Raw genomic sequence first — 57,671 nt, forward strand, 5'->3', positions numbered from 1 at the left:
GGCTCCCAGTAGACGACTGGGTTGATAGGCCGGATATGGAAGCCCTGTGAGGGGTGGAGTTGACCGGTACTAATAGGCCGAGGGCTTGTCCTCAGACGCTCGCGTTCACTGTGTGGTTCCCGGGTAGCGAACAGCTATCGCCGGCGAACAAGGAAACACTTATTCAACTGAAAAGTGTGTTTCGCTGAATACCCGATAGGGTTTCGGTGGTCATAGCGTGAGGGAAACGCCCGGTTACATTCCGAACCCGGAAGCTAAGCCTCACAGCGCCGATGGTACTGCAGGGGGGACCCTGTGGGAGAGTAGGACGCCGCCGAACAATCATTCAAGGCCGCGGCCCCAGCGACTCGCTGGGGCCGCGGCCTTTTTGTGTTTTGCGAACGTGAAGAAGAAGGTCCGGCAGGACGGGACTTCCGCCCAGACGCGGAGGGTCCCGACATGCCGGACAATGGAGAGGTGCGCGGGCCAGGAGGTCGGCGCCGAAACCGCGTGACGGCAGCGGGAGTTGCACGCACGGCCGACGCGGTGAAGCTGAAGCAGCAGAAGGAGTCACCACGATGTCGAACCAGCCCCAGGACCGTCCCGAGCGTCGATCGGACGACGGCCGAGGCTATGAGCCCCGGTCCCGTGGGGGCTGGTCGAACGACCGTGGCGGCTACCGCCGCGACGACCGGCGCGACGACCGTCCGGTCGGCGGCTTCCGTCGCGACGACCGCCAGGGCGGTTTCCGTCGTGACGACCGTGACGACCGTCCGCATCGGGACGACCGTCCTTCGGGCGGCTACGGCCGTGACCGGGATGACCGTGGTGGCGACCGCGGCGGGTTCCGTCGGGATGACCGTCCGGCCGGCGGCGGCTACCGCCGTGATGACCGCCCGTCGGGTGGGTACGGCCGTGACCGTGACGACCGCGGCGGCTTCCGTCGTGACGACCGTCCGTCCGGCGGTTTCCGCCGTGACGACCGGGATGACCGTGGTGGCGACCGTGGTGGCTTCCGCCGTGACGACCGCCCCGCCGGTGGCGGCTTCAACCGTGACCGCCGTGACGACCGTCCGGCCGGTGGCGGTTTCCGCCGGGATGACCGTCCGGGTGGCTTCCGTCGTGACGACCGTGACGACCGTCCGCGTCGGGACGACCGTCCCTCGGGTGGCTACGGCCGTGACCGGGACGACCGCGGTGGCGACCGCGGCGGGTTCCGCCGTGACGACCGTCCGGCCGGTGGCGGTTTCCGCCGGGATGACCGTCCGGGTGGCTTCCGTCGTGACGACCGTGACGACCGTCCGCGTCGCGAGGACCGTCCCTCGGGTGGCTACGGCCGTGACCGGGACGACCGCGGTGGCGACCGCGGTGGCTTCCGCCGCGACGACCGCCCCGCCGGCGGCGGCTTCAACCGTGACCGCCGTGACGACCGTCCGGCCGGTGGCGGTTTCCGTCGGGATGACCGTCCGGCCGGTGGCGGTTTCCGTCGGGATGACCGTCCGGGTGGCTTCCGTCGTGACGACCGTGACGACCGTCCGCGTCGGGACGACCGTCCCTCGGGTGGCTACGGCCGTGACCGGGACGACCGCGGTGGCGACCGCGGTGGCTTCCGCCGCGACGACCGCCCCGCCGGTGGCGGTTTCCGTCGGGATGACCGTCCGGGTGGCTTCCGTCGTGACGACCGTGACGACCGTCCGCGTCGCGAGGACCGTCCCTCGGGTGGCTACGGCCGTGACCGGGACGACCGCGGTGGCGACCGCGGTGGCTTCCGCCGCGACGACCGCCCCGCCAGCGGCGGCTTCAACCGTGACCGCGGTGACCGCGGCGGCTTCCGTCGTGACGACCGCGGCGGAGACCGTGGTGGCTACCGCCGCGACGACCGCCAGGGCGGCGGCTTCCGTCGCGATGACCGCCGGGACGACCGCCGTGACGACCGTCGGGACTACGACGACCGCCGGGGCAACTACGAGCCCGTCAAGCGTCTGCCGATCCCGGAGGACGTCACCGGCTTCGAGCTGGACGCGGACGTGCGTCAGGAGCTCAAGAGCCTGCCCAAGACCCTCGCGGACGACGTCGCCCGCAACCTGGTGATGGTCGCCCGCCTGCTCGACGGCGAGCCGGAGGAGGCCTACCAGTACTCGCGCGTCGCGCTCCGGCTGGCCTCCCGCGTGGCTGCCGTCCGTGAGGCGGCCGGCTTCGCCTCGTACATGACCCAGCGTTACTCCGAGGCGCTGACCGAGTTCCGCGCCGCCCGTCGGATGACCGGTCGGGCGGACCTGTGGCCCGTGATGGCCGACTGCGAGCGCGGTCTGGGCCGTCCGGAGCGGGCGCTGGCGATGGCCGGCGAGCCCGAGGTGAAGCAGCTGGACAAGGCCGGCCAGGTGGAGATGCGCCTGGTCGCGGCCGGTGCCCGCAGCGACATGGAGCAGTACGACGCCGCTGTGGTGACCCTGCAGAGCCCGGAGCTGGCCTCCAGCGCCGTGCACCCGTGGACCGCGCGGCTGCGGTACGCCTACGCCGAGGCGCTGATCGCGGCCGGTCGTGCCGACGAGTCCCGTGAGTGGTTCGCCAAGGCGGCCGAGGCGGACACCGACGGCGCCACCAACGCCTCGGAGCGGCTCGCCGAGATCGACGGCGTGGGCGAGTTCACCGACGCGCTCGACCCCGAGCTGGCCGAGGACGACACCGAGTCGGCCGAGGCCCCGGCGAAGAAGCGCGGCGGCGACATCGCCGACGACCGCGTGATCTTCGAGGACGAGGAGGACGTCGAGGAGTTCTACGACGAGGACGACCTCGAGATCGACGAGGACTTCGACGGCGTGGTGCCCGAGCGCGCCCGCGACGCCGAGGCGGAGACGGTGTCGGCGGACGCCGGGACCGACGAGGCCGCGGACGGCGCCAAGGACGACGCCAAGGTCGAGGACAAGGACAAGGACGAGGCCAAGGGCTGATCGGGCCCCCTCGAAAACACCGTGAGGCCCTGCCGTTCCCCGGGATCCACCGGGAACGGCAGGGCCTCACGCCGTCCGGGCCCCGCGTGGAGGGCCCGGTGCGGGGTCAGCCCAGGGCGAGGTTGCGCAGCACCAGTCCGGTGGCCGGCTTCGGCCCGAAGGAGGTGGACTTGCGCGGCATGGTGACGCCCTGTTCGGCCAGCCGCCGCACCACGCTCTCCCGGACCGGGTGCAGCAGGACGGCGGTGCCACCGGTGCGGGCCGCCTCCCGTTCGGCGGCCGCGGCGGTGTGCAGGTAGCCGATGTCGTCCGGGCCGTCGGGGACGTGCCAGGTGTGGTCGAGCAGGGTGGCGTGCAGGACGGTGGCGTCCAGCCGGCGCCACTCCTCGGGCCGGTCGTGCGGCACGGTGGCGTCCAGCAGGGCCTCCTCGGGCTCGCCGAGCAGCCAGTAGACGCCGTCGCCGCCGGTCAGCACGAAGCCGTTGCCGCCGTGTCGTTTCTGCTCGGCGAGCGCCTGGAGCGCGGCGGGCAGCGGTCCGGGGACCTCCTTGACCTTCCAGTGGTCGCCGAGCTGCTCCAGCGCCTCGGCCACCGGCAGCCGGTAGAGGACGCGGTGGATGGCCCGCACCCGCAGCGGGTACCGGGCGGTGTCCACCAGGAGCACCAGGCCGCGGTCCCACGGGCTGCGGGGCAGGTGGCGGTGCTCGCGCTGGAGGCGCAGGTACATCTCCCAGCGGTGGTGGCCGTCGGCGATCAGCGCCCGGCAGGTGGCCAGGTCGCGGCCGATCTCGGCGATGTCGTCCGGGTCGGTGACGGCCCACAGGCGGTGGTGGGTGCCGTCGCTGGTGGCGGTGGAGAGCAGCGGCTCGCCCTCGACCGTCCGCTCGATCACGTCGGAGGCGCCGCCGTCGCCGCGGTAGGTGAGCAGCAGCGGTTCCAGGTTGGCCCGGGTGGTGCGCATCAGGCCGACCCGGTCGGCGACCGGCCGCGGCATCACGTCCTCGTGAGGGAGCACGACGCCGACCTCGCGGCCGCTCACCGCGAGGGCGCCGATCAGGCCGCGCTGCAGCAGTTCGGGGGACTCGGCGGTGGCGGGAACCCGCTGCTCGTAGACGTAGATCGCCGGGTCCGGGTCGGCGGCGAGGATCCCCTCGCGCTGCCAGGCGGCGAGCAGGCGCGCGGCGTGCCGGTACCGGGTGTCGCGGTCCGGGCGGTCACCGGCGTCCTCGGGCTCGGGCCGGGGCAGGATCAGCCGGACCACGTTGTGCGGGTCGGCGGTCTCCAGGTCGAGCCGGCGGCCCGGGTCGACGACGTCGTACGGCGGGGACATCACCGCGGCCAGGGCGCCGACCCGGTCGGGGACGTAGCGCAGGCCGCGGAAGGGGGACAGGGACAGGCCGGCGGTGGCGACGTGCCCGGGATCGCCGGGGCCGCCCTCGGGAGTCTCGACTCCGTCTTCTGCACTGGGTGTGCTCATTCTGGGCATCGTAACCGGGTACGCGTTGTTGAGAGATCGGAATACCCGTGCCGACCTGTGGGGCGGGTGTGCGACCGAGGGCGAGGTACGGCATGGACGACGGGCGGGAACGCGTGGACGGCGGCGGATCGGCCGGGTCGGGCGGGCCGGTCGACGCCACCGGTGGGGGCGCTCCGGCCCACGGCGGCGGATCGGCCGGTGGAGTGCCGCCGCAGAGCCGGTCCGGGGAGCCCGTCGGCGACGTGTACGACTGGTTCCGCCGGGGCGCGCAGCTGCTGGCACAGGGCCATCCGGCGGCCGCCGAGCAGCTGCTGGCCCGGGCGGCGGAGGCCGAGCCGCACTCGCGCAGCATCCGGGAGGCGCTGGCCAGGGCCCAGTTCGACGCGGGCTCGTACGCGGCGGCGCTGGAGAACTTCCGGGTGGTGGCACTGGCCGATCCGGCGGACGACTACGCTCAGTTCGGGTGGGGGGTCGCGGCGGCCAGACTGGGCGACTTCGAGACCTCCGCCGAACACCTGGCGCTCGCCGTGGCGATGCGGCCGGAGGCCGACCACTACCGGGCGGCCCTGCGGCAGACCCGGGCGACGCTGGCGGCCCGCGCCGGGGCGTACGGCCCGCTGCTGCCCGGGGCTCCCGGGTACCTGGCGCCGCCGCCCGCCGCGGCGGACCCGACCGGGGGAGAGCCGGAGGGCGTCGACGGCGACGCCTGACGGGCGCCGGCGCGGTGTACGCCGAAGCGGTGCACACCGAAGCCGTGCACGACGAAGCAGTGAACGAAGCCGTGAACGACGAAGCAGTCAACGACGACGCAGCGAACGATGCGAACGACGCAGTGAATGAGGTAGCGCAGCCATGACCGAGACGGCCACCCCCGTGCGACGGACCGCCCCCGGCGGCAGCGAGCGACCGCTGACCGAGGCGTACGACACGGCGCTGCTGGACCTGGACGGCGTGGTGTACGAGGGCGCGCACGCGATCCGGCACGCGGTGGCCGCGCTGGACGACGCCCGGGCGTCCGGGATGCGGCTCGCGTACGTGACCAACAACGCGTCGCGCCCGCCGCGGGTGGTGGCCGAGCACCTGACCGAGCTGGGCGTGCCGACCGAGCCCGCGGACGTGATCAACTCGGCCCAGGCGGCCGCCCGGGTGGTCGCCGAGAAGGTGCCGGCCGGGGCGAAGGTGCTGGTCGTGGGCGGCCTCGGGCTGGAGGAGGCGCTGGCCGAGCGGGGGCTGGTCCCGGTCCGCTCGCTGGCCGAGGAGCCGCTCGCGGTGGTCCAGGGCTTCGATCCCTCGGTGGGCTGGGAGCACCTGGCGGAGGCCTCGTACGCGGTGCAGAGCGGCCTGCCGTGGGTGGCGTCCAACCTGGACCTGACGGTGCCGCGGGCGCGCGGCATCGCGCCGGGCAACGGCACGCTGGTGGCGGCGGTCCGGGCGGCGACCGGGGTCGAGCCGGAGGTGGCGGGCAAGCCGCTGCCGCCGATGCACCGGGAGACCGTGCTGCGCACCGGTGCGAAGCGTCCACTGGTGGTCGGGGACCGGCTGGACACCGACATCGAGGGGGCGTTCAACGGCGGGGTGGACAGCCTGCTGGTCTTCACCGGGGTGACCACCCCCGAGCTGCTGCTGGCGGCCCCGGTCGAGCACCGGCCGACCTACCTGGCGGCCGACCTGCGCGGGCTGCTCGTCCCGCACGCCGCGGTGGCGCCCGAGGCGGACGGTTTCGGGTGCGGCGGCTGGCTCGCGGACGTCGAGGGCGGCGTGCTGCGGCTGACCGGGTCCGGGGACCGCTGGGACGGCCTGCGGGCGCTGTGCGCGGCGTCGTGGACGGCGCTGGACGCGGGCGAGGGGCCGGTGGACGGGCGGAAGGCGCTCGCCGAGTTGGGCCTCTGATCCCTTTCGGTGCCCCGTTCCGGGGCCCGGGCGGACGGGTCGCGGTGGGTCGCGAGGGGGCGCCGGGGTGAGGGCCGGCCGGGTTCAGAGCAGGGTGCGCAGCCGCAGCAGGTCGCGGAAGCCCGCCTCCAGCCGGACCCGGCCGCTCGCCCAGGCGGAGGCGAAGTTGAGCCGGCCGTCGACCATCGCGACCAGGTCGTCGCTGCTCATGGTGAGACGGATCTCGGCCTTCCCCACGGGTGCTCCGGGCGTGGCGACCACGTCCTGGATCCGGCCGTCGCGCAACTGCCCGGTGAAGGTCAGGTCCAGGTCGGTGATCCGGCAGCTGAGCGAGCGGTCGAGGGACGCGGCCTTGCGGACGTCGCCGGTGGACTTCGCCATGTTCCGGCTGAGCTGCTCCAGCGCCTCCCGGCACTCCTCCGCGTTCGCCATGGCGGCGCCTCCCTCCCCCGGTCGCTACGGTGCGGACTGCGGGCCACGGTACCTCAGCGGGGTTTTGGCGGTAGCGTCGTCAGTGGGGTGCCCGGAACCGCCCGGGCACTGAGGGCGACGGAGCGACGCGCGTAGGCGATTGGGAGGCACCCGGATGCTGCCGAGGACGGTTCGGGGAGTGGTGGAGACCGCCGCCGGGGTGGTCGAGGAGGTGGGCAAGCGGGTCGTCGTGACGGCGGCCTCGATCCTGGAGAAGGCCGGGGTCGACGTCACCGAGGTGGAGCGCCGCCTGGGCGGGCAGTTCCCGCCGTCGGCGAAGACGCTGCAGACGCTGGCGGGGGAGGCGGTCACCGCCGGTCTGGCCGGGGTGGACCTGGCGGTCGGGGTGGCGCGCAACGAGGCGGAGAAGGTCTTCGAGAAGGTCGGCGACCAGGTCACCAAGGTCGGCGTGGTGCTGGCGTACCTGGAGACCAAGCTGCGCGAGGTCGAGGAGGAGGCTCCGTCGGCGGCGCCCGGTGCCGAACCGTACGGTGCGGAGGAGCCGGTGCCGGCGCCGCGGGCGGACGACCTGTTCGGGCGCGGCTGGGAGGACGAGGGCGAGCGGTCGGACGGCCGGTCGGCGGGGGAGCCGATAGTCGCCGAGCGGGTGGAGGTGGACGAACCGGTCGAGGTCGATCCGCCGGTTCCCCCGGTCTCGCTGCTCGCCCCGGCTCCGCGGGTGGAGCCGGGGGCCGCAGCGCGGAAGGCTCCGGCGCGGAAGACCGCGGCGGAGAAGACGGCGGCTCCGGCGGAGAAGAAGGCCGCTGAGAAGAAGGCCGCCGCGAAGAAGACGGCCGCGAAGAAGACGGCGGCCAAGAAGACCACGGCGAAGAAGACGACGACTGTCAAGAAGAGCGCCACCGCCAAGCAGGGCAACGCCGCCGGGCAGGCCGGCGCGCAGCCCAAGACCCCCGCGAAGCGCACGGCGACCAAGCGGACCACCGTCCGCAAGGCCACCAGCACGAAGAAGCCCGATGCCCGAGACGAGTGAACCGGCCCCGACCGTCCACGCGGCCACCGTCCACGCGGCCACCGTCCTCGACGCCACCGCGCCGGAGCCGGTCGAGCCGCTCGGCGTCGAACTGCTGCCCACCGGCCACCCCGCGGTGGACGCCGGGCTGGCCCGGCTGGAGGCCCTGGACGGGGTCCCCGCCGAGGCGCACGTCGCGGTGTACGAAGATGTTCACCAGCGGCTCGCCGACACGCTGGCCGCGCTCGACCAGGAATGATCCGTAGGACCCGTAGGAGCTGAAACACCAGTGGCAGTGGCACGACGCCGACTCGACGCGGAGCTGGTCCGCCGCAAGCTGGCCCGGTCGCGCGAGCACGCGTCCGAGCTGATCGCGGCCGGGCGGGTGACCGTCGGCGGCACCACCGCGACCAAGCCGGCCACCCAGGTGGAGACCTCGGCGGCGGTCGTGGTGGCCAAGGACGAGAACGACCCCGACTACGTCTCGCGCGGCGGACACAAGCTCGCCGGGGCGTTCGCCGCCTTCGTTCCGCAGGGCCTGGTGGTCGAGGGCCGCCTGGCCCTGGACGCCGGGGCGTCCACCGGCGGGTTCACGGACGTGCTGCTGCGGGCCGGGGCGGCCCGGGTGCTGGCGGTGGACGTCGGTTACGGGCAGCTCGCCTGGTCGCTGCAGAGCGACGAGCGGGTCACCGTGATGGACCGCACCAATGTGCGCGAGCTGACCCCGGAGCTCATCGGCGGCACCCTGGTGGACCTGGTGGTGGGCGACCTGTCGTTCATCTCGCTGGGCCTGGTGCTGCCCGCCCTCGCCTCCTGCGCGGCCGAGGACGCGGACCTGGTGCTGATGGTCAAGCCGCAGTTCGAGATCGGCAAGGAGCGCCTGGGCAGCGGTGGGGTGGTGCGCAGCCCGCAGCTGCGCGCCGAGATGGTGCGCCAGGTGGCCGGGCAGGCGTGGGAGCTCGGGCTGGGCGTGCGCGCCGTCACCGCGAGCCCCCTGCCGGGGCCGTCCGGGAACGTGGAGTACTTCCTGTGGCTGCGCCGGGACGCCCCGCAGCTGGACCCCGCGGAGGCGGACCGGGCCGTGGCGGAGGGGCCCCGATAGGGTGCTCAGCGGACGTCCGGCCCGTCATGCTGTATGGCGGCCGCACCGGGGCGAGGGCGCCCGGCAGGCGTGAGGGAGAGGGCAGCGGCATGAGCGATGAAGAACGTACGGTCTTCCTGATCGCGCACACCGGCCGGGAGGCGGCGCTGCGCAGCGTCGAGTCGCTGGTGCACGGGCTGCTGAAGGCGGGACTCCGGATCAGACTGCTGGAGGCCGAGGCGGTCGACCTGGACCTGCCCGACGGTGTCGAGAAGGTCGCCGAGGGCCCGGGCGCGGCGGACGGCTGCGAGCTGATCCTGGTGGCCGGCGGGGACGGGACGCTGCTGCGCGGGGCGGAGCTGGCGCGCTCGCACGGGCTGCCGATGCTCGGGATCAACCTGGGGCGGGTGGGCTTCCTCGCGGAGGCGGAGCGGGACGACCTGGCCGTGGTGGTCGAGCGGGTGGTCGACGCGGACTACGAGGTCGAGGAGCGGATGACGATCGACGTCATCGTCCGCACCAACGGCGATGTGGTGCACGAGGACTGGGCGTTGAACGAGGCCTCGATCGAGAAGGCGTCCCGGGAACGGATGCTGGAGGTGGTGACCGAGGTGGACGGCCGTCCGGTCTCCAACTTCGGCTGCGACGGCGTGGTCTGCGCGACGCCGACCGGCTCCACCGCGTACGCGTTCTCCGGCGGCGGTCCGGTGGTGTGGCCGGAGGTGGAGGCGCTGCTGATGGTGCCGATCTCGGCGCACGCGCTGTTCGCCCGGCCGCTGGTGACCTCGCCCGAGTCGGTGCTGGCCGTCGAGGTGCAGCCCAAGACCCCGCACGGCGTGCTCTGGTGCGACGGGCGGCGCTCGGTCGAACTGCCCGCCGGGGCACGGGTTGAGGTCCGCCGCGGGCGGACGCCGGTGCGGCTGGCCAGACTGCACCGGGCGCCGTTCACCGACCGGCTGGTGGCCAAGTTCGCGCTGCCGGTGACGGGTTGGCGCGGCCGGGCGGACCACCACTAGGTAGCCTCCCGCTGGGACCGCCCGAACGTGCCGCCGTGGCCGGGCTGTTGGCTGGTCGTCAGACCGCCAGCGGCTGGGCCTCGTCGGGCGTGTCGAGCCGGCCGCCGGTCGCCGTTCGGGCGGCGACCGCGGCGAGGCGTTCGACGGCGGCCGGGACGGTCGCGGCGGGCACGGTGAGCGGGATCCGGATGTGGTGCTCGAACGCGCCGTCCGAGCCGAAGCGGTTGCCGGAGGCGATCCGCACCCCGTCGCGCTCCCCGGTCCGTGCCAGCGCCGCGCCGGACAGGCCGTCGGTGGAGACCCACAGGGCGAGTCCGCCGGTCGGCATCGGGAAGGTCCAGCCGGGCATGTGCTCGGGCAGCGTCGCGGCGAAGGCGTGCGCGGTGGCCCGCAGTTTGTCGAGCTGGTGGGCCCGTACGGCGGCCAGCGGCTCGCCCAGCAGTTCGGCGGTGATCAGCTGGTCCAGGACCGGGGTGCCGACGTCGCTGTAGACCCGCTCGCCGGCCAGTCGGCGCACCAGCGCGGGCGCGGCCCGGACCCAGCCGATCCGCAGGCCGCCCCAGAACAGCTTGCCGGCCGAGCCGACGGTGACCACCTGGGCGGCCCGGTCCAGTGCCGCCATCGGGCGCGGCAGCGGCGCGGTCTCCGGGACGCCCCAGCCGAGTTCCGCGGTGGTCTCGTCCACCAGCACGATGCTTCCGGCGGCCCGCGCGGCGGCCAGCAGTTCGCGGCGCTGGTCCTCGCCGATCAGCGCGCCGGTCGGGTTGTGGAAGTCGGGGATGAGGTAGGCGAGTCTGGGCGCGGCGCCGCGCAGCACCCGTTGCCACTCGTCCTGGTCCCACCGCGCCGTGGGGTGGTGCGCGTAGGGCACCGGAACCAGCCGGGCGCCGGAGAGCCGCAGTGCCTGCAGGGTGTGCGCGTAGCTGGGGGCCTCGACGGCGACCCGGTCGCCGCGGCCGACCAGCACCCGCTGGACCAGGTGCAGCGCGCCCATCGCGCCGGTGGTGATCAGGATCTGGTCGGGCGTGGTCGGCAGCCCGCGCTCGGTGTAGCGGCGGGCGACGGCCTCGCGCAGCACCGGGACGCCGGTGGGGTAGTGGCCGTGGCCGGCGGCGTAGTACGGCAGTTGCTCGACCGCCCGGGCGGCCGCAGCGCCGACCCAGGGCTGCGGGGCGGGCAGGGCGGCCACGCCGAGGTCCAGGGTGCGGCCCTGTTCGTCCGGCGGGACGGGGTGCAGGGCGTCGCCGGGTGGCGGCGCGCCCTCGGGCAGGGCGGTCCAGCTGCCGGCGCCGCGGCGGCTGCGCAGGTAGCCGTCGCCGCGCAGCGTCTCGTACGCGGTGGCGACGGTGGTGCGGCTCAGCTCCAGGGCGGTGGCCAGTTCGCGCTCGGCGGGCAGCCGGGCGCCGACCGGCAGCCGGCCCTCGGTGACCAGCAGCCGGATCTGCCCGGCCAGGGTGCGGTAGGCGGGGCGCCGGGCGGTGGGCGGTTCCGGGAGCCGGGCGGTGGTGAGCAGCCGGGCCAGCGCGGGCGGGGTGACGGTGGTGTGCCAGTCGGCCATGGCGATCAGTCCAATTGCTCTGGATTGGCCCTGGAGTGGGCTGCTTTGGCCTGGCCATCATGGCAGGGCGGCCGTACCGTCCGCCACCCGCCGGGCCACCCGGCGGTGCAGCACCACCGCAGGAGCACACCTTGGCCACTACGACCACACCCGCAGTCCGCGTCCTCGGCGACACCCACGGCCTGGGGCGCCGGATCCCGCAGCTGTTCGCCGGCCTCGCCCTGTACGGGGCGAGCATGGCGCTGATGCTCCGCTCCGGCCTCGGCCTCGACCCCTGGGACGTCCTGCACCAGGGCCTGCAGCGCAGCGTCGGGCTGTCGGTCGGTGCCTGGGTGACGATCTGCGGCGCCCTCGTGCTGCTGCTGTGGATCCCGCTGCGCCAGCGCCCGGGCCTGGGAACCGTCGCCAACGTGCTGGTGATCGGCGCGGCCATGGACCTCACCCTGCGGTTCGTCGGGGGCCCCGGCGCGCTGCCCGCCCGGATCGCCGTGATGGCCGCCGCGATCCTGCTGAACGGCCTGGCCAGCGGTCTCTACATCGGCGCCCGGCTCGGCCCCGGCCCGCGCGACGGCCTGATGACCGGCCTGCACCGGCGCACCGGCCGTTCGCTGCGGCTGATCCGCACCGGAATCGAACTGACCGTCCTGGTCGTCGGCCTGCTGCTCGGGGGCACCGCCGGGGTCGGCACCGTCGCGTACGCGCTGGCCATCGGGCCCCTGGTGCAGTTCTTCCTGCCCTGGTGCACCGCGCCCGAACCCGCGCGAAACCCCCGGAAGGGATGAACTTCGGGGTACGGAGTTGCCGCGCGCCGTTGCCGCTCGTCGCGCGCCGGGGGTGGAACCTCGTATGGTCGTCTCCGTGTTGGACGAGATGCGGATACGGGATCTTGGGGTCATCGACGACGCGGTGGTCGAGCTGGCCCCCGGCTTCACCGCCGTGACCGGTGAGACCGGCGCCGGCAAGACCATGGTCGTCACCAGCCTCGGCCTGCTGCTCGGCGGGCGCGCCGACCCGGGCCTGGTGCGCAACGGCACCGGACGCGCCGTCGTCGAGGGCCGGCTGGAACTGCCCGCCGGCTCCCCGGTGGCGGCGCGCGCCGTCGAGGCCGGGGCCGAACTGGACGACGGCGCGCTGCTGATCAGCCGGACCGTCTCCGCCGAGGGCCGCTCCCGGGCGCACGTCGGCGGACGGGCCGTCCCGGTCGGGCTGCTCGCCGAGCTCGGCGAGGACCTGATCGCGGTGCACGGCCAGACCGACCAGCAGCGCCTGCTGCGCCCGGCCCGCCAGCGCGGCGCGCTGGACCGGTACGCGGGCGAGGCGGTGGCCGAGCCGCTGGCCCGCTACCGGGAGACCTACCGCGTCCTGCGCGAGGTCTCGGCGACCCTGGAGGAACTGACCACCCGGGCCCGCGAGCGCGCCCAGGAGGCCGACCTGCTGCGCTTCGGCCTGGACGAGATCGCCGCCGCGGAGCCGGTGGCCGGCGAGGACGCCGAGCTGGCCGCCGAGGCCGAGCGGCTCGGCCACGCCGACGCGCTGTCCTCCGCCGCGACCCTCGCCCACGCCGCCCTGGCCGGCGACCCGGCCGACCCGGAGGCACTGGACGCCGGCACCCTGCTCGCGCAGTCCCGCCGCGCCCTGGACGCCGTGCGCCACCACGACGAGCGGCTGGCCGCCCTCGCCGACCGGCTCAACGAGGTCGGCTACCTGCTCGCCGACGTGGCCGGCGACCTGGCCGGCTACGCGGACGACCTGGACGCCGACCCGGTGCGCCTGGCCGCCGTCGAGGACCGCCGGGCCGTGCTGGCCCAGCTGCTGCGCAAGTACGGCGGCGAGGACAACACCCTCGCCGAGGTGATCGCCTGGGCCGAGGCCGGCGCCGTCCGGCTCGCCGAACTCGACGGCGACGACGACCGGATCGACGAGCTCGGCGCCCGGGAGACCGAGCTGCGCGCCGAGCTGGCCGAGCTCGCGGCCGAGGTGTCGGCCGCCCGGCAGGCCGCGGCCGGGCGCTTCGCCGAGGCCGTCTCCGCCGAGCTCGCCGAACTGGCCATGCCGCACGCCCGGGTGACCTTCGCGATCAGCCAGGTCGACGACCTGGGCGGGATCGAGGTCGACGGCCGCACCGTCGCGTACGGCCCGCACGGCGTGGACGAGGTCGAGGTGCTGCTCGCCCCGCACCCGGGCGCCCAGCCCCGCCCGATCGCCAAGGGCGCCTCCGGCGGTGAGCTGTCCCGCGTGATGCTCGCCGTCGAGGTGGTCTTCGCCGGTGCGGACCCCGTTCCGACCTACCTGTTCGACGAGGTGGACGCGGGCGTCGGCGGCAAGGCCGCGGTCGAGATCGGCCGCCGACTGGCCAAACTGGCCGAGTCCGCCCAGGTCGTGGTGGTCACCCACCTCCCGCAGGTCGCCGCGTTCGCGGACCGGCACCTGGTGGTAGAGAAGACCAACGACGGCACCGTGACCCGCAGCGGCGTCAAGGTGCTGAACGACGAGGAGCGGGTGCGCGAACTCTCCCGGATGCTGGCCGGCCTGGAGGACTCGGAGCTGGGCCGCGCCCACGCCGAGGAACTGCTGGCCGCCGCCCGGGCCCCGCGCCACCGCTAGCCGGGGACGGCGGCCCCGCGGACCGTCGGCGACGCGCCCCGGGCGCCGCCGACTGTCCAAGAGGGCCGCCGACCTGGCATGGTGGCCGCTGGACACTGGCTTCCCAGCCCCGAGCGCCGCCGGGCGGGCAATCCTCGCGAAAGCGGCGCGCGAACCTGATCGAGTCGGATGCGAGACGACGTGGACCATTCCGCCGCCCGGGCCACCGCGGCCGCCCCGGAACCGGGGCAGCTGCACGTGGTACTCGTCCTGGCCGCCAGCACCGGCGGCATCGGTGCGCACGTGCGCTCCCTGGCCCAGGGCCTGGTCGCGCACGGGGTGATCGTGACGGTCTGCGCGCCGGCCGGTACGGACGCCTTGTTCGGCTTCTCCCGCACGGGCGCCAGGTTCCACACCGTCGACATCACCCCCACCGCGGGGGCCCGCAGCGACGCCACCGCGATCGGCGAGCTGCGCCGGGCCTTCACCGGCGCCGACGTGGTGCACGCCCACGGGCTGCGGGCCGGGCTGCTCTCCGACCTCGCGCTGCGCACCGCCGGCCGCTTCCCGGGCCTGCGCCCGGAGACCCCGCTGGTGGTCACCTCGCACCACGCGCTGCTGGCCACCGGGATGGAGCGCCGGCTGCAGCGGCTGATGGAGCGCCGGGTCGCGCGCGCCGCGGACCTGGTCCTCGGAGCCTCCTCCGACCTGGTCGCCCGGGCCCGCGAGCTGGGCGCCACCGACGCCCGGCTGGGCCCGGTGGCCGCCCCGCCGATGCCCGAGGGCCGGCTCGACCGGGCCGCGGCGCGGACCGAGCTGCTCGGCGGCGGACCGGACCGCCCGCTGGTGCTGGCGGTCGGCCGGCTCGTCCCGCAGAAGGCCTTCGGGCTGCTGCTGGACGCCACCCGCGAGCTCGCCGCACTGGACCCGGAGCCGCTGGTGCTGCTCGCCGGGGACGGCCCGGAGGCGGGCGCGCTGCGCGAGCGGGTGACCGCCGAGAAGCTGCCGGTGCGGCTGCTCGGCTACCGCACCGACGTGCCGGACCTGCTGGCCGCCGCCGACGTGGTCGTCGTCCCCAGCCGCTGGGAGGCCCGCTCGCTGGTGGTGCAGGAGGCGATGCGGGCCGGCGTGCCGGTGGTCGCCACCGCCGTGGGCGGCATCCCCGAGCTCGTCGGGGACGCCGCCGTCCTGGTGCCCCCCGGGGATCCGGCGGCGATCGGCGCCGCGGTGCGCGGGCTGCTGGCCGACCCGGCCCGGCGCGAACGGCTGGTGGCGGCCGGCCGGCAGCAGGCCGAGACCTGGCCGGACGAGGCCGCCACCGTCGCCCAGGTGCTCAGCACCTACGACGAGCTGGTCCAGCGCGGCTAGGACGGGCCCTGGACCCCCGTCCGGCCCCGGCCGGTCAGACGGTCGCCTGCTCGACCCGGTCGCCGGCCAGTCCGTCCGGCTGGGCCGACAGGTACGCGGCGCCGCAGGCGGTCAGCCGCAGGGCGGTGTCGATCAGCGGGACGTGGCTGAAGGCCTGCGGGAAGTTGCCGACCTGGCGCTTGAGCCGCGGGTCCCACTCCTCGGCGAGCAGGCCGATGTCGTTGCGCAGCGAGAGCAGCTTGTCGAACAGGTCGCGGGCCTCCTGCACCCGGCCGATCATGGCGAGGTCGTCGGCCAGCCAGAACGAGCAGGCCAGGAAGGCGCCCTCGTGGCCGGAGAGGCCGTCGACGTTGTTGCCGCTCTCGTCGTGGGTGGGGTAGCGCAGCACGAAGCCGTCCTCGGTGGACAGTTCGCGCTGGATCGCCTCGATGGTGCCGATCACGCGCTTGTCGTCCGGCGGCAGGAAGCCGACCTGGGGGATCAGCAGCAGTGAGGCGTCCAGCTCGGTGCCGCCGTAGTACTGGGTGAAGGTGTTGCGCTCAGGGTCGTAGCCCTTCTCGCAGACGTCCCGGTGGATGGTGTCGCGCAGGTCGCGCCAGCGCTCCAGGTGGCTGTCGGCGGGGGCGTCCTCGGGGGTCTGCTCCAGCAGCTTGATGGTGCGGTCGACGGCGACCCAGGCCATCACCTTGGAGTGGACGAAGTGTCGGCGCGGGCCGCGGACCTCCCAGATGCCCTCGTCCGGGTTCTGCCAGTGGTCCTCCAGGTACTCGATCAGGCGCAGCTGGAGGTGGTGGGCGTGGTCGTTGCGGACCAGGCCGGTCATGTGGGCCAGGTGCAGGGCCTCCACGACCTCGCCGTAGACGTCGAGTTGGAGCTGCCCGGCGGCGCCGTTGCCGATCCGGACGGGCTGCGAGCCCTCGTAGCCGGGCAGCCAGTCCAGGGAGGACTCGGTGAGCTCGCGCTCGCCGGCGATGCCGTACATGATCTGCAGGTTCTCCGGGTCGCCGGCGACGGCCCGCAGCAGCCACTCGCGCCAGGCCCGGGCCTCCTCGCGGTAGCCGGTGCGCAGCAGGGAGGAGAGGGTGATCGCGGCGTCGCGCAGCCAGGTGTAGCGGTAGTCCCAGTTGCGTTCGCCGCCGATGTCCTCGGGCAGTGAGGTGGTGGGGGCGGCGACGATGCCGCCGGTGGGGGCGTAGGTGAGGCCCTTGAGGGTGATCAGGGAGCGGATCACGGCCTCGCGGTAGGGGCCCTGGTAGGTGCACTGGTCGGCCCACTCGTGCCAGAAGTCGGCGGTGGCGTCGAGCATCTCCTCGGCGTCCGGGGCCTTCGGCGGGTCGAGGTGGGAGGCCTGCCAGGTGAGCGCGAAGGCGATCCGCTCGCCGGCGGTGACCGTGAAGTCGGCGTAGGTGGTGAGGTTGCGGCCGTAGGTCTCCGAGACGCCGTCCAGCCAGACCGAGTCCGGCCCGGCCATGGCGACGGTGCGGTGGGTGCCGTCGGCCTGCTCGACGCGGTGCACCCAGGGCACCACCCGGCCGTACGAGAAGCGCATGCGCAGCGCCGAGCGCATCCGGACGGTGCCGGACACGCCCTCGACGATCCGGATCACCTGGGGGACGGCGTCCTTGCCGGCCAGCGGACGCGGCGGCATGAAGTCGATCACCCGGACGGTGCCGCCCTGGGTGTCCCACTCCTGCTCCAGGATCAGCGAGTCGCCCCGGTAGCGGCGGCGGTCGGCGGGCAGGGCGGGTGCGGCGGCGGTGGGCGGGGGCACCCGCAGGTCGGCGGTGTCGGCGATCCGGATCCGGCCCGGGCTCGCGGGGGCGGGGGTGGCGGGGGTGGCGGCGGCGGGGGCGGGGACCGCGGTCAGGACGGCTTCGGCCGGGCCGATCCGCCAGAAGCCGTGTTCATCGGTGCCGAGCAGGCCGGCGAACACGGCCGGCGAGTCGAAGCGGGGCAGGCAGAGCCAGTCCACCGCCCCGTCCCTGCTGACCAGGGCAGCGGTCTGCATGTCCCCGATGAGTGCGTAGTCCTCGATACGGCCGGCCACGTGGATCTCCAGTTCGCAATGTGGTCAGGGCATCGGCGAGCGGAGGGAGCGAGCGGTCTGCGGGGCCGGGGTTCCACCCCGGGACGTCCGGTCTGCCGGGGGGTGGTGGCAGTCCTTGCTGGAGTGTCCGCGCGGGGCTCGGTCGAGCCCCTGGAGTGGGTGGGGAGGAGCGGGAATACGGGGAGGTCCGGTCGCGCATCGGGGACCGGGAGTGTCCTGACCCTCCCACGCCCTCCGCGTGCTCGTGCTGTCGGCGATGCGTCCGAGCAGCTTACGACGGACGAAAGGGGCGAAGCACGCGGGCGCAGCCCGGTGTGGCGCCGCAATTCGGCGGAAATGCCGTGCATCGCGGGTGCGCGACCAAGGATGGTCCGGAAGGATCACCTCCGGGTGGCCTGTCCGGAGGGGGCGGAGTGACCCGGACGGAAACCGCCGGCTGGCCTGGTCCGGTGGGTTGTGCGACCGGTGTGACACGTGCGGCGGATGGTGCGCCGGTGGTGCGCCCGGCGCGCGCTCCCGGTGTGGCGCGCGCGGCCCGAACGGCGTCCCGGTCGGGGCACTGTTACCCTGGTATCCCGTGGACCGGCGGGATCAAACGCCCCGGACCAGCCGAACCGGCGACCCTTCGAGCGCGGTGCCCCGCACCCGACTCCGTCGCCCGGCGAACCCCGAGCCTCCCGCCCACGTCACCTCCGACACGCGACCCACGGGAGCCCCCTCTTGGCACAGCCCCATTCCGGCAAGGCAGCGAACGGCCGCGCCGTGACGACCAAGCACCTCTTCGTCACCGGGGGTGTCGCCTCGTCGCTCGGCAAGGGGCTCACCGCCTCCAGCCTCGGTGCCCTGCTCAAGGCCCGCGGCCTGCGCGTCACCATGCAGAAGCTCGACCCGTACCTCAACGTGGACCCGGGCACCATGAACCCGTTCCAGCACGGTGAGGTCTTCGTCACGGACGACGGCGCCGAGACCGACCTGGACATCGGCCACTACGAGCGGTTCCTGGACACCAACCTGCACGGCTCGGCGAACGTCACCACCGGCCAGGTGTACTCGACCGTCATCGCCAAGGAGCGCCGCGGCGAGTACCTGGGCGACACCGTCCAGGTCATCCCGCACATCACCAACGAGATCAAGTCCCGGATCCGCCGGATGGCGACCGAGGACGTCGACGTGGTGATCACCGAGGTCGGCGGCACCGTCGGCGACATCGAGTCGCTGCCGTTCCTGGAGGCCGTCCGCCAGGTCCGCCACGAGGTCGGCCGGGACAACGTCTTCTTCGTGCACGTCTCCCTGCTGCCGTACATCGGCCCCTCGGGCGAGCTGAAGACCAAGCCCACCCAGCACTCCGTCGCCGCGCTGCGCAACATCGGCATCCAGCCGGACGCGATCGTGCTGCGCGCCGACCGCGAGGTCCCGCAGGCGATCAAGCGCAAGATCTCGCTGATGTGCGACGTGGACGAGGAGGCCGTGGTCGCGGCCATCGACGCCAAGTCGATCTACGACATCCCGAAGGTGCTGCACGGCGAGGGCCTGGACGCCTACGTGGTGCGCCGCCTGGACCTGCCGTTCCGCGACGTCGACTGGACCACCTGGGACGACCTGCTGCGCCGCGTCCACGAGCCGCAGCACATCGTCAAGGTCGCCCTGGTCGGCAAGTACATCGACCTGCCGGACGCCTACCTGTCGGTGACCGAGGCGCTGCGCGCCGGCGGCTTCGCCAACAACGCCCGGGTCGAGATCAAGTGGGTCACCTCGGACGACTGCGAGACCCCCGAGGGCGCCCGCGAGCAGCTCGGCGACGTGGACGCGATCTGCATCCCCGGCGGCTTCGGCGACCGCGGCGTCAACGGCAAGGTCGGCGCCATCACCTTCGCCCGCGAGAACAAGGTCCCGCTGCTGGGCCTGTGCCTGGGTCTGCAGTGCGTGGTCATCGAGGCCGCCCGCAACCTGGCCGGCCTGCCGGAGGCCAACTCCACCGAGTTCGACTCCGCCGCCAAGCACCCGGTCATCTCCACCATGGCCGAGCAGCTGGCCATCGTCGACGGCAAGGGCGACCTGGGCGGCACCATGCGCCTGGGCCTGTACCCGGCCAAGCTCGCCGAGGGCTCGATCGTCCGCGAGGTCTACGGCGGCGAGCAGTACGTCGAGGAGCGCCACCGCCACCGCTACGAGGTCAACAACGCCTACCGCGCGGACCTGGAGAAGACCGGCCTGCAGTTCTCCGGCCTCTCGCCCAAGGGCGACCTGGTCGAGTACGTCGAGTACCCGCGCGAGGTGCACCCCTACCTGGTGGCCACCCAGGCCCACCCGGAGCTGAAGTCCCGCCCGACCCGCCCGCACCCGCTGTTCGCGGGCCTGGTCAAGGCCGCCATCGAGATCAAGACCGCGGCCTCCGCGTAGTCTTCCGCTCCTCGGCCTCGGTCGTTCACCGAACGGCGGCCCCGCGATTCCCGCGGGGCCGCCGTTCGGCGTTAGATTGTGTCGTACTGACGAAAAGGGGAGACCGATGGACGAGCAGAGCGACCTGGTGATCGCCGACGTGGCCGAGGAGTGGGAGGTCAGGGCCGGCCGGACGCCGTTCCAGGGCAAGGTCACCGGCGTGCGCAGCGAGGAGGTCCGGATGCCCGACGGCAGCTGGGCCCGCCGCGACTACCAGACCCACCCCGGCTCGGTCTCGGTCCTCGCCCTGGACGACCGGCAGCGCGTGCTGATCCTGCGCCAGTACCGTCACCCTGTGCGCCAGCGGCTCTGGGAGCTGCCGGCCGGCCTGCTGGACGTCCCCGGCGAGAACCCGTGGCACGCCGCCCAGCGCGAGCTGTACGAGGAGGCGCACTGCAAGGCCGACACCTGGCGGATCCTCGTCGACTACTACACCTCTCCGGGCGGCACCGACGAGGCGCTGCGGATGTTCCTCGCCACCGACCTGTCGGCGGCCGACGGCGAGCGTTACGCGGCCTCCGGTGAAGAGCAGGAGATCGAGGTCGCCTGGGTGCCGGTGCCCGAACTGATCCGGCTGATCCAGGCCGGACGGCTGCACAACCCGACCCTGGTGACCGGGGCCCTCGCCGTGCACGCCGCGCTCACCGGCCCGGACGGGCTGGACGCGCTGCGCCCGGCGGACTCGCCCTGGCCGGCCCGGCCCTTCGAGGCCTGATCCGCGGGGCGCGCACCGGCATCCGGAGGGAAGCCGTACCCGGAGGGGAGCCGCGTTCTGGAGGGGTGATCCGGCGTCCCCAGGACGCGCTGCTTCCCGGAGGGGTGGCCCGGCATCCGGGGGAAGCGCCGGCGCGACGGTGCGTGAACGGCCGTTCCCGTTGATTCGCCCGGGTGATTCGCCGGTTCGTACGACCGGATGTCACCTCGGCTCAGCCGGACGGTCGAACTACGCTTCGCAGACAGGGCGCCCGTCCGGGGCGGCCCCCGCTGAGCACCGGACAGCGAGTCCGGATGCCGAGCGTCGGATGCCGAGCGCGGGATGACGTCGGGAGTGGCACGGGTGGCGAGGAAGACGGCGACGATGGACCCCGGCCCCGACGCGCCCGCCGGCGCCGTGCCGGGACTGGAACGGCTGCCGGCCGGGCCCGCGCTGTTCGTCGGGCGGCGCGCCGAACTCGCCGCGCTGCGGGCGGCCGCCGCCCGCCCGGCGAGCGGCCGCTGCCCGGTCCTGGTGCTGGCCGGACGCCCCGGCTCCGGGCGGACCGCGCTGGCCGCGCGCTTCGCCCGTACCGTCGCCGCCGACTATCCGGACGGTGTGCTGTTCGCCCGGCTGTCCGCCCCGGACGGCGGCCGGGTGCCGCCCGCCCGGGCCGCCCGGCTGCTCCTGGAACAGCTCGACCCGGAGGCCGCCGTGCCGCTGCCCGGGGTGGTCGAGGACGGCCGGGACGAACCGGGCTGCGTGGCGCTGCGCGAGGCGCTGGCCGGCCTGCGGGTGCTGCTGGTCCTGGACGACGTGCGCGACGCCGGGCAGGTGTGGCCGCTGCTCGCCGACGAACCCGGCTGCCTGGTGCTCGCCACCACCGCCGGGCCGCTCACCGGGATCGAGGACATCGACCCGGTCATCCTCGGCGGACTGGACCGCACCGCCTCCGGCGAACTGCTGGCCGACCTGGTCGGCGGCACCCGGGTCTCCTGCGACCCGGTCGGCGCGGCCGACCTGGCCGAGGCCTGCGCCGCCCGGCCTGCCACGCTGCGGCTGATGGCGGCGTGGCTGCGCGGCAACGCGAAGACCGCGGTCACCGACGCGGCACGCGAGCTCAACCGGGTCGTGGGGGAGGAGCCGGCGCCCGCTGCCGCCACCTCAGCCCCTGGGGGCGAGGGCGGCGTGAACGTGAAGAAGAAGGGGACGGGGAAGGGCGCGGCAGGGGGTGCGGTCGGGGGCCAGGTCGGGAGTGCGGTCGGCGGTCCGGCCGGGGGGCCGGGTGGGGGCGGGCCGAAGGGCGCTCCGGCGAACGGGCCCGGGACGGCGGAGGCCGCCACGCCGAAGGGCGCCGCCGAGAAGAAGGGGGAGGAGGGCGCGGCCGCTCCCGGGGTCGGGACGGCGGGCGATCCCGCGGCCTGGGTCAAGCCCGGTCCGGAGCCGGCCGAGCCGGTGCCCGTCCCCGACAACGACCCGCTGCTCGGCGCCTTCACCCTGCTGTACCGGGGGCTGCCGGCCGCCCAGGCGCGGATGCTGCGCACCCTGACGCTGGCCCCCGCGCAGACCGCCGATCCGCGCACCGCCTCCGCCCTGGTCGGCTGCCCGGTGCCGGAGGCGGCGGCGACCCTGACCGCGCTCGCCGAACGGGAGCTGCTCGGCGAGGAGGCGCCGGCCGCCGACGGCACTCCGCGCTTCCGGGTGCCGGGGCGGCTCTACCCCCGGCTGGTGCGGCTGCGCGAGCAGGAGGACCGGCCCGCCGAGACCGAGCTCGCCCGGGCCCGGCTGCTGGAGCGGCTGGTCCGGCTGACCGAGTCCGCGCGCGCGCTGCTCGACCCGGAGGGCGCCCCCGCCCCCGAAGCGCTGCCGGCCGCGCTGCGGCTGCGGTCGGCCGGGCACGCCCGTGAGTGGCTGCTCGGCGAGCGGGAGCTGCTGCTCGGCGCGGTGGCCGACGCGATCGGCCAGGGCGACCTGGACGGCTCGGCCGGACGGCTGGTCACCGCGCTGCTGCGGACGATGCCGCTGACCGGCGCCGCCGCCCCCGCCGACCTCTACCGGCTGCACGAACTGGTGCTGACCGTCGCCGAGCGCAACGGTCGGCCCCGCAGGGCCTCGGCCGCGCTGCTCAACCTCGGCGACCTGCAGGTCTCGGCCGGTCGGTGGGAGCAGGCCGCCGCGCACTACCGGGCCGCCCTGGAGCACGCCCGGACCGCCGACGACGAGCCGCTCTGCGCCCGTGCCCTGGAGGGCGCGGCCGGTTGCCACCGGGCGCTCGGCGACGCGGTGCGCGCCGCCGACTGGTACGGGCGGGCGCTCGGGCTGCGGCAGTCGCTCGGCGACCACGCCGCCGAGGCCCGGCTGCTGGCCCGGGTCGCCGAGGCGCACACCGCGCAGCGCCGCTTCGACGAGGCGGACCGCGAGTACCGCGCGGCCCTCGCGGTGCTGCGCAGGCTCGGCGACGAACGAGGCCGGGAGGCCGTCGGGGCGGCCCTCGCGGACCTGCGGGAACGCGTCGACGGCGGGTGGTGACGGGCGTTTCGGAGGTATTGTCGAAGATGCCTGGTTGAGGCGTCTTTGGTGGGTAAGTCGCAGGGGAAGCCTACGAACCTGCCAATGTGTGCGGGAAAATTATTCACTTTGGAAGGCTGACACGCCGACTGGGCTTCATTACACTCGAACCTAGTCGCGCAGCGATCCCCGCCCCGGCCTGCCCGGAGGCTTCCCCACGTGCGCGTCGCCCACCGGTCTTCTCCGGTCGGGACCCCCATGGCAAGAGGACGTGTTCAGTCGTGAAGGTCGGCATCCCCCGCGAGGTCAAGAACCACGAGTACCGCGTGGCCATCACGCCCGCCGGCGTGCATGAGCTGGTCCGCAACGGACACGAGGTCTACATCGAGGACAACGCCGGTCTCGGCTCCTCGATCCCCAACGAGGAGTACGTGGCCGCCGGCGCCACCATCCTCCCCACCGCCGACGAGGTGTGGGCCACCGCCGACCTGCTGCTGAAGGTCAAGGAGCCGATCGCCTCGGAGTACCACCGGCTGCGCAAGGGCCAGACCGTCTTCACGTACCTGCACCTGGCGGCCGACCGGGCCGGCACCGACGCGCTGATCGCCTCCGGCACCACCGCCATCGCGTACGAGACCGTGCAGCTGGGCAACGGCGCGCTGCCGCTGCTCGCCCCGATGTCCGAGGTCGCGGGCCGGCTGGCCCCGCAGGTCGGCTCGTACCACCTGATGCGTCCGGCCGGCGGCCGCGGCGTGCTGCCCGGCGGCGTGCCCGGCACCCACCCGGCCAAGTGCGTCGTCATCGGCGGCGGCGTCTCCGGCTGGCACGCGGCCACCATCGCCATCGGCATGGGCTACGACGTGACCCTGCTCGACCGCGACATCAACAAGCTGCGCGAGGCCGACCGCATCTTCGGCACGAAGATCAAGGCCATCATGTCCAACTCCTTCGAGCTGGAGAAGGCCGTCATCGAGGCCGACCTGGTCATCGGCGCCGTGCTGATCCCGGGCGCCAAGGCCCCGAAGCTGGTCACCAACGAGCTGGTCTCCCGCATGAAGCCGGGCTCCGTGCTCGTCGACATCGCCATCGACCAGGGCGGCTGCTTCGAGGACTCGCACCCGACCACGCACGCCGAGCCGACCTTCGAGGTCCACAACTCGGTCTTCTACTGCGTGGCCAACATGCCGGGCGCCGTCCCGAACACCTCCACCTACGCGCTGACCAACGCCACCCTGCCGTACGTGGTCGAGCTGGCGAACCGCGGTTGGAAGGAGGCGCTGCGTCGCGACCCGGCGCTCGCCAAGGGCCTGAACGTGCACGAGGGCCAGATCACCTTCCCGGCCGTGGCCGAGGCCTTCGGTCTGGAGTCGGTCTCCCTGGAGAGCGTGCTCGCCTGAACCCCCTGACCGCACGGCGGTCGTTCGCCCCCGACCCGATCACTCCGGGCCGGGGGCTTCGCCGTGCCCGTGCGCGGCGGGAACGCGGGCAGGTCGCTCTGTCGTCAATTTCCGTCGGTCGTGTCACCCGACCGTCGCCCGGCCGCCGGCCGCTCGCAGAAACGATGGGGTCAGTGACCCACTCATCCCTTGACAGCAGCCCGCCCGATAGTCGACACATCCTGCCGACTACCGTGGATTGTGTTGCTGCGAACGCCTTGAACGGCCTAGAGTCGCAAACCGTCGGCATGCTGCCACGCTGACGAATCGACATAGAGTCCTGGATGCCCAAGGAGGTAAGACGACTTGTGAATGAGTCGACAATTGCTCCCGGGGGTGGTCAGCCAGGACTGGCGGAGCACACCGCCGGCCAGCCGAGTGTGGAGCCCGGGGCCCGGCAGCCCTCCGTGGGTTCGGCCGAGGTCGGCTCGGTCGCACTCCGCACCTTCGAAGCACGCCAGAACACAGCACAGGTGACCACGGTGACCGATCACGACGCCGACTTGGCGGCCTACGGCCTGGCCTACGGCGAGTTCGCCTACGGCGCCTACGACGACCCGGACGCCGAGTACGAGCCGGACCCGGAGTACGCCGCCACGCTGGCCCCCGACGCCGCGCGCCAGCGCCGCGAGCGGGTCGGCCCGACCGGCCGTCCGCTGCCGTACTTCCCCATCCCCGCGCCGGTCGCCGAGCACGGCCCCGCCCAGATCATCGCCATGTGCAACCAGAAGGGCGGCGTCGGCAAGACCACGTCGACCATCAACCTGGGTGCGGCGCTGGCCGAGTACGGCCGCCGGGTGCTGCTCGTCGACTTCGACCCGCAGGGCGCGCTCTCGGTCGGACTCGGCGTCAACCCGATGGAACTCGACGTCACCGTCTACAACCTGCTCATGGAGCGGGGCCTGACGGCCGATGAGGTGCTGCTGAAGACGGCCGTCCCGGGCATGGACCTGCTGCCGTCCAACATCGACCTCTCCGCCGCCGAGGTGCAGCTGGTCAGCGAGGTGGCCCGGGAGTCCGCGCTGGCGCGCGCCCTGAAGCCGCTGCTGCCCGACTACGACTACGTCATCATCGACTGCCAGCCCTCGCTGGGCCTGCTGACGGTCAATGCGCTGACGGCCGCTCACAGCGTGATCGTGCCGCTGGAGTGCGAGTTCTTCGCGCTGCGCGGTGTCGCGCTGCTGACCGAGACCATCGAGAAGGTGTGCGAGCGGCTCAACCCCGAGCTGCGCCTGGACGGCATCCTCGCGACCATGTACGACTCGCGCACCGTGCACAGCCGCGAGGTGCTGGCGCGGGTCGTCGAGGCGTTCGGCGAGCACGTCTTCCACACCGTCATCGGGCGGACCGTGCGCTTCCCGGAGACCACCGTCGCCGGCGAGCCCATCACCACGTACGCGACCAACTCGGTCGGTGCCGCCGCCTACCGCCAGCTCGCCAGGGAGGTGCTCGACCGGTGCCGCCCCGCCGAGTGAGTCTCCCGGGTGCCGACGAGCTGTTCCGGACCACCGGCGGGATGGCGCTGTCGCCGTCCCTCGCGCCGCGTCCGGCCGCCGAGGCATCCAGACCGGAGACCGCGCGGACCGTCAACGGCTCGGACGGTGCCGAGGGCGCTCAGGGCGCCGAGTCCGGCCAGGGCGCCCAGGGTGCCCAGGGCGACCGGCAGCTGACGCCGGAGCAGCAGCCCGCCGGCGCCGTGCCGGCGCCCGCGCAGCCGCCCGTCCAGCGGCCGGGCGGGGTGCAGGCCGCGCCCGGTGCGTCGGCGGCCGGGAAGACCGTCCCCGGCGGCCGAGGCGCCGCCGCCGCTCCGGCGGCCCGGACGCACGCGGGCGCCGCCGAGGAGCAGGCCGGTGCCGCCGGGCGCGCCCGGCCGCGTGGCCGCGCGCCGCGCCGGCCCAGCGGACGCGAGCGGCACGACGAGAAGATCACCGTGTACGTGTCCGCCGAGGAGCTCATGGACCTGGAGCACACCCGGCTGGTGCTGCGCGGCGAGCACGGCCTGGCCGTGGACCGGGGCCGGATCGTCCGGGAGGCCATCGCGGTCGTCCTGGCGGACCTGGAGCAGCGCGGTGAGGCCTCGATCCTGGTCCGGCGGTTGCGCGGGCGGTAGGGCTCGGGGCTGGTGGGGCCGGTCGGGTCGGTCGACCGGGCCTCGCGGGACGATGGGCCCGATGGGCCTGGCAGGGCGTCGAGGGGCCGTGGGCCCGGCGTCTGGAGGGCCGCCGCCCGGGCGGGCGGTCGGGTGCCGAGAGGGCGTGAGGCGAGCTCGTCTGAGCTCCTCATGAGGTGAGCTCATGAGGCGAGCTCATGAGGCCGTCGCCCGGGCTGAGTGCCGTTGGCCGCGGCTGAGTGCCGTCGGCTGGGCAGCGAGGGCCATGAGGTGGACTCATGGGGCGGTGGCCTCGGGCTTGAGGACCGTGGGCTGCCGGGCGAGGGCCATGAGGTGAGCTCATGAGGCTGTCCGTCCGGGCTTGGGCGCTGCTGGTCGTGGGCTCCGGGTCATGAGGCGAGCTCGTGACGCCGATGCCCCGGGGCTGAGCACTGTTGGTCGCGGATCGGCGGTCATGAGTTGCGCTCATGAGGTGGCCGACTGCGGGGCGAGGCGTTCTGGCGGGTGCTGGGGGGCCGATCGCCGCTCGGGTGGCGGGCCTGGGGCCGGGCCGCCTTTCGCGGGCCGGGGCGGGCGCCGGAGGGCCGTTTCCGGGGTGCCGGGGCGTTCGCCCGGGGCCCGGCGGGCGGCGTGTCGGGGGGACCCGGGGAGGGGCGGGCGGCCGCGACGGGTGAAGATGGACCGTCATGCCGAGCACCGCCGCATCAGCCGAAACCGCCACGAGCGCGACCGAGGACGGGTCGCGGGGCGGCTTCCGGGTGCGGCTGGACAACTTCGAGGGCCCCTTCGACCTGCTGCTCAGCCTGATCGCCAAGCACCGGATGGACGTCACCGAGGTGGCGCTGGCCACCGTCACGGACGAGTTCATGGCGCACATCCGGGCGATGGGCCCGGACTGGGACCTGGACGCGGCGACCGAGTTCCTGGTGGTGGCGGCCACCCTGCTCGACCTCAAGGCCGCCCGGCTGCTGCCCGCGGCGGAGGTCGAGGACGAGGAGGACCTGGCCCTGCTGGAGGCCCGTGACCTGCTGTTCGCACGGCTGCTGCAGTACCGGGCGTACAAGCGGGCGGCGGCGCTGTTCGGCGAGCGCTGGGCCGCGGAGCTGCTGCGGCGCCCCCGGACCGTCGGGCTGGAGCCGCGGCACGCGGAACTGCTCCCCGAGGTGGTCATCACCATCGGCGCGCAGCGGCTGGCCGAGCTGGCGGCCAAGGCGATGGAGCCCAAGCCGAAGCCCGTGGTGTACGTGGACCACATCCACACCCCGCCGGTCAGCGTGCGGGAGCAGGCCGGGCTGGTGGTCGGGCTGCTCGGTGAGCTGGGCGAGGCGTCCTTCCAGCAGCTGGTGGCGGACGCGCCGGACACCCTGGTGGTGGTGGCCCGCTTCCTGGCGCTGCTGGAGCTGTACCGGGAACGGGTGCTCGCCTTCGAGCAACCGGAGGCGCTGGGTGAGCTGCGGGTGCGCTGGGTGGCCGAGGAGGGCCGGGGCGCGGTCGAGGTGACGGACGAGTTCGACCGGCCGGCGGTCGCGGCGGAGGAGGAACGGCGATGAGCGTCGGGAGCGAGGGCGGCCGGCCGGTGCGGCGCCCGCTGGGGGTGCCGGGGCAGCCGCGGGCCGAGGAGTGGCTGGAGCCGGTCTTCGAGCTGCTGCCGGACCCGGTGGCGTCCGTGGAGGCCCTGGAGCCGGTGGAGGCTCTGGAGACCGCGGAGCCGGTGGCGTCGGCGGCCCCCGTGACGCCGGGCGAGGCGGAGGCCCGGGTGGTGCACCAGAAGTCCGCGCCGCCGGCTTCCGGTAACGCCGGGCTCGCCGACCCCGTGCTGCGGGCCGAGCTGGAGGCGGTCCTGATGGTCGTCGACGAGCCGGTGCCCGAGGAACGGCTGGCCGGGGTCCTGGAGCGGCCCCGGGGCGAGGTGGCCGCGGCACTGCGCGAGCTGTCCCAGGAGTACACCGCGCAGGGCCGCGGTTTCGACCTGCGGCTGGTGGCCGGCGGCTGGCGGTTCTACAGTCGGGACAGCTGTTCCGCGGCCGTCGACCGCTTCCTCCTGGACGGTCAGCAGGCCCGGCTCACCCAGGCCGCGCTGGAGACCCTGGCGGTGGTCGCCTACCGGCAGCCGGTGTCCAGATCGCGGGTTTCCGCCGTCCGTGGTGTGAACTGTGACGGCGTGATGCGTACCCTGGTACAGCGAGGACTGGTGGAAGAGGCCGGATCCGAGCCCGAAACAGGTGCGATCCTGTATCGGACGACGAACTACTTCCTGGAACGGATGGGGCTCCGCGGCCTGGACGAGCTGCCGGAGCTCGCTCCCTTCCTGCCCGAGGTCGACGACGTGGAAGCGGAGTCCCTGGAGGGCACGATGATCGCGGAGGCGGTCGCCGCCGCTGCCGCGCAGGCCGCGGACGGCAGTGGCGAGGCCGGTCGGGCCGGGCCCGATCGGTAGGGGGCGGTGAGGTCGGCCGAAACGACCGCACATCCCAGACGGAACGACGTACGGACACTTTGATGCGTAGCAGTGGCAACGGCAGGAACAGCAGCGGCGGCGGGAGCGGTCGCGGCGGACAGGGCGGGGGCCGGGGCGGCGGCTCCTACGGGGGCGGCGGCGGCCGCGGCGGCTCGGGTGCGCGCGGAGGTTCGTACGGCGGCGGCTCCTACGGGGGCGGCGGCCGCGGCGGCTCGGGTTCGGGCTCGCGCGGCGGCTCCGGCTCGTACGGCCGGGACGGCGGCCGCCGCGACGACCGGCGTGACGACCGTCGGGACGACCGGCGCTACCCGGACCGCCCGCTGCGGCCCGAGGAGCGCAAGTACGACCGCCCCGAGTACGGCGGCGGCCCCAACGCCACCCCCGCCCGCGGCGGCTTCGCCGGCCGGCGCCCCGGTCCGGCCCCGCGTCCGCGCCGTGAGGGCCAGGGCGCCCCGGGCGACCCGCGCCGCCAGCCGCAGCGCTCGCGCGAGCTGCAGGCCAAGATCGAGGACGCCGTCCTCGCCCGGCACGACAAGCCGGCCGTCAAGCTGCCCAAGACCTTCGGCGAGCCCGAGGGCGAGCGCCTGCAGAAGGTGCTGGCGCGGGCCGGGGTCGGCAGCCGCCGGGCCTGCGAGGAGCTGATCGAGCAGGGCCGGGTCGAGGTCAACGGCAAGCGGGTCACCGAGCAGGGCAAGCGGGTCGACCCGCAGAAGGACGAGATCAAGGTGGACGGCCTGACCGTCGCCACCCAGTCCTACCTGTTCTTCGCGCTGAACAAGCCGGCCGGCGTGGTCTCCACCATGGAGGACCCGGACGGGCGCCAGTGCCTGGGCGACTACGTGACCAACCGGGAGACCCGGCTGTTCCACGTCGGCCGCCTGGACACCGAGACCGAGGGCATCATCCTGCTCACCAACCACGGCGAGCTGGCCCACCGCCTCACCCACCCGAAGTACGGCGTGACCAAGACCTACCTGGCCGCCATCCAGGGCCCGATCCCGCGCGACCTGGGCAAGCAGCTGGCCCAGGGCGTGGAGCTGGAGGACGGCTACGCCCGTGCCGACAGCTTCAAGGTCGTCTCCAACGTGGGCAAGAACTACCTGGTCGAGGTGACCCTGCACGAGGGCCGCAAGCACATCGTCCGCCGGATGCTGGCCGAGGTCGGCTTCCCGGTCGAGAAGCTGGTGCGCACCCACTTCGGCCCGATCGCCCTGGGTGACCAGAAGTCGGGCTGGCTGCGCCGCCTGACCAACCCGGAGGTCGGTCAGCTGATGCGCGAGGTCGGCCTGTAGGCCGTCCGCCCGCGCCCGTCGTGGACGTCGCGAAGGGCCCCCAGTCGCCGTGGTGCGACCGGGGGCCCTTGCGCGTGCCCGGGGCGGACGACCGGGTGCGGGCCGACGGGCGCGGGGACCTGGGGGCTCGGGGCCGACGGGTGGGGGGACCTGGGGCCCGGGGCGGGTGTGGCGTGTGAGCCGGGACGCACCCGCTGGTCACGGCCTTGTCAGCGTCATGATCCGTGGCCGAGGATGGCCACCGGGCCACCACCCCGTCGTGTGGCGGGACCGCGCCAGTGCGGGCGCCGGTGGGACGGATCAGGGGCGAACAGGGGGAGACGGCGTCGTGTCCGATGCACCACTGGGGCGGGCCAGCGGACGGGCCCTCGGCACGCTGGGACTGGCCGAGCCGGACGGGCAGGTGTACGCGGCGCTGGTGGCCAATCCGCAGTCCACCGCGGAGGAGCTGGCGGAGAGCTGCGGCCTGACGCTCCAGCAGGGCGTGCGCGCCCTGGACCGGCTGGCGCAGCAGGGCATGGCCACCCGGGCGCCGGTGGACCGCCAGCGCTTCCTGCCGGTGGCCCCGGACGTGGCGATCGGCACCCTGATCGGCCACCGGGAGTCCGAACTGCGGCAGGCCCGGGCCGAGATGCACCGGCTGATGGACGCCTTCCGGGAGGCCTCGCGCTACACCGACCCGGCGCACTCGGTGGAGGTGCTGACCGGCGGCGAGGCGATCGCCCAGCGGCTGGAGCACATCACCGAGACCAGCCAGTACCAGGTGCGCGGCTTCGACCGGCCGCCGTACATCCAGGACCCGGTGGCGCCGCTGCCGCTGCAGCGCCGGCGGCTGCGCGAGGGCCTGAAGTTCCGGACGGTCTACGACCGGGAGGCCGTGGCCTGGCCCGGGCGACTGGAGCGGAACATCCTGGTCGGGGTCGCGGACGGCGAGGAGGCGCGGGTCCGGCCGACCCTGCCGATGAAGATGATCATCTCGGACGACCGGATGGCGATCATCCCGATCAGCGTCGGCGACAGCGTGCTGGACGCCGCGTACGTGATCCACCCCTCGGCCCTGCTCCAGGCGCTGGACACGCTGTTCGAGGCGGAGTGGGAGCGGGCCGTGCAGCTGCAGGCGGCGATCGGCACCGGGGACGCGTCGCCGGAACCGGAGGCCGACCACCGCAAGCTGCTGGGCCTGCTGGCGGCCGGGCTCACCGACGAGTCGATCGCCCGCTCGCTCGGCTGGAGCGCCCGCACCACCCAGCGGCGGCTGCAGAGCCTGATGCGCTCGCTGGGCGCCACCACCCGCTTCCAGGCCGGCATGGCGGCCCGGGAGCGGGGGTGGCTGTAGACCGGACCGGAGACGGGGCCGGGGTTCGGCTCCCGGGCCCGGGGTTCGGCTCCCGGCTCCCGGCTCCCGGGTGACCGGGGGCCGGGGGTCAGCTCCGGCGGGGCGGGTTCAGCTCCAGGGGATGAGGGCGGCCCAGCGGCCGTCCGGTCCCCGTTCGACCTTCTGCAGGCCGACCACGGCGGAGCGGTTCAGTCGGCCGTAGATGTGCGGGAACAGCACGTCGGGGGTGGCGCCGGGTGGCGGAGCGCCGTGCGGGGCCTCCCACTTGACCATCGGCTCCACCAGCGACTCCTCGATCAGCAGCACCATCAGCGGGTCGGGGGTGTCGGCGAAGAAGGCGTTGGCCACCGCGAGCGCCGTCTGCTCGTCCGCCGAGCAGTGGATGAACCCGTCGGTGAGCAGCGAGGCGGTGGCGTACGGGCGGCCGGGGTCGGCCAGCCAGTCGTCCAGGGGGGCGAGGTGGAGGATCATGTTTCCTTTTCTACCCGTTGTCGCCGGGTTTGTTCCTGAGTGGCCGTCACCCGTGGGGCCGTGGCCGTGGCCGCGACCGTGAGCGGCCGGGTGGGGGTCAGAGTCCGGCCACCTTGGCGGAGGCGGAGACCTCGTACACCAGGGTGAGGGTGCGGCGGGCGCCCGGGCCGAGCGGGACGTCCCAGCGGACGATGCCGTCGGCGTCGAAGGCGTCCGGGGCCGGGGAGCACTCCTCCTTGCGCAGCCGGACCTCGACCGCCGACACCTCGGAGACCGGCACCCGTTCGCGCACCGTGACGATCCGCTCGTCGTGCTCCTCCGGGCCGGAGAAGCGGGACAGGTGCAGCCGAACCGTGCGGGTGGTGGTCTGGCGGCCGGTGAGGCCTCCGGTGGCCTGGCGCTCCTCGGTCTCGCGGACCACCCGGTAGCCGTCCGAACTGCCGAAGGAGAGCTCGGTGTCGGCCCCGGCGGCGGTGAAGCGCAGCTGCCCGCGGCCGGTGAAGCCGCTGCCGCGGACCAGCTCGACGGGGCCGGCCAGCAGGGGGTGCCCGGCCGCGTTGCGGAACCGGACCACCTGGGTGACCAGCGGGGACAGCTCCGGGGCGCAGGCGTACTCGCTGCTCGCCGGGGCGGTGAAGGCGCCGAGCGGCACCCGGTGCGCCCGGCCGTCGGAGGGCACCGTGGCGGGGGCCGGGGCGGGCAGCACCCGGACCTCGCCGCCGTCGTCCACGCCCGGGACGCCGGAGGCCGGACCGAGCTCGGTGATCGCCTCCTCGCGCAGCTCGACCTCGACCTTGCGGCGTTCCTCGTCGGTGCGCTCGCGCAGCACCAGGACGTCCTCGGTGACGGCCGGGGGGTCGGTGGCCAGGGCGGAGCGGGCGGTGGAGAAGGTGAGCCGGGCGTCGGTCCAGTCCTCGCCGGTGCGCTGCCAGACCACCGCCTCCGACTCCAGCCGCAGGCTGCCGCCGTCCAGGACCGCTCGGTAGGACGGGCGCCAGAGCGCGCAGGGGACCAGGTGGGAGACGGTCAGTTCGGCCGGTCCGCTCCGCGCCGCCTCGACGGTCAGGTCCAGGTGGGCGGTCAGCTCGGCCGGCTCCTCCTCGGCCTCGTCCAGGGCGATCATGGCCTGCGAGCGTTCCTGCTCCAGGCGGCGCAGCCGGGAGTGGGTGGCGCGCAGCTCCTCGCCGTAGCGCTCGCGTTCGGCGTCCACCCGGTCCAGCTCGCGCGCCCAGCGGGTGCGTTCCAGCTCGCCGACGCCGGCGCCCTCGCCGATCTCGCGCAGCAGGTCGGCGGAGAGCTGGGCGAGCAGGGCCAGCCGGGCCTCCAGGCGGGCGCGGGTCTGGTCGGCCAGACGGCTGTCGGCGTCCAGCCGGTGCAGCCGGTGGCGCAGCTCCGAGTCGTCCGGGCCGGGCGGCAGCGGGGCGCGCGGGGCCCAGCCGCGCACCAGCCGGGCGTCCAGCACGCGGACCCCGGGGGTGGCGGACTCGGCGCGCAGGGTGCGGTCGACGGCGAGGGCGGTGAGCGGTCCGAGGCGCAGTCGCTGGACGCCGGCGGTGAGGGCGACCGCCGTGGTGCGTTCGACCTGACTGCGGTCTTCGAGGCAGGTGACGGCGGTGACGGGGAGGGGACCGGTGGCCGTGGGGGCCGTGGTGGGTGTGTGGGTGGAGGGGAGGGGCCCGGGCGCTGCGGTGGTGTCTCCGGTCATGGTCAGTTCCTCCGGTTTCCGCCGACGATGGCCTTTCCGGCCGGGATCTTGATCAGGTAGCCGCCGTCCAGCTCGGTGCGGCCGCCCGGCGGCAGGTCGACCCGCCAGAGCCGGGTGCTGGGCGGGCAGTCCGGCGTGGAGACGGTCGGGGCGTGCCAGTCGCCCCGCTCCTCGATCCGGATCTCGGCGTCGGAGGTGACCGGTACGCGCTCGCGGACCTCCACCGTGACGGCGCGGCCGAGCCGGTTCGCGAGCCGGACGTGCACCCGGTGGTCGAGCACGGTGCTGTTGCCCTTCAGCATGCCGGTCGTGGACTCGAGCAGCTCGGCGCGGCGCGCCACCTCGATGCTCTCGGTGACGCCGATGCCCAGGCGCCGCGTGCCGCCGGGCGCCAGGGTGGGCAGGGCGGCGGTGAGCAGGAACTCGTCGTCCACGGTGACCTCGACCGGGCCGGCCAGGACGGCGCGGTCGGTGCGGTTGGCCAGCACCAGCGTCGCGTACACCTTCTCCTCGACGGCGGGGACGGTGACGTACTCGGGGCGGACGGTGAGCGGGATCTCGTCCACGGTGACGGTGTGCCAGGTGCCGTCGGACGGGATGTCGGCGGGGGCGGCGGCGTCGAAGCGGTGGTCGAAGGAGCCGGCCGACTCGCGGGGCGGGACGGCGTGGCGGGGGAGGGGGAGGCGGCGGATCTGTTCGCCCGGGTTGCCGCCGGGCAGGGTCCAGTCCAGCTCCTCGCGCTCGATCCGCTCGGGGCGGGGGTGCAGGGTGCCGCGTCGGGTGGTGGGCTCGTCCGGGCCGGCCAGGACGAGGTCGGGGTAGTCGAGCAGGGTGGCGCTGGGGATGCCGTGGATGTCGGGGGTGCCGGGGGTGCCGGCGAGGGCGAAGGCGGGGGCCGGGGGCGGGGCGGCGGGACCGCTGCGGCGGGAGCGCATGGCGTCCGGCCGCGGGGGGCCGCCCGGTGCCTGCGGCAGTGGGGCGGGGGCGGTGGGGGCGACCGCGGGGACGGCCGCGGGGGCGGCGAGTGCGGCCGGTGGGGGGCCGCCGTAGCCGGCGAAGCCGCCCGGACCGGGCGGGGGCGCGGGCATCGCCTCGTCGGCGCTCAGCAGGCCTCCGCCGCCGCCGTACGGGCCGAAGGGTGCGGGCGGGGCGCCCTCCACGGGGGCGAGGGCCTCGGGCCGGGGGCCGGAGGGACGGGCGGCGAGCGGCGCGGCCGGGGCGTCGCGGCGCGCCAGGCGACGGGCCTCCCGACGGGCCTGCCGTCGGTCCTGGCGGCGTGGGGTGGGGGCGTCGGCACCGGCCGCGTCGTAGCCGGTGAAGAGGTCGGACAGCCCGGCCGGGGGTTCGCGCCAGCCGGACGGCGGCGGGGCGGGCTGGCTGCGGCCGATCCGCAGCGAGGCGAGCTTGGGCAGGTCGGTGCGGCGGTCGAGGTCGGCGGTGGACAGCGCGAGGCGCACGCCCGTCCAGTCCTCGCCGGTGCGCTGGGCGACGCTCGCCCGCAGGACGAGGTGGCCGCTGTCGGAGCCGGTGCGGTAGGAGAGGCGGTAGGCGGGCACCCAGCGGGCGGCGGGGACGCCGTACTCCAGTTCCAGCTCCAGCTCGGGGGCCGTGGTGGGGGCGGGGTCGGGGTCGGGGGCTTCGGGGGTGGGGGTTTCGGGGCCGGAGCCGGGGTCGGTGGGGACGGGGTCGGTGGGGACGGGGTCGGTGGGGACGGGGTCGGTGGGGGGCGCGGGCTCGCGCGTGGTGAGGGTGAGCAGGACGGTGGCGGAGGTCGCGACCGGCTCGGCGCGCTCGGCGGTGGACGCCCGCTCCAGCCGGTCGGCCGCCAAGGCGTGCTCGTGGTCGGCGAGTTCGATCTCCCGGTTGAGCTCCTCCGCGCGCTGCTGGAGGCGGCTCAGCCGCTCGTCGACGAACTCGGCGAGCTCCAGCCAGGCGTCGGCGGGCGTGCGGCGCAGCGGCTCCTCCGGGCGCTGCGGGGGCGGTACGGCGCGCAGGGCGGCGGTGTCGGCGATCGCGGCGAGGACCAGTCGGCGGCGCTCGTTGAGCGCGCCGAGGTGTTCCGCCGCCTCGTCCACCTTCCTTCGCAGTTCCGGGACTTCCCGCGGATCGCGGAGTTCGGCGAGCTGCTCCAGCCGGGCCTCGGTGACCGCGGTGCCGGCCGGCCCGGCGAGCACCCGGGCGCGCAGCGAGCGGCCGTCCAGGGCGGTGGGCAGACCGGTCAGCCGCAGCCGCCCGCCGCGCGGGACCGGGACGGTGGCCCGGCGGCGGCACACCGCGCCCTCCGCGTACACCACCACGGAGTCCAGGACCGACGGGTGGGCCGGTACGGCCGGCGGTTCGGTCCGCCCCGTCCGGCCGCTGTGCTGTTCGTCCATGCGCAACCCCTTCGTTCGCGTGTTGCCTGCCGCGTGCCGCTCGTCGTGCGCGCGGGTCGCCCGCTTGCCGTGCGTGCACGTACGTACGGCGGTGTCGGCGGTGTGCTGCCGTGCGCCGCGGAGCGCGGTCGGCCTCCTTGGGCAGGGGGCCTCCGTGCGGGCCGTGCGGCCCGCACGGTCTGTGCGGTTCGTACGGCCCGCACGGGTCGTCCGTCCGGGCGTCTGCCCGTCCACGCCTTCCCCGGTCGGCCAGTCTGCCCGGCTCCGGTGCGGGCGTCGCCGGATTTCCCGGGTGCGGCGTGTGCACGGGTACCCGCACGTGGTGTGTCCACTGGAGGGGACGGGGCCGGGGCCGTCGCGGTTGCCGGTGCCGGGAGCCGCCGGGAACCGCCCTCCTGGTTACCGGGTGGCAGGTGGGGACTTCGGCGTGGCCGATGAGGGAGGATGGGGCGCGGGTGCTCCCGGACGGTCCCGGCACCTGTCGAGATTCGTCATGAGGAGAGCGACCCGCCATGCGCACTGCCGTCGTCGTCGGCACCGGACTGATCGGCACCTCCGCCGCGCTCGCCCTGACCTCCCGGGGTCTGACCGTCCATCTCGAGGACGCCGACCCGGACGCCGCGCGCACCGCCGAGTCCCTCGGCGCGGGTACCACCGACCCGGCCGACGGCCCGGTGGACCTGGCGATCATCGCCGTCCCGCCGGCGCTGGTCGGCAAGGTGCTCGCCGACTGCCAGCGCCGCAACCTGGCGCACTGGTACACCGACGTCGCCAGCGTGAAGGCCGGCCCCGGCAGCGAGATCGCCGCGCTCGGCTGCGACACCGTCCACTACATCGGCAGCCACCCGATGGCCGGCCGCGAGCGCTCCGGTCCGCTGGCCGCGCGCGCCGACATCTTCGAGGGCCGCCCCTGGGTGCTCACTCCGACCGCCGACACCGACACCGACACGCTCAACGCCGGGCTGGAGCTGGTCGCGCTCTGCGGTGCGATGCCGATCGTGATGGACGCCGCCGAGCACGACCGGGCCGTCGCCCTGGTCTCGCACGCCCCGCAGCTGCTGTCCTCGCTGGTCGCGGCCCGGCTGGAGAACGCCGACGAGACGGCCATAAGGCTCTCCGGCCAGGGTGTGCGCGACGTCACCAGGATCGCCGCCTCCAACCCCGGCATGTGGGTCGACATCCTCTCCGCCAACGCGGGCCCGGTCGCCGACATCCTGGAGGAGGTCGCCCTCGACCTCGGCCGGACCGTCACCGCGCTGCGGGCCATGCAGGCGGCCGAGGAGGGCGAGCGGCTTGCCGGCGCGACCGGGATCGAGGCGGTCATGCGGCGCGGCAACACCGGCCAGGCCCGGATTCCCGGCAAGCACGGGGCGCCGCCCACCCGGTACGAGACGGTGTCGGTCGTCCTCGGTGACCAGCCGGGCGAGCTGGGCCGGCTGTTCGGGGAGGTCGGCGACGCCGGGGTCAACATCGAGGACGTCGTCATCGAGCACTCGACCGGGCAGCAGGTCGGCTTCGTCCAGCTGTCGGTGGCGCCGACGGCGGTGAAGCGGCTGGTGAAGGCGCTGCGGGCGAGTGGGTGGAGCGTTCGGGACTGAGGTTCGGGGCTGCGCGTCGGGGCCGGGGTTCGGGGCCGGGGCTGCGCGTCGGGGCCGGGGTTCGGGGCCGGGGTACGGGGTGCGGGGCCCGGTGGGTGTGGGGTGGCCCCGATGGGCGGCGGAGTCCGTGACTGCGGCGGTCCATTAACCTTGAGGGAGACAATCCCCGGCCGTCCGCCTGCGCAGGCTTCGGCTCCCATGCTCAGAGAGAGGTTCGCCCCCGTGGACACTGCCGACCGAGCGCACGCCCCGGTCGTCGTCGCCATCGACGGACCCTCCGGCTCCGGCAAGTCGACCGTCTCGAGGGCGGTCGCCGCCCGGCTGGGCCTGAGCTTCCTGGACACCGGCGCCATGTACCGGGCGATGACCTGGTGGATGCTGGCCAACGAGGTCGACGTCGACGACGCGGAGGCGATCGCCGTCGCGTGCGGCAAGCCGGTGATCGTGTCGGGTACGGACGCCGACGGCCCCACCATCACGGTGGACGGCCAGGACGTCTCCGGTCCGATCCGCGGTCCCGAGGTGACGGCGCAGGTCAGCGCCGTGGCCGCGGTGCCGGCCGTGCGGGCGCGGCTGGTGGAGCTGCAGCGCGGCTGCGCCGAGGTCGCCGAGCGCGGCATCGTCGCCGAGGGCCGGGACATGGGGAGCGTGGTGTTCCCGGACGCCACCCTCAAGGTCTTCCTGACCGCCTCCGAGGGAGCCAGGGCCGCGCGCCGGGCCGCCGAGCTGCGCGCCAAGGGCGTGGACGAGGCGACCATCACCGCGATGGCCGCCGACCTCGCCCGCCGGGACGCCGCCGACTCCTCCCGGGAGACGGCCCCGCTGACCCAGGCCGCGGACGCGGTCCTGGTGGACACCAGCGACCTCACCCTGGAGCAGGTGATCGACCGGATCGCCGCGCTGGTGGAGGAGCGGGCCGGGCTGTCGTCGGTCTGACCGGGGCCTGGTCCGGCCCCGCTCGGCCTGGCCGACCGGCTTGGCGCGGTCGGACCGGCTTGGCACGTCCGACCTGCTCGGCACGTCGGACCTGCTCGGCAGGTCCGACCGGCTTGGTTCGGCCGGACCGGCAGGTGAGGCTGACCCGCGTGGTCGGGAACGACCACCACTGAGTGAACCGTGGGCCGCCGAGGCGCCGCGGAGACAACCATCGCGCTGCCCCGAACGGGGCAGGTACGCACGGCACGCCCCTGGGAAGGGCCGGGCCGGGAAACGGAACAGACGAACATGACCACAGAGCACTCCGCCGCCGATCACGGCGGGCTGGACGCCGCCGACTACGCCGAGTTCATGGCCCTCGCCGCAGAGGAGGGCTTCGACATCGACGGCTTCGACGCCGTCGACGGTGCCGAGCACGTCCGCCTGCCGGTGCTGGCCGTCGTCGGCCGCCCGAACGTCGGCAAGTCGACCCTGGTGAACCGCATCATCGGCCGCCGCGAGGCCGTCGTCGAGGACAAGCCGGGCGTCACCCGCGACCGGGTCACCTACGAGGCCAGCTGGAACGGCCGCCGCTTCAAGGTCGTCGACACCGGCGGCTGGGAGATCGACGTCCTCGGCATCGACGCCATGGTGGCCGCGCAGGCCGAGCTGGGCATCGAGCAGGCCGACGCGGTGCTGTTCGTCGTGGACGCCACGGTCGGCGCCACCGACACCGACGAGGCCCTGATCAAGATCATCCGCCGGGCGGGCAAGCCGACCGTCCTGTGCGCCAACAAGGTCGACGGCCCCTCCACCGAGGCCGAGGCCGCCTACCTGTGGTCGCTGGGCCTGGGTGAGCCGTACCCGGTCTCCGCCCTGCACGGCCGCGGCTCCGGTGACCTGCTGGACGCCGTCATGGCCGCGCTGCCCGAGGCCCCGCCGCAGACCTTCGGTGACGCCGCCCCCGGCGGCCCGCGCCGCATCGCGCTGATCGGCCGGCCCAACGTCGGCAAGTCCAGCCTGCTGAACAAGGTCGCCGGCGAGGAGCGCGTGGTCGTCAACGAGCTGGCCGGCACCACCCGTGACCCGGTCGACGAGATGATCGAACTCGGTGGCAAGACCTGGAAGTTCGTGGACACCGCCGGTATCCGCCGCCGCGTCCACCTGACCGCAGGCGCCGACTTCTACGCCTCGCTGCGCACCGCCGCCGCGCTGGAGAAGGCCGAGGTCGCGGTCGTCCTGATCGACGCCAGCGAGACCCTCGCCGAGCAGGACACCCGGATCATCTCGATGGCCGTCGAGGCCGGGCGCGCCGTCGTCGTCGCCTACAACAAGTGGGACCAGCTGGACGAGGAGCGCCGCTACTACCTGGAGCGCGAGATCGAGCGCGACCTCGTCCAGGTGCAGTGGGCCCCGCGCGTCAACGTCTCGGCCAAGACCGGGCGGCACATGGAGAAGCTCGTCCCGGCGATCGAGACCGCGCTGGAGGGCTGGGAGACCCGCATCCCCACCGCGCGCCTGAACGCCTTCCTCGGCGAGCTGGTGGCCGCGCACCCGCACCCGATCCGTGGTGGCAAGCAGCCGCGCATCCTGTTCGGCACCCAGGCGGGCATCCGTCCGCCGCGGTTCGTGCTCTTCGCCTCGGGCTTCCTGGAGGCCGGCTACCGGCGATTCATCGAGCGCCGGCTGCGTGAGGAGTTCGGGTTCGTGGGGACGCCGATCTCGATCTCGGTGCGTGTCCGGGAGAAGCGCAAGAAGAAGTAGTAGTCGGTAGGCAGGTGGAGGGGCAGGTAGGCGGTCGGCGGAACGGGCCGGCCGACGGCCTGCGACCGGAGGGTCTCGTCACGGTGGTGTGGCGGGGCCCTTCGGTGTTTCCCCGGCTGTTCCGTGCGGTCGTCAGTGGTGGTCGCCGTTGCGCCCCGGGGGGAGGGAGAGCATCTGACGGTGGCGGCCGCCGGTGGACGGGGCGGTGGCGAGCCCCATGGCCGTACCCATCACCGGGGACGGGGCGGGCGGCGCCGGTGGCGTGGGCGCGGGAACGGCCATCGTGTGCGGGACCGCGCCGAGGTAGCCGGCGGCGACCCAGCCCTGGCCGTTGGTGAACTGGGCTCCGACGCCGGCGGGCTGCGGCAGAGACGGGACGGCGGCGGGGGCCGGGGCGGCGTGACCGAGGCCGTCGCTCGTGGGGGCGGTGGCTTCGGGGTGGTGGCCGGGGTGGCCGGGGTGCGCGGGGTGTGCCGGATGGGATGTCTGCGGCGAGTGGGTCGTCGTGTGGGTCGTATGGGTCGTATGGGTTGCGTGGCTCATGGGGTGGTGGTGGCCGCCGGTGTGGCTGTGGACGCCGTGCTGGTGGCCGATGTGACCGGCCTGGCCGGCCTGGCTGGCGTTACCGGAGTGACTGGCGTGACCGGCGTGGTGGCCGGAGGCGGGGCCGGTGCCGTGCGGCTGCGACGCCGTGAACTGCGGGAGGCCCGGCATCTGGCCCGCGAGGGTGTGGAAGGCCTGGTGCTGGGGCGGGTACGGGCGCTGCTCACCGAGCAGCGGGTAGGTGTCGCGGACCGCGAAGCCGGTGAACGCCAGGTCCTCCTCGCCCGAGCGGTCGCCGGGCAGGGCACGGAACAGGCGCCGGTACTCGGAGTACAGCTCGTCGTAGATCGGCGTGGTGGAGTGCGGGTGCTCGGCGTCGTACGACGGGCGCATGCCCGGGATCGAGCGGGGAGCGGTGGTGGAGCGGCCGGGGGACGCGGAGACGTCGTAGCTGTACACGTAGGGGCCAACGAGCGAGAGGGACGGGGGATGCGGGGCGCTCATGCGGGCGCGCTCATGTGTGGCGCTCATGTGTGGCGCTCATGAGTGATGCTCATGAGTGATGCTCATGGCGGAGCCATGAGAGGGGTTCATAGGGGGCTCATGAGAGGGGCTCATGGGGCTGCTCATGAGCAGAGCTCATGAGGGGTGCTGTTCATGAGCTTCGCTCACGGGTGGTGCTCATGAGAGGAGCTCATGGCCGCGGGGTATGAGAGGAACTCATGGCGGTGGTCATGAGCGAAGCTCATGCGCGTGGGGCCCGCCGGGGGCTCGCGGCGGGCTAGCGCGGGGGCGGGGGCGGGGGGCGAGCCCGCGCCGGAGGCGGCCCAGGTGGGGGAGGGACGGCCGCCGTCCGACGCGTCGGGTGGGGGAGCGGAGCGGATCAGGTGCCGGCGAGCGGGAGCGAGGCGGCGACCACCTGGCCGAGCGCCACCGCCCGTTCGAGCGCCTGGCGCAGCAGGTCCTCGCGGGGCTGGCGCCCGACCATGCCGGCCGGAACGGCGTACATGGTCACCTCGGAGAGCTGGCTCGCCGCCATCCGCCAGGCCTCGGTGACCTGGAGCGGCTGGTGCGCCTGCCACCAGCCGGTGCTGCCGCCGGCCGCGGCGGGCTGCAGGATCGCGTGCAGCTTGCCCATCGCCACCAGGACCGACCAGCCGGGCAGCTGCTCCGGCGTCTCGTCCAGGTCGGTGACGGGCTGGAAGCCGGCGTCCTGGAGGAGGTCGAGGAACTCGTCCTCGCCCGAGGTGCTGCCCGGGCGGCCGACCGGCCCGGTCGGCTCGACGACCAGCGAGGCGTGGCCGACCTTGCCGTGCAGGACCAGCCCGCAGGTGATGCCGAGGATGGCGGCTTGGCCGGGGGCGGTCGGCTGGGGCGCGGAGCCCGCGGGGGCGGCCGGGGAGGGGGCGGCGACGGTGAGGTCCGGGGCGCTGGTCTGGGCCTGGCTGATGCTGCGGACGGCCCCGGCCAGCTGTTCCTCGGAGACCGGAACGACCTGGGAGGGGATGCAGCGGGCGTGGGCGAAGGCGAGCACGGCGGTCTCGTTGCCGACGAACAGCACGGTGCTGGTGGGCTCCACGTGGGTGTCGCCGGGGGTGCGGCAGGAGGTGCACTCGTAGCTGTCGGGGGCGCGGTCGCCGCCGAGTAGGCGGTCGGCCTCGTCGTCGCCGATCTCGGACCGGACCTCGTCGCTGAGTTCGAGCATGCGCGGCACAGGGTCTCCTCGGATGGGTGTGCGGTTGGGGCTTCGGGCGGACACGGAGAGGGCGACATGACCAACGGGCCCTTGTGTCAGGCGTCACGGGTGCCCGGTGAGGCTGACGGGAATTGCTCCGGATCCGACCGCGCCGCGTGTTCCCGTGGTCGCAATCTGTCGATGTCGGTGACGGGACTGCCGGAATGAAGCGGTGAGGTGGGTCACGCTGCGCCGATGTTTGATCTAGGAATCAACGGTTAAATCCGACATTTCGGACAAGATTGTGGGGGTCTTACCGCCGGTAACCCTTGGCTGAGCTGGGCAGACCGTTCAAGTTTTGAATTCCTTGCCGACCGGCTCGTAGCTTCTTGGTCGGCGCAACGAGCGCCACCCGGGTTCACCCCCGACGCACAGCCCCCCGGTCCGCCGGGCGTGGCAGGTGCCCGCCGACGCGATCGCTCGAACAGGTCGTCGGCGAGCGGCTGGGTGGCCGGGGCGGCAGCGGCACGTCCGACACGTGCACGGCCGTCCGACGGACGCGGCAAGCGAACGCGACCCTTCACGGGGTCTGGTTCCGCATGCCCGCCCGGGGCTGTCGAGAGGAACCCCATGACCTTCCGTAACGAGACCGCCGCTGCCACCACCTCCACCGCCACCAAGCGCAACCGCGTTCGGATGGCTGTCGTGGCGGGCGCCGCTGTCGCGGCCCTGCCGGTGGCCGGCCTCGTCACGGCCACCTCGGCCTCCGCCGCCTCCGTCTCCACCTGGGACGCCGTCGCCCAGTGCGAGAGCGGCGGCAACTGGGCCATCAACACCGGCAACGGTTTCTACGGCGGTCTGCAGTTCACCTCCAGCACCTGGGCCGCCTACGGTGGCACCGCCTACGCCTCGCAGGCCAACCTGGCCACCAAGGCGCAGCAGATCGCCGTCGCCGAGAAGGTCCTCGCCTCGCAGGGCCCGGGCGCCTGGCCCGTCTGCTCCGTCAAGGCCGGCCTGACCAAGGGCGGCGCCCCGGCCGCCGTCGACACCTCGGCCGGCTCGGCCGCCGCCAAGCCGGCCGCCCCGGCCGCGAAGCCCGCCGCCCCGGCTGCCAAGCCGGCGCAGGCCCCGAAGGCCGCGGCTCCCAAGGCTGAAGCCGCCCCGAAGGCCGCTGCCCCGAAGGCTGCCGCTCCGAAGGCCGACAACGGTGCCAAGGCCTGGACCGGCTCGAACGACGCCAAGCCGGCCAAGGGCAACTACACCGTCAAGTCCGGTGACACCCTGAGCTCCATCGCCGCCGCGCAGGGCCTGGACTGGCACGACGTGTACAAGAACAACACCAAGGTCATCGGTGGCAACCCCGACCTGATCTTCCCGGGCCAGACCCTCAGCATCTGAGCGCCTGAGCGCTCGGGGCTTCGTGAGCGGTTGACACCGCTGCTCGTGCTGCCCACGGCTCCGGCTCCCACGGCCGCTCCTCCCTCGCGCGGGTACTCCGCCGAGTGGAGGAGTGGCCGTCGGCGTTCCGTGGCGGGCGGCGCGCAGTGTGCCTAGGGTCGGCTGCCGTGCCGCATGCGCGTGAGGAGAGTAGAGGCCGGGCCGTGGTGCGGGCCGGGCTCGTCGTGGTTCTGGTGCTGGCCGTCGCCCCTGGCGGCGTGCCGGCCGGTGCGGCCGTCCGGGTCGCGGATCCGGTGTGGGACGAACTCGCCGACTGCGAGAGCGGTGGCGACTGGCGGGCCGACACCGGGAACGGCTACTACGGCGGGCTGCAGATCCGGCCGTCCACCTGGGAGGAGTCCGACGGGCTGCGCTTCGCCGACCGGCCGGACCGGGCGAGCCGACGGGAGCAGACGACCGTCGGCGAGGTGATCGTGCGGCGGCAGGGGTGGGAAGCCTGGCCGGCCTGCGCGCGGGAGTTGGGGCTGAGCGGGGGTGGGGGCGAGGCCGCGCGGGAGTAGGGGAGGGGCGAGTCCGGGTGCTCCCGGGGCTCCCGGGCGGGTCCCGGGCGGGTCCCGGGCGGGTCCCGGGCGGGTCCCGGGAGGGGGTGCTGCGGGAGGATGGTGGGGTGATCCAGGGCGAGTTGTTCGGCGATCTGCCCGGGGCTTCCGGGCCTTCCGGAGCTGCAAGGGCCTCCGGGGCGTCGGGGGCGTCGGGGGCTTCCGGGGAGCGGGCGCGTGGGCGATTCGAGCCCGCCCCCGGCGCCGTCGTGCTGCCCGGCTGGCTGGACCTCGACGCGCAGCTGCGCCTGATCGCGGCCTGCCGGGAGTGGGCCCGCCCGCCGGCCGGCCTGCACGCGGTGCGGATGCCCACCGGCGGAATGATGTCCGTACGGATGGTGAGCCTCGGGTGGCACTGGTACCCGTACGGGTACCGGCGGGTCGCCGAGGACGGTGCGCCCGTCAAGCCGTTCCCGCCCGAGCTGGGTCTCCTCGCCCGCCGGGCGGTCGCGGACGCCTACCGGGAGCAGCTGCCGGAGATCGCGGGCGCCCCGTCGTACGAGCCGGACATCGCGATCGTCAACCACTACCCGCACGGCGCCAAGATGGGCCTCCACCAGGACCGCGACGAGCGGACGGACGCGCCCGTGGTCTCGCTCTCGCTCGGCGACCGCTGTGTCTTCCGGCTCGGGAACACCGAGACCAGGACCCGGCCGTGGACGGACCTGGAACTGCGCAGCGGGGACCTGCTGGTCTTCGGCGGCCCGGCCCGGTTCGCGTACCACGGGGTGGTGCGCACCCTGCCGGGGACGGCGGAGCCGGAGCTGGGGTTGGTGGGGCGGCTGAACATCACGGTGCGGGAGTCGGGGCTGGGGGCGTAGGGCGCCCGGCCGGGTCTCTCGTCGGCCCCTCCGTCGCCGCTTCCGTGGACTCCTCCGTCGCCTCTTCCGTCGACTGTTCGTTCACTCGTTTACTCGTTCGAGTGAACTGGGGGCTCGGACGCGCAGAGCGGGAATGACCCGGGTCGCCGGAGAATTCGAGTGAGCTGGAGAATTCGATCGAGAGTCCGCATCCGGAGGGATCGGAGCTCGAAGCTCGGAGAGGGAGCGTGCGCTCATGGGAACCCCCGTCGACGACCTGGTCGATCTGCTCGACCTGGAGCAGATCGAACTGAACATCTTCCGCGGGCGCAGCCCCGAGGAGGCGCTGCAGCGGACGTTCGGCGGACAGGTCGCCGGGCAGGCGCTGGTCGCGGCGGGCCGCACGGTCGAGGACCAGCGCCCCGTCCACTCGTTGCACGCCTACTTCCTGCGCCCCGGTGTGCCCGGCGTGCCGATCGTCTACCAGGTCGACCGGATCCGGGACGGCCGCTCCTTCACCACCCGCCGGGTGCTCGCCATCCAGGGCGGCCGGTCGATCTTCGCGCTCACCGCCGACTTCCACAGACCCGAGGAAGGCGGCATCGAGCACCAGTACCCGATGCCGGAGGTCGCCGCCCCGGAGGACCTGCCCAGCGCGCTGGAGGAGGTCGGCTCCCGGCTCGGCGAACTGCCCCCGTTCATCAGCCGCCGCCAGCCCTTCGACGTCCGGTACGTCGACCGGCTGCGCTGGACGCAGGAGGAGCTGGCCGGCGTCGAGGCGCGCAGTGGCGTCTGGCTGCGCACCAACGGCCCGCTGCCGGACGATCCGCTGATCCACGTCTGCGCCCTCACCTACGCCAGCGACATGACGCTGCTGGACGCCGTCCGCGCCCCCGTCGAGCCGCTGTGGGGCGAACGGCACTTCGACATGGCCTCGCTGGACCACGCGATGTGGTTCCACCAGCCGTTCCGCACGGACGACTGGCTGCTGTACCAGCAGGAGTCCCCGATCGCGCACGGAGCGCGGGGCCTGGCCCGCGGGCAGATCTTCGACCGCAACGGGCAGCTCGTGGTGTCCGTGGTGCAGGAGGGGCTGTTCCGGCCGCTGAAGCGCCGGGAAGGATAGGCGGCGGGTGGCGGCGGGTGAGCCGCGGCGCCGGCGACGGGCTCGGCCGCCGGGCCGGCCGCCGTGTGGACCGCGGGTGTCGGCCGCCGTGTGTGTGCGGCGTGTTGAGCGGTGTGTCGGTGTGTTGCCGCCGGGTTGCGGTTTCGACGGCTCCGGACCGACGGGAATGATCCGCCCGGCCGGGCGGTGTTGTGGATGACCGAGACGGGCGGCCCGAACAGCGGGCCGCCCGCGGACCGACCGGGAGGGTGGACCGATGACGGCGACGGCCGCGGAGGACTGGAAGCACTGGAGCGACAGCCGGGCGGCGGCCGTGAGCGCGCCGCACGGCCAGGCCGCCCTCACCGGCACGCACTGGCTGGAGTCCGAGCCCGCCGAGATCCCCGGCCTCCCCGGGCGCTGGTGGGCCGACGGCGAGGGCGTCCGGCTCCTGGCGGCGGCGGCCGACGGCATCACCGTGGCCGGCACGGACGGGCCGGTGGACGGCGAGGTGCTGCTGCGCCCCGACAGCGACCCGGCCGCCGACACCGCCACCCTGGGCGACCTGCTGCTCGTCCCGATCGAACGCGAGGGCGAACTGGCCCTGCGGGTCTTCGACCCCGCCTCGCCCCGCCGCACCGCCTTCGCGGGCATCTCCGCGTACTCCTACGCGCCCGAGTGGGCCGTACCCGCCGTCTTCACGCCGTTCGAGGACGAGGGCCGGTCGGTCGTCGTCCCGAACGCCGACGGCAAGGAGCGCCCGCTCGCCGTCACCGGGCAGATCGCCTTCACCGTGGCCGGTGAGCACCGCACGCTGACCGTCAGCCGGTCGGGCAACCGCCTCAGCGGCGTGATCGCGGACGCGGGCAGCGGCATCGACACCTACCGCTTCCGCTTCATCACCCTGCCGGCGCCGGACGCCGACGGCCGTACGGTCCTCGACTTCAACCGGGCCTACCTGCCGCCGTGCGCCTTCTCGGACCACTTCATCTGCCCCTTCCCGCCGCCGGGCAACCGGCTGGACTTCGCGGTGGAGGCGGGGGAGAAGCAGGTGCTGACCCGGTAGGGCGGGTGTAGGCGGCGGCTGCTCGGCGGCTGGGCTGCTCGGCGGCGGCGGTGGTGGCTGACTGGCGGTGGTGGCGGGACGCGGGCGGGCAAAGGGCGGGCCCCGGTGCGGGAGCGGTCGGGGGCGGGGCGGAGCATGGGGAACTATGTCGAACGATCAACATTCCAGCTCCGCCGCGTCGGCGGACACGGCTCCCGGCGCCTCGGCCGGGCCCGATCCGGCGGACGGGCGCGCGGCCGCCGACACCGCGCTGACCGAGGCAGTCACCGCCACCGCCGGACCCCTGCCGGACGATCCGGTGGCCACCGCCGCGCCCTGGTACCGCCGGGCCTTCGCCGACCTCAGCCCGCTGCGCGACCACGCCGACTACCGCCGGGTGTGGCTCGGCCAGGCCGTCTCCTCGATAGGCCAGCAGATGACGGCCGTCGCCGTCTCCGTCCAGGTCTACGACCTGACCGGGTCCGCCTTCGCGACCGGCCTGGTCGGCATCTTCTCCCTCGTCCCGCTGGTCGTCTTCGGCCTGTACGGCGGAGCGATCGCCGACACCGTCGACCGGCGCCGCTTGGGCCTCATCGGCTCGGGCGGGCTGGCGGCCGTCTCCGCCGTCCTGGCCGCACAGGCCTTCGCCGGACTCGGCCTGGTCGCCGTCCTGTACGCCGCCGTCGCCGTCCAAGCCGGGTTCTTCGCCCTCAGCTCGCCGGCCCGCTCCGCGATGATCCCCCGGCTGGTGCCCACCCACCAGCTCCCGGCCGCGAACGCCCTGAACACCGTCAGCATGAACCTCGGCCTCACCGTCGGCCCCATGCTCGGCGGCGTCCTCATCGGCGCCTACGGGGCCCAGGCCGCCTACCTGCTCGACACCGTCGCCTTCACCGGCACCCTCTACGCGATGTGGCGCCTGCCCGCCATGCGCCCGCTCGGCGAACGCAAGGGCCGCGCCTCCGTCCTCGACGGCCTCCGCTTCCTGCGCGAGCAGCCCAACCTGCGCACCAGCTTCCTCGCCGACCTGGCCGCGATGGTCTTCGGCATGCCCCGCGCCCTCTTCCCCGCCATCGCCGTCACCTTCTACGGCGGCGACGCCGGCACCGTCGGCCTGCTGGTCTCCGCCCCCGCTGTGGGCGCCCTGATCGGCGCGCTCTTCTCCGGCTGGGTCGGCCGCGTGCACCGCCAGGGCATCGCCGTCCTCGCCGCCGTCGCCGCCTGGGGCCTGGCCATCGCCGCCTTCGGAGCCCTCCACAACCTCTGGCTCGGCCTCCTCTTCCTCGCGGTCGCGGGCTGCGCCGACACCGTCAGCATGATCTTCCGCAACACGATGATGCAGGTCGCCGCCCCCGACGAGATGCGCGGCCGACTCCAAGGGATCTTCATCGTCGTCGTGGCCGGCGGCCCCCGCCTCGGCGACTTCGAGTCCGGCACCGTCGCCGCCCTCACCAACCCGGCCACCTCCGTGATCAGCGGCGGCCTCGCCTGCGTCGCCGCCGTCCTCCTCCTCGCCGCCCGCCGCCCCGCCTTCCTCACCTACGACGCCCGCCACCCGACCCCCTGACCCGCGCGCTCCCCCGAAACCTGGCAGCGAGCACCCCTCGACGTGCTGTATTGTTTTCCACGTCGCCGGGACAACCGGGGACAAGGTCGAGAAGCCCACAGCAGAGCCCCCCAGGCCCCGCTGCAGGCGCCGAGACCACGGGACGTGGCGCAGCTTGGTAGCGCACTTGACTGGGGGTCAAGGGGTCGCAGGTTCAAATCCTGTCGTCCCGACAGTGTGTCGGAGAGGCCGTTGGCCGGGAGGAATCCCAGGCCGGCGGCCTTTTTGTTGATGGGGCGGCAGGCGGGCGGCGGCTGTGGCCTGGGCGGGTCTGGTGGGTGGGGTGGGGGAGTCTCAGGGGAGGAGGGGGATCTCGGCCCAGATGGTCTTGCCGGTGAGGCTGTGTCGGGTGCCCCAGCGGTGGGCCATCTGGGCGACGAGCAGCAGGCCGCGGCCGCCCTCTTCCCAGTCCCGGGCGCGGCGCAGGTGCGGGGAGGTGCTGGTGGCGTCCGAGACCTCGCAGATCAGGGTCCGGTCGCGGATCAGGCGCAGGGTGATCGGCGGGGCCGCGTAGCGGATCGCGTTGGTCACCAGCTCGCTGACGATCAGTTCCGCCGAGTAGATCTGCTCGCTCGCGCCCCAGTCGGAGAGCCGTTGCGAGACCGCCTTGCGGACGGTCGCGACCGCGGAGGGGTCGGACGGGACCTCCCAGGTGGCGACGTGGTCGTCGTCCAGGGCGCCGGTGCGCGCGATGACCAGGGCCACGTCGTCACGGGGGCGACCCGTCACCAGCTCGTCGAGGACCGCGTCGCAGGCGTCCTCCAGTGAGGGGCCCGTCCGTGCGAGCACCCGGGACAGACGTCGGTATCCCTCGTCGACGTCGCGCTCGCGGGTCTCGATCAGGCCGTCGGAGAACAGCGCCACCAGGCTGCCTTCGGCCAGTTCCACCGTCCTCGCCTCGAAGGGCAGTCCGCCGACGCCGAGCGGCGGGCCGATCGACAGCCGGGCCGCCTTCGGCGGGCCCCCAGGCGGGACGATCACCGGGGGCGGGTGCCCCGCGCTGGCCATCGTGCAGGTCCGTGACACCGGGTCGTAGACGGCGTAGCAGCAGGTCGCTCCGATCTCGCCGACCTCTCCCGTGGCTCCGGCCTCCGACGACAGCCGCCCGACGAGATCGTCCAGGCTGGTCAGCAGCTCGTCGGGCGGCAGGTCCACGTCCGAGAGCGTGCGTACGGCGGTGCGCAGCCGGCCCATGGTGGCGGTGGCGCGGATGCCGTGGCCCACGACGTCGCCGACGACCAGGGCGATGCGGGCACCGGAGAGCGGGATCAGGTCGAACCAGTCGCCGCCGATCCCGGAGCGCGTCGACGCCGGGACGTACCGGGAAGCCGCCTCCATCGCGGCCTGCTCCGGCATGCGCTGCGGCAGGAGGCTGCGTTGCAGGGCGAGCGCGGTCTCGCGCTCCCGGGTGTACCTGCGGGCGTTGTCGATCGCGACGGCGGCTCGGGCGGCCAGCTCCTCGGCCAGCAGGAGGTCGTCCTGCCCGAACCGTTCCATGCGGTCGGCGCGGCTGCGGCGGTAGAACACGCAGACGCCGAGCGTCACCCCGCGGGCACGCAGCGGTACCGCCAGGATCGAGTGGTAGCCCTGGTCCCGGATGATCGCGGCGCGCCGGCCGTCCGTCTCCATCCAGTGCGCGAAGGCGGGGTCCTCGGCGTGGCAGAGCACGCCGCCGCCCGTGGCGAGCGCGCGCGCCGGGGGCGAGAACTCCGGATAGCTGTCGGTGGTACCGATCTCCAGCACGGTCGGCAGCAGCGTGCCCGGGGTGAAGCGGTGCGCGATCCGCCGGAGCATCACCCCGCCGGAGAGCTCGTCCGCCGTCGGTTCGACGTCGGCTTCGAGGGCGGTGAGGAGGTCGACGCTGGCGAAGTCGGCGAGCTCGGGGACGGTCACCTCCAGCAGCTCACGCGCGGTTCGGCCGAGGTCCAGCGTGCTTCCGATCCTGCCGGCGGCCTCGCTGAGCAGGACCAGGCGCTTGCGCGCCCAGTACTGCTCGGTGGTGTCGTGGGCGACGAGGGCGACACCGCGCACCGTGCCGTCGGGGTCCTTCAGGGGAGCGAAGTCGACGGACCACGCGTGGATCCGTCGCTCGCCCCCGGTGCGCTGGAAGCTCTCCAGGTGCACCGGCTCGCCGCCCTCCAGCGCGCGGCGCAGCCCGTCGGCGAGGTCGACGGCCTGCGGTTGGGTGGTGATGTCGAGGATGCCCAGGCCGCGCACCGCGCTGTCCGGCAGGCCGAGGACGGGGACCATGGCCTGGTTGGAGCCGCGGTACCGGAGCTGTGCGTCGTACAGCGAGACGGCGCAGCGGGGCAACTGCTCGAAGGCCCACCGCGCGAGGTCCTCGTCCTCGGGCCGGGGATCCGGCCCCGTCAGCGCGCACACCACGCGCCAGCTGTCCGGCGTGTCGTGCGGCGGGTCGTCCGGTGCGTCGTCCGGCGCCCCGCCGCGCGGCACCTCGTGATGGGCGACCGCGGTCACGTCCACGCGCCGCCCGTCGCGGTGCCGCAGGGCGAGGGGGCCGCTACAGCGTTCCGGGTTCCCGGCCAGGGCGCGTCGCACGTCGTCGACCGTGACGGGCTCGGCCAGCAGGTCCGCCGCGGGCCGGCCCACGACGTCGGCGGCGGGATGGCCCAGCAACCGTTCGGCACCGGCGTTCCAGCGCGTCACGTACCCGTGGGCGTCGACGATCGCCACCGCCGTGCCCGTGTCGCTGCCGCCCCACGGGGGCGGTCGGCCCTCCGGAGGGCGCCCATCCTGACTCGTCACGGCATGACCACTCACAGATCGACGGGAGCACCAGCGTAGTCCGGGGTCCGTGGATCAGCCACAGCAGCACCGGCGGCCTCCGTCACGCCCGCGCCCCGCGGCCCCGCGGCCCCGCGGCCCCGCAGCCGGCGGCCGCCGGCCGCGCGGGCCCGTCCCGGAGGCTGATCGCGCTGTGCGGACCCGAGGCCGCCGAGGAGTACGGAGAGGGTGCACACCCCGGTGCGAGGGCGGCGAACGCTTCCCCGCGTCGAGCGCGGGTCATCGGCCCCGAGATGACGGCAGTGTGACGTGATGTCACGCGCCGGCGGAGTGCGCCTGCACGGTGTGCGTGTGGTCGAGGGTGGTCGTGCGCCCTGTCCCGGCCGTCGGCGGGGCGGCGCCGCGGTCGGGCGGGTCGCGAGCCGGTGCGGACGCGGCCCCCGTTGGCGAGGGGTCGGGGGGATCCCTGATCGCCGGGGGCCGCGTCCGCAGGGACGGGTGGGGCGGTGCGGACCGTCAGGTCACGGCTTCTGTGCTCCGTCGGCGGCGGGGCGGGCGGGGCGGGGCAGGACGAAGAGCGCGATGAGGACGGCGACGGCGAGGAGTCCGGCGCCGATCAGCATGCCGAGCGCGTAACCGTCGGCCAGGGTGTCGGGCGTGATCGTCCTGCCGGTGCGGTCGGCCGCGGCGGTGCCGAGGGCGGCGAGGCCGAGCGAGGCGCCGATCTGGCGCGTGCTGTTGAGCAGGCCGGAGGCGGCGCCCGCCTCGTGGGGCTGGACGCCCCCGGTGGCGATGGAGACGGCCGGTGCGAGGCAGAGGCCGATGCCGAGACTGGCGACGACGGACGGGCCGATGACGTCGATCAGGAAGGTGCCGTCGGCACGCATCAGGCTGAACCAGGCGTAGCCGGCCGCGGCCAGCGTGCCGCCGATGATCAGCATGTTGCGGGGGGCGAACCGGTACCCGACCTTGACGGCGAGGGTGGATCCGACGACCACGCCCACCATGAACGGCAGGAACTCGACCCCGGCGCGGGCCGGGCTGCCGCCGAGGACCCGCTGGAGGTAGAGGGAGACGAAGTACAGGGCCGAGGCCATGGCCCCGCCGAACAGCAGGATGAAGAGGTTGGCGCCCGCGACCGAGCGGTTGGTGAACAGGCCGAGGCGGATCAGCGGGTCGCGCTTGGTGGTCCGTTCGACCTGGACGAAGGCGGCCAGCAGGGCGACGGCGACCGCCAGGGTGGTCACGGTGGTCGGGGAGGTCCACGGGTGCTGGTCGGTGCGGACGACACCGAACACGAGCAGGGCGGCACCCGCCGTGGCCAGCACGGCGCCCAGCACGTCCGGGCGGCCGCGGCGCGCGGCCAGGGTGTCCCGGGCGATGCCGCGCCAGGCCAGGGCCAGGGCGACGGCGGCCATCGGCAGGTTGACGTACATCACCCACTGCCAGCCCGCGTACTGGGTGAGCAGTCCGCCGACCAGGACGCCGACGGCGCCGCCGGAGGCGTTCACCGCGCTCCAGATGCCGAAGGCCTTCACCCGCTCCTTCCCGCCGGGGAAGGTCGAGGAGAGCAGGGCCAGGGCCGCCGGCGCCACGGCGGCGGCGCCGATGCCCTGCACGGCGCGCGCGGCCACCAGCTGGCCGGGTGCCTGGGCCAGGCCGCCGGCCAGGGAGGACAGGCCGAACAGGCCGAGACCGAGCAGCATCACGCGCTTGTGCCCGTACCGGTCGGCGATCTTGCCGCCCAGCAGGAGCAGGCCTCCGAAGGTGAGGGCGTAGGCGTGGATCACCCAGGTCAGGCCCACTTCGCTGAAGCCGAGGCCGCTGCTGATCTGCGGGAGTCCGACGTTCACCACCGTCAGGTCCAGCGACACCATGAACTGCACCACGGAGACCGCGGCGAGGGTGGCCCCGGGCCGCGCGCCGCGCGTCACGCTCGTCTTCTCCATCGCTAATTGCGTACTTGCCACCGCACCCAGCCCCTCTGCGCTCCGGTCGGGCCGGTAGAGTTTCCGACCATGTTCCGAAATTAGCAGCGGCGGCGGCGGGGTGTCGACCGCGCAGGTGGTGCACACCGGGTGGCGCGGCGGGGGCATGATGGGGCGATGCCCCGATCCCACACCCCGCGCCGGCCGGTCGGCCGCCCGCCCGTGACCTCCCGCGATCAGATCCTGACCGCGGCCCGCGCCCTCATCGACGAGTGCGGCTGGGAGAAGCTGACGGTCCGTCGGCTCGCCTCCGAGATCGGCGTCGGGACGACCACCCTGTACTCGCACGTGCGGGACAAGGAGGACCTGCTGTTCCTGCTGATCCACGAGTACGCGGAGCGGATTCCGCACCCCGAGCTGCCGGGCGAGCCGCGGGAACGGATCATCACGGCCGCCGTCGCGATCCATGACGGCCTGTCGGCGTGGCCCTGGGCGGCCGAGGTGCTCACCACCGACGGGTTCATCGCCCGGCTCGGTGACTCGTTCCTGTGGCTGGTCGAGACGATCCTGGCCGGCATCGTCGACGCCGGATGCCCCCTGGAGCAGACCGTGCGGATCTTCCGCAGCATCTGGTACTACACGGTCGGCGAGATCCTCGTGCGCGCGCACACCAGCCGCCGCACGATGGACGAGGAGGACCCCACCTGCCTCAACCCCTACTTCGGCGACTCCGGGGGCCCGCTGCGGCATCCGACCCTGGCCGCCATCGCCGACCGGTGGGCGGCACTGGCCGCGCAGGACACCTTCGAGCAGGGTCTGCGCGCCTTCGTCGACGGCCTGCTCGCGCAGTGCCCGGCCGAGCCGTCGGGGACGCCGGACGCGGGGTCGAGCTGACCGTTCAACTGTCCGTCCCGGGCAGTTGAACATCCGGGCGGGACCGTCGGTCGTGCGGGCTCGGCGTCCCGGGAACGATTTCCGCGCGTCCAGGTGCGCCATTCCTGATTCCGCGTGGATTCCGCGTGCCCGCGCACCGGGTTTTCCCAGGGCCGCCGACCGATTCCGCGCCCATGCCGGGAATGCCGTCCGAAGTCATGAGAAACGCATATACGAGTGGCCGGGTCCGGCGTTGTAGCGTGACCGCATCCCCGTGAACCCCCGCGACCCGAGCCCCGGTTCGCGCAGCGCGATCGCGCTCACCGTACACCACCGGACGGGCGTCGAACTCGGAAGAGGAATCGGACCATGACTATCCCTGTGTACATCGCGTCGGCCGCGGCCTGGATTCCGTCCGCGGAATCGGCGGCGGAGGCGGTGGCCGCCGGTCACTACCCCGCCGGCGACAACGAGACCAACAGAATTCCCTGCCTGCCGGTGGCCACGGACGAGGTGTCGGTGCCGGACATGGGAGTGATCGCCGGGCGGAAGGCCCTCGACCGGGCCGCCGACGTGGTCGGGGGCCAGGTCGACCTGGTCCTGCACGCGTCGATCTACCACCAGGGCCGCGACCACCACTGGAACTCGGCTCCGTACATCCAGCGCGAGCTGGGCATCACCGACGCCTTCGCCCTGAACCTGGAGGGGATGTCGAACGGAGGCATGGCGGCGATCGACCTGGCGATGGCCCGGCTCCAGGCCGGCCGGGGCACGAGCGCCCTGATCACCACCGCGGACCGGTTCTGCCCGCCCGGGTTCGACCGCTGGCGGGGTTCCTACGGGATCCCCTTCGGTGACGGTGCCACGGCCCTGGTCCTCTCCACGAGGGGCGGGTTCGCCCGCGTCCGCGACATCGCGTCGACCACCGACGCCTCCCTGGAGCCGCTGCACCGGGGCACCGCCCCGTTCACCACGGCGTACGGGGTGGTCGAGAACGAGAACCTGCGCACGCCCAAGAAGTCGTACCTGGAGGAGGTCGGGCTGGAGTCGGTGCTGCAGCGCGCCGACCGGACGCTGATGAGCGTCGTCTCCACGGTGCTCGACCGGACCGGACTCAAGGTCGGCGACTTCGCCAGGGTCCTGGTGCCCAACATGGGCCACGGGATGATGGAGGCCCAGTTCTTCAAGCCGCTGGACATCCCGGCCGAGCGCACCGTGTGGAACTGGGGCCGCCACGCGGGGCACCTGGGCGCCGGCGACCTGAGCGCGGGGGTGGCCCGCCTGGTGGAGACGAAGGACGTCGGCCCGGGCGACCTCGTGCTCATGATCGGTACCGGCGGCGGCTACTCGGTGACCGTGGCGGTGCTGGAGATCGAGTCGGTGCCGGAGTGGCCCGAGACCACCACGGACTTCGACCTGCCCGCCGACGTCGCGGCCTGAGTCCGCCGTCGAACGGGGTACCGGTGCCGCTCGTCGACGACGGGCGGCACCGGCCCGACCCATGCACAGCCGGCGGGGTGGATCCACGGTGACGGATCCACCGCCGGTGCGACCCCAAGGAGAGCTCTCGTGGCGATGGACCGTTTCGTCCGTGCCCTGATCCAGTGGCAGGCGGGCAGCCGGCCCGAGCCGGCGCGCACGCTCCCCGTGGCACGGCTGCGCGAGCGCTACGCGGAGCAGGCGACCCAGCTCAGCCGGGGCAGCCGGTACGCGGGGATCGAGACCAAGGACCAGCTGATCGACGGCGGCGACGGGGAGTTCGGCGTGCGGACGTACCTGCCGCCCACCGACCGGGGGCGGCTGGTGACCTACCTGCACGGCGGTGGCTGGGTGGTCGGCGACGTCGACACGCACGACCCCGTGTGCCGTCGCATCGCCGCCGAACTCGGCGCGGTGGTCGTCTCCGTCGACTACCGCCGGGCGCCGGAGCATCCGCACCCCGGTCCGCTCCGGGACGGCATCGCCGCGTCCGAATGGGCGGACCGCGCCTTCCCCGGCCGCCTCCACGTGATCGCCGGGGACAGCGCGGGCGGGGCCCTGGCCGTGGGGATCTCGATGCACCACCGTGACCACGGGGGCGTCGGGTTCGCCGGGCAGCTGCTGGTGTACCCGCCGGCCGATCCGGAGCTGCGCTCCCGCTCCGCCCGCGAGTACGGCACCGGGTACCTCTCGGAGGTCGACGACCTGCGCTGGTACTACGACCAGTACGTACCGGACCCGGCGCACCGCACGGCGCCGGAGATCGACCTGCTGGGTGCCGACCACCGCGGACTGCCGCCGGCGGTGATCGGCACGGCCGGGTTCGACCCGCTGTACGACGAGGGCGTCGAGCTCGCGGAGCGGATGGCGGCCCACGGCGTCCTGGTGCGTCAGGTGTCCGCCCCGGGTCTGGTGCACGGCTACCTCCTCATGGCCGACACCGTTCCGGCCGCGGACCAGGCGACGGCGGACGTGCTGGCCGCGGTGGAGGACCTGCTGGCCTCGGCGCCCACGGCGCCGTAGGCGGCCCGCCGGTCCGCCGGCGGGCCGCGCCGCGTCCCCGGGCGGGAGGGAACCGCCCGGGGACGCGGCCGTTCCGGGACCCGCGAGCGTGCCCCCGGCCTCAGGCGCCCGGGGGCACGCCGCCGTCGCGGCGGCGGAAGACGTGGCCGGCGGTGGTGCGCGCGGCGACGCGGTTGTGGCCGAAGCGGTCCTCGCCGCTGACCAGGACCGCGCGGTACCAGTCCAGGCTGACCCGGGCGCCGTACTCCTCGACCTCCGAGGCTCCGGGGTAGACCCGGACGCACGCGGGCACGTAGCGGGCCGAGAAGCCCATGCGCATCGGCTTGTCCAGGCCGCTGTGCGGGTGCGAGGCGTGCATGA

44 protein-coding genes, 1 tRNA gene, 2 rRNA genes and 1 pseudogene (1 of these 48 running past the window's edge) are annotated in these 57,671 nt (G+C 74.3%); 36 read left to right on the plus strand and 12 right to left on the minus strand.

Annotated elements, in window-relative coordinates; all coding sequences use genetic code 11:
• The 4 genes and pseudogenes from ACIRD3_RS00005 to ACIRD3_RS00020 all read left to right on the plus strand — a co-directional run.
• Window positions 1-93: ribosomal RNA gene (locus ACIRD3_RS00005) — 23S ribosomal RNA — on the plus strand; the annotation flags it as partial.
• Window positions 94-202: 109 nt separating this feature from the next.
• A 5S ribosomal RNA gene (rrf, locus tag ACIRD3_RS00010) occupies window positions 203-319 on the plus strand.
• A gap of 385 nt (window positions 320-704) precedes the next feature.
• Window positions 705-1,535, plus strand: a pseudogene (locus ACIRD3_RS00015) (tetratricopeptide repeat protein); the annotation flags it as partial.
• 471 nt (window positions 1,536-2,006) lie between these two features.
• Window positions 2,007-2,930 carry a hypothetical protein gene (locus ACIRD3_RS00020; protein WP_402210710.1) on the plus strand — a complete coding sequence of 308 codons (924 nt, stop codon included), beginning with the start codon at window positions 2,007-2,009 and terminating at the stop codon, window positions 2,928-2,930.
• Window positions 2,931-3,036: 106 nt separating this feature from the next.
• On the opposite strand, the gene ACIRD3_RS00025 is transcribed toward ACIRD3_RS00020, so the two are convergent.
• Complete coding sequence (locus tag ACIRD3_RS00025; protein ID WP_402209181.1) at window positions 3,037-4,407, minus strand: DUF1015 family protein; 1,371 nt, start codon at window positions 4,405-4,407, stop codon at window positions 3,037-3,039.
• 92 nt (window positions 4,408-4,499) lie between these two features.
• Between ACIRD3_RS00025 and ACIRD3_RS00030 the strand changes: the two genes are divergently transcribed.
• Together ACIRD3_RS00030 and ACIRD3_RS00035 are read left to right on the plus strand one after the other, a co-directional pair.
• Window positions 4,500-5,117, plus strand: coding sequence for a tetratricopeptide repeat protein (locus tag ACIRD3_RS00030; protein ID WP_402209183.1), 618 nt, complete (start codon window positions 4,500-4,502; stop codon window positions 5,115-5,117).
• Window positions 5,118-5,259: 142 nt separating this feature from the next.
• A complete protein-coding gene (locus ACIRD3_RS00035; RefSeq protein WP_402209185.1) occupies window positions 5,260-6,297 on the plus strand; it encodes an HAD-IIA family hydrolase in 1,038 nt (345 codons plus the stop codon).
• Between the two features lie 84 nt (window positions 6,298-6,381).
• Here the strand turns inward: ACIRD3_RS00035 and ACIRD3_RS00040 are convergent, their stop codons facing one another.
• Complete coding sequence (locus ACIRD3_RS00040) at window positions 6,382-6,729, minus strand: SCP2 sterol-binding domain-containing protein (RefSeq protein ID WP_402209187.1); 348 nt, start codon at window positions 6,727-6,729, stop codon at window positions 6,382-6,384.
• 178 nt (window positions 6,730-6,907) lie between these two features.
• Here ACIRD3_RS00040 and ACIRD3_RS00045 point away from each other — a divergent pair, with 178 nt between their 5' ends.
• The 4 genes from ACIRD3_RS00045 to ACIRD3_RS00060 all read left to right on the plus strand — a co-directional run bounded on the left by ACIRD3_RS00045 (window position 6,908) and on the right by ACIRD3_RS00060 (window position 9,835).
• On the plus strand, window positions 6,908-7,759 hold the full coding sequence (locus ACIRD3_RS00045) for a hypothetical protein (RefSeq protein WP_402209189.1): 852 nt from the start codon (window positions 6,908-6,910) through the stop codon (window positions 7,757-7,759).
• Window positions 7,743-7,997 (plus strand): hypothetical protein, encoded by a 255-nt coding sequence (locus ACIRD3_RS00050; protein ID WP_402209191.1) that lies wholly within the window; start codon window positions 7,743-7,745, stop codon window positions 7,995-7,997. The genes ACIRD3_RS00045 and ACIRD3_RS00050 overlap by 17 nt, the downstream gene beginning before the upstream one ends.
• A gap of 36 nt (window positions 7,998-8,033) precedes the next feature.
• The gene (locus ACIRD3_RS00055) at window positions 8,034-8,840 is read left to right on the plus strand and encodes a TlyA family RNA methyltransferase (RefSeq protein WP_402210713.1); all 807 of its coding nucleotides are present in this window, start codon (window positions 8,034-8,036) and stop codon (window positions 8,838-8,840) included.
• 89 nt (window positions 8,841-8,929) lie between these two features.
• Window positions 8,930-9,835, plus strand: coding sequence for an NAD kinase (locus ACIRD3_RS00060; RefSeq protein WP_402209193.1), 906 nt, complete (start codon window positions 8,930-8,932; stop codon window positions 9,833-9,835).
• A gap of 58 nt (window positions 9,836-9,893) precedes the next feature.
• Here ACIRD3_RS00060 and ACIRD3_RS00065 read toward each other — a convergent pair whose 3' ends face one another.
• Complete coding sequence (locus tag ACIRD3_RS00065) at window positions 9,894-11,393, minus strand: PLP-dependent aminotransferase family protein (RefSeq protein ID WP_402209195.1); 1,500 nt, start codon at window positions 11,391-11,393, stop codon at window positions 9,894-9,896.
• Window positions 11,394-11,629: 236 nt separating this feature from the next.
• On the opposite strand from ACIRD3_RS00065, the gene ACIRD3_RS00070 reads away from it, so the two are divergent.
• The 3 genes from ACIRD3_RS00070 (at window position 11,630) to ACIRD3_RS00080 (ending at window position 15,344) form a co-directional block, all read left to right on the plus strand.
• Window positions 11,630-12,175, plus strand: a complete 546-nt coding sequence (locus tag ACIRD3_RS00070) for a YitT family protein (protein WP_402210716.1) — start codon at window positions 11,630-11,632, stop codon at window positions 12,173-12,175.
• A gap of 64 nt (window positions 12,176-12,239) precedes the next feature.
• A complete protein-coding gene (gene recN, locus ACIRD3_RS00075) occupies window positions 12,240-13,997 on the plus strand; it encodes a DNA repair protein RecN (protein WP_402209197.1) in 1,758 nt (585 codons plus the stop codon).
• A gap of 168 nt (window positions 13,998-14,165) precedes the next feature.
• Window positions 14,166-15,344 (plus strand): glycosyltransferase family 4 protein, encoded by a 1,179-nt coding sequence (locus ACIRD3_RS00080; protein WP_402209199.1) that lies wholly within the window; start codon window positions 14,166-14,168, stop codon window positions 15,342-15,344.
• Between the two features lie 34 nt (window positions 15,345-15,378).
• On the opposite strand, the gene ACIRD3_RS00085 is transcribed toward ACIRD3_RS00080, so the two are convergent.
• A complete protein-coding gene (locus ACIRD3_RS00085) occupies window positions 15,379-17,391 on the minus strand; it encodes a glycoside hydrolase family 15 protein (protein ID WP_402209201.1) in 2,013 nt (670 codons plus the stop codon).
• Window positions 17,392-18,111: 720 nt separating this feature from the next.
• Here ACIRD3_RS00085 and ACIRD3_RS00090 point away from each other — a divergent pair.
• The 10 genes from ACIRD3_RS00090 (at window position 18,112) to ACIRD3_RS00135 (ending at window position 31,664) form a co-directional block, all read left to right on the plus strand.
• A complete protein-coding gene (locus ACIRD3_RS00090; RefSeq protein ID WP_402209203.1) occupies window positions 18,112-19,791 on the plus strand; it encodes a CTP synthase in 1,680 nt (559 codons plus the stop codon).
• Window positions 19,792-19,897: 106 nt separating this feature from the next.
• Complete coding sequence (locus ACIRD3_RS00095) at window positions 19,898-20,545, plus strand: NUDIX domain-containing protein (protein WP_402209205.1); 648 nt, start codon at window positions 19,898-19,900, stop codon at window positions 20,543-20,545.
• A 342-nt stretch (window positions 20,546-20,887) separates the two neighbouring features.
• The gene (locus tag ACIRD3_RS00100; protein ID WP_402209207.1) at window positions 20,888-23,053 is read left to right on the plus strand and encodes a tetratricopeptide repeat protein; all 2,166 of its coding nucleotides are present in this window, start codon (window positions 20,888-20,890) and stop codon (window positions 23,051-23,053) included.
• 260 nt (window positions 23,054-23,313) lie between these two features.
• Entirely contained in the window at window positions 23,314-24,429 is a 1,116-nt protein-coding gene (gene ald, locus ACIRD3_RS00105; RefSeq protein ID WP_402209209.1) for an alanine dehydrogenase, read from the plus strand.
• A 446-nt stretch (window positions 24,430-24,875) separates the two neighbouring features.
• Entirely contained in the window at window positions 24,876-25,943 is a 1,068-nt protein-coding gene (locus ACIRD3_RS00110; RefSeq protein ID WP_030245868.1) for a ParA family protein, read from the plus strand.
• Complete coding sequence (locus ACIRD3_RS00115; RefSeq protein WP_402209212.1) at window positions 25,940-26,578, plus strand: hypothetical protein; 639 nt, start codon at window positions 25,940-25,942, stop codon at window positions 26,576-26,578. Before ACIRD3_RS00110 ends, ACIRD3_RS00115 begins: the two co-directional genes overlap by 4 nt.
• 686 nt (window positions 26,579-27,264) lie before the next feature.
• Window positions 27,265-28,128 (plus strand): segregation and condensation protein A, encoded by an 864-nt coding sequence (locus ACIRD3_RS00120; RefSeq protein WP_402209214.1) that lies wholly within the window; start codon window positions 27,265-27,267, stop codon window positions 28,126-28,128.
• A gap of 293 nt (window positions 28,129-28,421) precedes the next feature.
• Window positions 28,422-29,015, plus strand: a complete 594-nt coding sequence (locus ACIRD3_RS00125) for an SMC-Scp complex subunit ScpB (RefSeq protein ID WP_402210718.1) — start codon at window positions 28,422-28,424, stop codon at window positions 29,013-29,015.
• A gap of 62 nt (window positions 29,016-29,077) precedes the next feature.
• Window positions 29,078-30,328: a pseudouridine synthase gene (locus ACIRD3_RS00130; protein WP_402209216.1), complete on the plus strand. Its 1,251-nt coding sequence runs from the start codon at window positions 29,078-29,080 to the stop codon at window positions 30,326-30,328.
• Between the two features lie 328 nt (window positions 30,329-30,656).
• The gene (locus tag ACIRD3_RS00135; protein WP_402209217.1) at window positions 30,657-31,664 is read left to right on the plus strand and encodes a helix-turn-helix domain-containing protein; all 1,008 of its coding nucleotides are present in this window, start codon (window positions 30,657-30,659) and stop codon (window positions 31,662-31,664) included.
• A gap of 108 nt (window positions 31,665-31,772) precedes the next feature.
• On the opposite strand, the gene ACIRD3_RS00140 is transcribed toward ACIRD3_RS00135, so the two are convergent.
• From ACIRD3_RS00140 to ACIRD3_RS00150, 3 genes are all read right to left on the minus strand, one after another.
• Window positions 31,773-32,135, minus strand: a complete 363-nt coding sequence (locus ACIRD3_RS00140; RefSeq protein ID WP_402209219.1) for a DUF952 domain-containing protein — start codon at window positions 32,133-32,135, stop codon at window positions 31,773-31,775.
• A 97-nt stretch (window positions 32,136-32,232) separates the two neighbouring features.
• Complete coding sequence (locus ACIRD3_RS00145) at window positions 32,233-33,840, minus strand: DUF4139 domain-containing protein (protein ID WP_402209221.1); 1,608 nt, start codon at window positions 33,838-33,840, stop codon at window positions 32,233-32,235.
• Between the two features lie 2 nt (window positions 33,841-33,842).
• Window positions 33,843-36,215, minus strand: coding sequence for a DUF4139 domain-containing protein (locus ACIRD3_RS00150; RefSeq protein WP_402209223.1), 2,373 nt, complete (start codon window positions 36,213-36,215; stop codon window positions 33,843-33,845).
• 512 nt (window positions 36,216-36,727) lie between these two features.
• On the opposite strand from ACIRD3_RS00150, the gene ACIRD3_RS00155 reads away from it, so the two are divergent.
• The 3 genes from ACIRD3_RS00155 to der all read left to right on the plus strand — a co-directional run bounded on the left by ACIRD3_RS00155 (window position 36,728) and on the right by der (window position 40,492).
• Window positions 36,728-37,813, plus strand: coding sequence for a prephenate dehydrogenase (locus ACIRD3_RS00155; RefSeq protein WP_402209225.1), 1,086 nt, complete (start codon window positions 36,728-36,730; stop codon window positions 37,811-37,813).
• Window positions 37,814-38,035: 222 nt separating this feature from the next.
• Window positions 38,036-38,749, plus strand: coding sequence for a (d)CMP kinase (cmk, locus tag ACIRD3_RS00160; RefSeq protein ID WP_402209227.1), 714 nt, complete (start codon window positions 38,036-38,038; stop codon window positions 38,747-38,749).
• A 288-nt stretch (window positions 38,750-39,037) separates the two neighbouring features.
• On the plus strand, window positions 39,038-40,492 hold the full coding sequence (gene der, locus ACIRD3_RS00165; RefSeq protein ID WP_402209228.1) for a ribosome biogenesis GTPase Der: 1,455 nt from the start codon (window positions 39,038-39,040) through the stop codon (window positions 40,490-40,492).
• A gap of 132 nt (window positions 40,493-40,624) precedes the next feature.
• On the opposite strand, the gene ACIRD3_RS00170 is transcribed toward der, so the two are convergent.
• Together ACIRD3_RS00170 and ACIRD3_RS00175 are read right to left on the minus strand one after the other, a co-directional pair.
• On the minus strand, window positions 40,625-41,566 hold the full coding sequence (locus ACIRD3_RS00170) for a hypothetical protein (protein ID WP_402209230.1): 942 nt from the start codon (window positions 41,564-41,566) through the stop codon (window positions 40,625-40,627).
• Between the two features lie 352 nt (window positions 41,567-41,918).
• Entirely contained in the window at window positions 41,919-42,749 is an 831-nt protein-coding gene (locus ACIRD3_RS00175; RefSeq protein ID WP_402209232.1) for a hypothetical protein, read from the minus strand.
• A 591-nt stretch (window positions 42,750-43,340) separates the two neighbouring features.
• Here ACIRD3_RS00175 and ACIRD3_RS00180 point away from each other — a divergent pair.
• The 7 genes from ACIRD3_RS00180 (at window position 43,341) to ACIRD3_RS00210 (ending at window position 49,436) form a co-directional block, all read left to right on the plus strand.
• Window positions 43,341-44,108, plus strand: coding sequence for a transglycosylase family protein (locus ACIRD3_RS00180; protein ID WP_402209234.1), 768 nt, complete (start codon window positions 43,341-43,343; stop codon window positions 44,106-44,108).
• A gap of 167 nt (window positions 44,109-44,275) precedes the next feature.
• Complete coding sequence (locus ACIRD3_RS00185; RefSeq protein WP_402209236.1) at window positions 44,276-44,668, plus strand: transglycosylase family protein; 393 nt, start codon at window positions 44,276-44,278, stop codon at window positions 44,666-44,668.
• 248 nt (window positions 44,669-44,916) lie between these two features.
• A complete protein-coding gene (locus tag ACIRD3_RS00190) occupies window positions 44,917-45,528 on the plus strand; it encodes an alpha-ketoglutarate-dependent dioxygenase AlkB (RefSeq protein ID WP_402209237.1) in 612 nt (203 codons plus the stop codon).
• 235 nt (window positions 45,529-45,763) lie between these two features.
• Complete coding sequence (locus tag ACIRD3_RS00195; RefSeq protein ID WP_402209239.1) at window positions 45,764-46,633, plus strand: acyl-CoA thioesterase; 870 nt, start codon at window positions 45,764-45,766, stop codon at window positions 46,631-46,633.
• A 256-nt stretch (window positions 46,634-46,889) separates the two neighbouring features.
• Window positions 46,890-47,678 carry a DUF1684 domain-containing protein gene (locus ACIRD3_RS00200; RefSeq protein ID WP_402209241.1) on the plus strand — a complete coding sequence of 263 codons (789 nt, stop codon included), beginning with the start codon at window positions 46,890-46,892 and terminating at the stop codon, window positions 47,676-47,678.
• A 145-nt stretch (window positions 47,679-47,823) separates the two neighbouring features.
• The gene (locus ACIRD3_RS00205) at window positions 47,824-49,224 is read left to right on the plus strand and encodes an MFS transporter (protein ID WP_402209243.1); all 1,401 of its coding nucleotides are present in this window, start codon (window positions 47,824-47,826) and stop codon (window positions 49,222-49,224) included.
• A gap of 138 nt (window positions 49,225-49,362) precedes the next feature.
• Window positions 49,363-49,436 (plus strand) — tRNA-Pro (locus tag ACIRD3_RS00210).
• Window positions 49,437-49,557: 121 nt separating this feature from the next.
• Here ACIRD3_RS00210 and ACIRD3_RS00215 read toward each other — a convergent pair.
• Both ACIRD3_RS00215 and ACIRD3_RS00220 read right to left on the minus strand, forming a co-directional pair.
• Window positions 49,558-51,957 (minus strand): SpoIIE family protein phosphatase, encoded by a 2,400-nt coding sequence (locus ACIRD3_RS00215; protein ID WP_402209245.1) that lies wholly within the window; start codon window positions 51,955-51,957, stop codon window positions 49,558-49,560.
• Window positions 51,958-52,529: 572 nt separating this feature from the next.
• On the minus strand, window positions 52,530-53,957 hold the full coding sequence (locus ACIRD3_RS00220; protein ID WP_402209247.1) for an MFS transporter: 1,428 nt from the start codon (window positions 53,955-53,957) through the stop codon (window positions 52,530-52,532).
• Window positions 53,958-54,113: 156 nt separating this feature from the next.
• On the opposite strand from ACIRD3_RS00220, the gene ACIRD3_RS00225 reads away from it, so the two are divergent.
• From ACIRD3_RS00225 to ACIRD3_RS00235, 3 genes are all read left to right on the plus strand, one after another.
• The gene (locus ACIRD3_RS00225) at window positions 54,114-54,830 is read left to right on the plus strand and encodes a TetR/AcrR family transcriptional regulator (RefSeq protein ID WP_402209249.1); all 717 of its coding nucleotides are present in this window, start codon (window positions 54,114-54,116) and stop codon (window positions 54,828-54,830) included.
• 348 nt (window positions 54,831-55,178) lie between these two features.
• On the plus strand, window positions 55,179-56,249 hold the full coding sequence (locus ACIRD3_RS00230) for a ketoacyl-ACP synthase III family protein (RefSeq protein ID WP_402209251.1): 1,071 nt from the start codon (window positions 55,179-55,181) through the stop codon (window positions 56,247-56,249).
• 135 nt (window positions 56,250-56,384) lie between these two features.
• The gene (locus ACIRD3_RS00235; RefSeq protein WP_402210721.1) at window positions 56,385-57,311 is read left to right on the plus strand and encodes an alpha/beta hydrolase; all 927 of its coding nucleotides are present in this window, start codon (window positions 56,385-56,387) and stop codon (window positions 57,309-57,311) included.
• Window positions 57,312-57,411: 100 nt separating this feature from the next.
• Here ACIRD3_RS00235 and ACIRD3_RS00240 read toward each other — a convergent pair whose 3' ends face one another.
• Window positions 57,412-57,671, minus strand: the end of a protein-coding gene (locus tag ACIRD3_RS00240; RefSeq protein ID WP_402209253.1) for a chlorinating enzyme. The gene runs 706 nt beyond the window's last position; 260 of the gene's 966 nt are visible here — the last part of the coding sequence; its start codon lies off the right edge, out of view — the gene reads right to left on this strand; its stop codon occupies window positions 57,412-57,414.

Source organism: Kitasatospora sp. NPDC093550, from assembly GCF_044764985.1.
Lineage (GTDB): Bacteria > Actinomycetota > Actinomycetes > Streptomycetales > Streptomycetaceae > Kitasatospora.

Coding starts and splice junctions, on each gene's coding strand:
- ACIRD3_RS00025 (WP_402209181.1), bottom strand. CDS start 4,407: ATGAGCACACCCAGTGCAGAAGACGGAGTCGAGACTCCCGAGGGCGGC.
- ACIRD3_RS00030 (WP_402209183.1), top strand. CDS start 4,500: ATGGACGACGGGCGGGAACGCGTGGACGGCGGCGGATCGGCCGGGTCG.
- ACIRD3_RS00035 (WP_402209185.1), top strand. CDS start 5,260: ATGACCGAGACGGCCACCCCCGTGCGACGGACCGCCCCCGGCGGCAGC.
- ACIRD3_RS00040 (WP_402209187.1), bottom strand. CDS start 6,729: ATGGCGAACGCGGAGGAGTGCCGGGAGGCGCTGGAGCAGCTCAGCCGG.
- ACIRD3_RS00050 (WP_402209191.1), top strand. CDS start 7,743: ATGCCCGAGACGAGTGAACCGGCCCCGACCGTCCACGCGGCCACCGTC.
- ACIRD3_RS00060 (WP_402209193.1), top strand. CDS start 8,930: ATGAGCGATGAAGAACGTACGGTCTTCCTGATCGCGCACACCGGCCGG.
- ACIRD3_RS00065 (WP_402209195.1), bottom strand. CDS start 11,393: ATGGCCGACTGGCACACCACCGTCACCCCGCCCGCGCTGGCCCGGCTG.
- ACIRD3_RS00070 (WP_402210716.1), top strand. CDS start 11,630: ATGGCGCTGATGCTCCGCTCCGGCCTCGGCCTCGACCCCTGGGACGTC.
- recN (WP_402209197.1), top strand. CDS start 12,240: ATGGTCGTCTCCGTGTTGGACGAGATGCGGATACGGGATCTTGGGGTC.
- ACIRD3_RS00080 (WP_402209199.1), top strand. CDS start 14,166: ATGCGAGACGACGTGGACCATTCCGCCGCCCGGGCCACCGCGGCCGCC.
- ACIRD3_RS00095 (WP_402209205.1), top strand. CDS start 19,898: ATGGACGAGCAGAGCGACCTGGTGATCGCCGACGTGGCCGAGGAGTGG.
- ACIRD3_RS00120 (WP_402209214.1), top strand. CDS start 27,265: ATGCCGAGCACCGCCGCATCAGCCGAAACCGCCACGAGCGCGACCGAG.
- ACIRD3_RS00125 (WP_402210718.1), top strand. CDS start 28,422: ATGGTCGTCGACGAGCCGGTGCCCGAGGAACGGCTGGCCGGGGTCCTG.
- ACIRD3_RS00130 (WP_402209216.1), top strand. CDS start 29,078: ATGCGTAGCAGTGGCAACGGCAGGAACAGCAGCGGCGGCGGGAGCGGT.
- ACIRD3_RS00140 (WP_402209219.1), bottom strand. CDS start 32,135: ATGATCCTCCACCTCGCCCCCCTGGACGACTGGCTGGCCGACCCCGGC.
- ACIRD3_RS00145 (WP_402209221.1), bottom strand. CDS start 33,840: ATGACCGGAGACACCACCGCAGCGCCCGGGCCCCTCCCCTCCACCCAC.
- ACIRD3_RS00150 (WP_402209223.1), bottom strand. CDS start 36,215: ATGGACGAACAGCACAGCGGCCGGACGGGGCGGACCGAACCGCCGGCC.
- ACIRD3_RS00155 (WP_402209225.1), top strand. CDS start 36,728: ATGCGCACTGCCGTCGTCGTCGGCACCGGACTGATCGGCACCTCCGCC.
- der (WP_402209228.1), top strand. CDS start 39,038: ATGACCACAGAGCACTCCGCCGCCGATCACGGCGGGCTGGACGCCGCC.
- ACIRD3_RS00170 (WP_402209230.1), bottom strand. CDS start 41,566: ATGAGCGCCACACATGAGCGCGCCCGCATGAGCGCCCCGCATCCCCCG.
- ACIRD3_RS00180 (WP_402209234.1), top strand. CDS start 43,341: ATGACCTTCCGTAACGAGACCGCCGCTGCCACCACCTCCACCGCCACC.
- ACIRD3_RS00195 (WP_402209239.1), top strand. CDS start 45,764: ATGGGAACCCCCGTCGACGACCTGGTCGATCTGCTCGACCTGGAGCAG.
- ACIRD3_RS00200 (WP_402209241.1), top strand. CDS start 46,890: ATGACGGCGACGGCCGCGGAGGACTGGAAGCACTGGAGCGACAGCCGG.
- ACIRD3_RS00205 (WP_402209243.1), top strand. CDS start 47,824: ATGTCGAACGATCAACATTCCAGCTCCGCCGCGTCGGCGGACACGGCT.
- ACIRD3_RS00220 (WP_402209247.1), bottom strand. CDS start 53,957: ATGGAGAAGACGAGCGTGACGCGCGGCGCGCGGCCCGGGGCCACCCTC.
- ACIRD3_RS00225 (WP_402209249.1), top strand. CDS start 54,114: ATGCCCCGATCCCACACCCCGCGCCGGCCGGTCGGCCGCCCGCCCGTG.
- ACIRD3_RS00230 (WP_402209251.1), top strand. CDS start 55,179: ATGACTATCCCTGTGTACATCGCGTCGGCCGCGGCCTGGATTCCGTCC.
- ACIRD3_RS00235 (WP_402210721.1), top strand. CDS start 56,385: ATGGACCGTTTCGTCCGTGCCCTGATCCAGTGGCAGGCGGGCAGCCGG.